This is a genomic window from Mycobacterium sp. (assembly GCF_044223235.1).
GTDB lineage: Bacteria > Actinomycetota > Actinomycetes > Mycobacteriales > Mycobacteriaceae > Mycobacterium.
Window position 1 is genome coordinate 1 of record NZ_JBGAME010000011.1, and the last position, 56,295, is coordinate 56,295.

Annotated in this window: 53 protein-coding genes, 1 tRNA gene and 5 pseudogenes (1 of these 59 only partly in view); 20 read left to right on the plus strand and 39 right to left on the minus strand. The window is 67.1% G+C overall.

Going from position 1 to position 56,295, the window contains the following annotated elements:
• Window positions 1–320 precede the first annotated feature (320 nt).
• The gene (gene murA, locus ADBZ6K_RS15035) at window positions 321–1,574 is read right to left on the minus strand and encodes a UDP-N-acetylglucosamine 1-carboxyvinyltransferase (protein WP_526348009.1); all 1,254 of its coding nucleotides are present in this window, start codon (window positions 1,572–1,574) and stop codon (window positions 321–323) included.
• 58 nt (window positions 1,575–1,632) lie between these two features.
• Between murA and ADBZ6K_RS15040 the strand changes: the two genes are divergently transcribed.
• Window positions 1,633–2,214 carry a cob(I)yrinic acid a,c-diamide adenosyltransferase gene (locus ADBZ6K_RS15040; protein WP_526348011.1) on the plus strand — a complete coding sequence of 194 codons (582 nt, stop codon included), beginning with the start codon at window positions 1,633–1,635 and terminating at the stop codon, window positions 2,212–2,214.
• 31 nt (window positions 2,215–2,245) lie between these two features.
• Here ADBZ6K_RS15040 and ADBZ6K_RS15045 read toward each other — a convergent pair whose 3' ends face one another.
• The 16 genes from ADBZ6K_RS15045 to ADBZ6K_RS15120 form a co-directional block, all read right to left on the minus strand.
• A complete protein-coding gene (locus ADBZ6K_RS15045; protein ID WP_526348013.1) occupies window positions 2,246–2,719 on the minus strand; it encodes a DUF2550 family protein in 474 nt (157 codons plus the stop codon).
• 12 nt (window positions 2,720–2,731) lie between these two features.
• Window positions 2,732–3,097: a F0F1 ATP synthase subunit epsilon gene (locus tag ADBZ6K_RS15050; protein ID WP_526348015.1), complete on the minus strand. Its 366-nt coding sequence runs from the start codon at window positions 3,095–3,097 to the stop codon at window positions 2,732–2,734.
• 96 nt (window positions 3,098–3,193) lie between these two features.
• A complete protein-coding gene (gene atpD, locus ADBZ6K_RS15055) occupies window positions 3,194–4,633 on the minus strand; it encodes a F0F1 ATP synthase subunit beta (RefSeq protein ID WP_526348017.1) in 1,440 nt (479 codons plus the stop codon).
• Between the two features lie 41 nt (window positions 4,634–4,674).
• Complete coding sequence (locus ADBZ6K_RS15060; protein ID WP_526348019.1) at window positions 4,675–5,598, minus strand: F0F1 ATP synthase subunit gamma; 924 nt, start codon at window positions 5,596–5,598, stop codon at window positions 4,675–4,677.
• Window positions 5,599–5,611: 13 nt separating this feature from the next.
• Window positions 5,612–7,261 carry a F0F1 ATP synthase subunit alpha gene (atpA, locus tag ADBZ6K_RS15065; RefSeq protein ID WP_526348021.1) on the minus strand — a complete coding sequence of 550 codons (1,650 nt, stop codon included), beginning with the start codon at window positions 7,259–7,261 and terminating at the stop codon, window positions 5,612–5,614.
• 41 nt (window positions 7,262–7,302) lie between these two features.
• Window positions 7,303–8,640: a F0F1 ATP synthase subunit B/delta gene (locus tag ADBZ6K_RS15070; protein WP_526348023.1), complete on the minus strand. Its 1,338-nt coding sequence runs from the start codon at window positions 8,638–8,640 to the stop codon at window positions 7,303–7,305.
• Window positions 8,640–9,152, minus strand: coding sequence for a F0F1 ATP synthase subunit B (locus ADBZ6K_RS15075; protein ID WP_526348025.1), 513 nt, complete (start codon window positions 9,150–9,152; stop codon window positions 8,640–8,642). The genes ADBZ6K_RS15070 and ADBZ6K_RS15075 overlap by 1 nt, the downstream gene beginning before the upstream one ends.
• Window positions 9,153–9,161: 9 nt before the next feature.
• Complete coding sequence (locus tag ADBZ6K_RS15080) at window positions 9,162–9,416, minus strand: F0F1 ATP synthase subunit C (protein ID WP_163924093.1); 255 nt, start codon at window positions 9,414–9,416, stop codon at window positions 9,162–9,164.
• A gap of 106 nt (window positions 9,417–9,522) precedes the next feature.
• Window positions 9,523–10,293 carry a F0F1 ATP synthase subunit A gene (gene atpB / locus ADBZ6K_RS15085; RefSeq protein WP_526348027.1) on the minus strand — a complete coding sequence of 257 codons (771 nt, stop codon included), beginning with the start codon at window positions 10,291–10,293 and terminating at the stop codon, window positions 9,523–9,525.
• 10 nt (window positions 10,294–10,303) lie between these two features.
• Window positions 10,304–10,750 (minus strand): ATP synthase subunit I, encoded by a 447-nt coding sequence (locus ADBZ6K_RS15090; protein ID WP_526348029.1) that lies wholly within the window; start codon window positions 10,748–10,750, stop codon window positions 10,304–10,306.
• A 242-nt stretch (window positions 10,751–10,992) separates the two neighbouring features.
• The gene (locus tag ADBZ6K_RS15095; RefSeq protein WP_526348031.1) at window positions 10,993–12,240 is read right to left on the minus strand and encodes a glycosyltransferase family 4 protein; all 1,248 of its coding nucleotides are present in this window, start codon (window positions 12,238–12,240) and stop codon (window positions 10,993–10,995) included.
• Window positions 12,241–12,250: 10 nt separating this feature from the next.
• Window positions 12,251–12,901 (minus strand): L-threonylcarbamoyladenylate synthase, encoded by a 651-nt coding sequence (locus ADBZ6K_RS15100; RefSeq protein ID WP_526348033.1) that lies wholly within the window; start codon window positions 12,899–12,901, stop codon window positions 12,251–12,253.
• A gap of 10 nt (window positions 12,902–12,911) precedes the next feature.
• On the minus strand, window positions 12,912–13,775 hold the full coding sequence (prmC, locus tag ADBZ6K_RS15105; protein ID WP_526348035.1) for a peptide chain release factor N(5)-glutamine methyltransferase: 864 nt from the start codon (window positions 13,773–13,775) through the stop codon (window positions 12,912–12,914).
• A complete protein-coding gene (gene prfA, locus ADBZ6K_RS15110) occupies window positions 13,772–14,845 on the minus strand; it encodes a peptide chain release factor 1 (RefSeq protein WP_526348037.1) in 1,074 nt (357 codons plus the stop codon). Before prfA ends, prmC begins: the two co-directional genes overlap by 4 nt.
• A 117-nt stretch (window positions 14,846–14,962) precedes the next feature.
• Window positions 14,963–15,214 carry a 50S ribosomal protein L31 gene (gene rpmE / locus ADBZ6K_RS15115; RefSeq protein WP_526348039.1) on the minus strand — a complete coding sequence of 84 codons (252 nt, stop codon included), beginning with the start codon at window positions 15,212–15,214 and terminating at the stop codon, window positions 14,963–14,965.
• 222 nt (window positions 15,215–15,436) lie between these two features.
• Complete coding sequence (locus tag ADBZ6K_RS15120) at window positions 15,437–16,033, minus strand: maleylpyruvate isomerase family mycothiol-dependent enzyme (RefSeq protein WP_526348041.1); 597 nt, start codon at window positions 16,031–16,033, stop codon at window positions 15,437–15,439.
• Between the two features lie 63 nt (window positions 16,034–16,096).
• Between ADBZ6K_RS15120 and ADBZ6K_RS15125 the strand changes: the two genes are divergently transcribed.
• Window positions 16,097–16,531, plus strand: a complete 435-nt coding sequence (locus tag ADBZ6K_RS15125) for a MarR family winged helix-turn-helix transcriptional regulator (protein ID WP_526348043.1) — start codon at window positions 16,097–16,099, stop codon at window positions 16,529–16,531.
• A gap of 83 nt (window positions 16,532–16,614) precedes the next feature.
• On the opposite strand, the gene rho is transcribed toward ADBZ6K_RS15125, so the two are convergent.
• The 6 genes from rho to argS all read right to left on the minus strand — a co-directional run bounded on the left by rho (window position 16,615) and on the right by argS (window position 25,293).
• Window positions 16,615–18,417, minus strand: a complete 1,803-nt coding sequence (gene rho / locus ADBZ6K_RS15130) for a transcription termination factor Rho (protein ID WP_526348240.1) — start codon at window positions 18,415–18,417, stop codon at window positions 16,615–16,617.
• A gap of 374 nt (window positions 18,418–18,791) precedes the next feature.
• Window positions 18,792–19,739, minus strand: coding sequence for a homoserine kinase (gene thrB / locus ADBZ6K_RS15135; RefSeq protein ID WP_526348045.1), 948 nt, complete (start codon window positions 19,737–19,739; stop codon window positions 18,792–18,794).
• Between the two features lie 52 nt (window positions 19,740–19,791).
• Complete coding sequence (gene thrC / locus ADBZ6K_RS15140; protein WP_526348047.1) at window positions 19,792–20,898, minus strand: threonine synthase; 1,107 nt, start codon at window positions 20,896–20,898, stop codon at window positions 19,792–19,794.
• Window positions 20,895–22,220: a homoserine dehydrogenase gene (locus tag ADBZ6K_RS15145; protein WP_526348049.1), complete on the minus strand. Its 1,326-nt coding sequence runs from the start codon at window positions 22,218–22,220 to the stop codon at window positions 20,895–20,897. Before ADBZ6K_RS15145 ends, thrC begins: the two co-directional genes overlap by 4 nt.
• 5 nt (window positions 22,221–22,225) lie before the next feature.
• Window positions 22,226–23,560 (minus strand): diaminopimelate decarboxylase, encoded by a 1,335-nt coding sequence (lysA, locus tag ADBZ6K_RS15150; RefSeq protein WP_526348242.1) that lies wholly within the window; start codon window positions 23,558–23,560, stop codon window positions 22,226–22,228.
• Between the two features lie 80 nt (window positions 23,561–23,640).
• Window positions 23,641–25,293: an arginine--tRNA ligase gene (argS, locus tag ADBZ6K_RS15155; RefSeq protein ID WP_526348051.1), complete on the minus strand. Its 1,653-nt coding sequence runs from the start codon at window positions 25,291–25,293 to the stop codon at window positions 23,641–23,643.
• Between the two features lie 100 nt (window positions 25,294–25,393).
• Between argS and ADBZ6K_RS15160 the strand changes: the two genes are divergently transcribed.
• Window positions 25,394–25,466, plus strand: a tRNA-Arg gene (locus ADBZ6K_RS15160).
• 114 nt (window positions 25,467–25,580) lie between these two features.
• Here ADBZ6K_RS15160 and ADBZ6K_RS15165 read toward each other — a convergent pair.
• From ADBZ6K_RS15165 to ADBZ6K_RS15175, 3 genes and pseudogenes are all read right to left on the minus strand, one after another.
• Window positions 25,581–26,905, minus strand: a pseudogene (locus tag ADBZ6K_RS15165) (IS256 family transposase).
• Between the two features lie 196 nt (window positions 26,906–27,101).
• Window positions 27,102–27,689 (minus strand): hypothetical protein, encoded by a 588-nt coding sequence (locus tag ADBZ6K_RS15170; RefSeq protein ID WP_526348053.1) that lies wholly within the window; start codon window positions 27,687–27,689, stop codon window positions 27,102–27,104.
• A 26-nt stretch (window positions 27,690–27,715) separates the two neighbouring features.
• Complete coding sequence (locus ADBZ6K_RS15175; RefSeq protein ID WP_526348055.1) at window positions 27,716–28,087, minus strand: hypothetical protein; 372 nt, start codon at window positions 28,085–28,087, stop codon at window positions 27,716–27,718.
• Window positions 28,088–28,425: 338 nt separating this feature from the next.
• Here ADBZ6K_RS15175 and ADBZ6K_RS15180 point away from each other — a divergent pair.
• Both ADBZ6K_RS15180 and ADBZ6K_RS15185 read left to right on the plus strand, forming a co-directional pair.
• Window positions 28,426–28,657: pseudogene (locus tag ADBZ6K_RS15180) on the plus strand (DUF433 domain-containing protein); the annotation flags it as partial.
• 61 nt (window positions 28,658–28,718) lie between these two features.
• Window positions 28,719–28,922, plus strand: a pseudogene (locus ADBZ6K_RS15185) (DUF433 domain-containing protein); the annotation flags it as partial.
• 150 nt (window positions 28,923–29,072) lie between these two features.
• On the opposite strand, the pseudogene ADBZ6K_RS15190 reads toward ADBZ6K_RS15185, so the two are convergent.
• From ADBZ6K_RS15190 to ADBZ6K_RS15200, 3 genes and pseudogenes are all read right to left on the minus strand, one after another.
• A pseudogene (locus ADBZ6K_RS15190) lies at window positions 29,073–29,216 on the minus strand (IS1380 family transposase); the annotation flags it as partial.
• A gap of 195 nt (window positions 29,217–29,411) precedes the next feature.
• Window positions 29,412–30,677 (minus strand): serine hydrolase domain-containing protein, encoded by a 1,266-nt coding sequence (locus ADBZ6K_RS15195; RefSeq protein WP_526348057.1) that lies wholly within the window; start codon window positions 30,675–30,677, stop codon window positions 29,412–29,414.
• Window positions 30,678–30,888: 211 nt separating this feature from the next.
• A complete protein-coding gene (locus tag ADBZ6K_RS15200) occupies window positions 30,889–31,224 on the minus strand; it encodes a hypothetical protein (RefSeq protein WP_526348059.1) in 336 nt (111 codons plus the stop codon).
• Between the two features lie 513 nt (window positions 31,225–31,737).
• Here ADBZ6K_RS15200 and ADBZ6K_RS15205 point away from each other — a divergent pair.
• Complete coding sequence (locus tag ADBZ6K_RS15205; protein WP_526348061.1) at window positions 31,738–33,171, plus strand: MFS transporter; 1,434 nt, start codon at window positions 31,738–31,740, stop codon at window positions 33,169–33,171.
• Window positions 33,172–33,216: 45 nt separating this feature from the next.
• Entirely contained in the window at window positions 33,217–33,801 is a 585-nt protein-coding gene (locus ADBZ6K_RS15210) for an RDD family protein (RefSeq protein ID WP_526348063.1), read from the plus strand.
• A gap of 16 nt (window positions 33,802–33,817) precedes the next feature.
• On the opposite strand, the gene ADBZ6K_RS15215 is transcribed toward ADBZ6K_RS15210, so the two are convergent.
• The 3 genes from ADBZ6K_RS15215 to ADBZ6K_RS15225 all read right to left on the minus strand — a co-directional run bounded on the left by ADBZ6K_RS15215 (window position 33,818) and on the right by ADBZ6K_RS15225 (window position 36,091).
• Window positions 33,818–34,507 (minus strand): DUF899 domain-containing protein, encoded by a 690-nt coding sequence (locus ADBZ6K_RS15215; RefSeq protein ID WP_526348065.1) that lies wholly within the window; start codon window positions 34,505–34,507, stop codon window positions 33,818–33,820.
• A gap of 87 nt (window positions 34,508–34,594) precedes the next feature.
• On the minus strand, window positions 34,595–35,260 hold the full coding sequence (locus ADBZ6K_RS15220; protein WP_526348067.1) for a pyridoxamine 5'-phosphate oxidase family protein: 666 nt from the start codon (window positions 35,258–35,260) through the stop codon (window positions 34,595–34,597).
• Window positions 35,261–35,308: 48 nt separating this feature from the next.
• Window positions 35,309–36,091 (minus strand): GntR family transcriptional regulator, encoded by a 783-nt coding sequence (locus ADBZ6K_RS15225; RefSeq protein ID WP_526348069.1) that lies wholly within the window; start codon window positions 36,089–36,091, stop codon window positions 35,309–35,311.
• A gap of 225 nt (window positions 36,092–36,316) precedes the next feature.
• Here ADBZ6K_RS15225 and ADBZ6K_RS15230 point away from each other — a divergent pair, with 225 nt between their 5' ends.
• Entirely contained in the window at window positions 36,317–37,750 is a 1,434-nt protein-coding gene (locus tag ADBZ6K_RS15230) for an MFS transporter (RefSeq protein ID WP_526348071.1), read from the plus strand.
• Window positions 37,750–38,718: a nucleoside hydrolase gene (locus ADBZ6K_RS15235; RefSeq protein ID WP_526348073.1), complete on the plus strand. Its 969-nt coding sequence runs from the start codon at window positions 37,750–37,752 to the stop codon at window positions 38,716–38,718. Before ADBZ6K_RS15230 ends, ADBZ6K_RS15235 begins: the two co-directional genes overlap by 1 nt.
• Window positions 38,719–38,722: 4 nt before the next feature.
• Here ADBZ6K_RS15235 and ADBZ6K_RS15240 read toward each other — a convergent pair whose 3' ends face one another.
• Window positions 38,723–40,393, minus strand: coding sequence for a glycoside hydrolase family 13 protein (locus ADBZ6K_RS15240; protein WP_526348075.1), 1,671 nt, complete (start codon window positions 40,391–40,393; stop codon window positions 38,723–38,725).
• Between the two features lie 138 nt (window positions 40,394–40,531).
• Between ADBZ6K_RS15240 and ADBZ6K_RS15245 the strand changes: the two genes are divergently transcribed.
• Window positions 40,532–41,575 carry a LacI family DNA-binding transcriptional regulator gene (locus tag ADBZ6K_RS15245; protein WP_526348077.1) on the plus strand — a complete coding sequence of 348 codons (1,044 nt, stop codon included), beginning with the start codon at window positions 40,532–40,534 and terminating at the stop codon, window positions 41,573–41,575.
• Window positions 41,576–41,587: 12 nt separating this feature from the next.
• Here ADBZ6K_RS15245 and ADBZ6K_RS15250 read toward each other — a convergent pair whose 3' ends face one another.
• Complete coding sequence (locus ADBZ6K_RS15250; RefSeq protein ID WP_526348079.1) at window positions 41,588–42,604, minus strand: LacI family DNA-binding transcriptional regulator; 1,017 nt, start codon at window positions 42,602–42,604, stop codon at window positions 41,588–41,590.
• Between the two features lie 175 nt (window positions 42,605–42,779).
• On the opposite strand from ADBZ6K_RS15250, the gene ADBZ6K_RS15255 reads away from it, so the two are divergent.
• The 9 genes from ADBZ6K_RS15255 (at window position 42,780) to ADBZ6K_RS15295 (ending at window position 52,407) form a co-directional block, all read left to right on the plus strand.
• Entirely contained in the window at window positions 42,780–44,105 is a 1,326-nt protein-coding gene (locus ADBZ6K_RS15255) for an extracellular solute-binding protein (RefSeq protein WP_526348081.1), read from the plus strand.
• Window positions 44,102–45,028, plus strand: coding sequence for a carbohydrate ABC transporter permease (locus ADBZ6K_RS15260; protein ID WP_526348083.1), 927 nt, complete (start codon window positions 44,102–44,104; stop codon window positions 45,026–45,028). The genes ADBZ6K_RS15255 and ADBZ6K_RS15260 overlap by 4 nt, the downstream gene beginning before the upstream one ends.
• Window positions 45,025–45,858, plus strand: a complete 834-nt coding sequence (locus ADBZ6K_RS15265) for a carbohydrate ABC transporter permease (RefSeq protein ID WP_526348085.1) — start codon at window positions 45,025–45,027, stop codon at window positions 45,856–45,858. Before ADBZ6K_RS15260 ends, ADBZ6K_RS15265 begins: the two co-directional genes overlap by 4 nt.
• Window positions 45,859–45,861: 3 nt before the next feature.
• Window positions 45,862–47,067 (plus strand): ABC transporter ATP-binding protein, encoded by a 1,206-nt coding sequence (locus ADBZ6K_RS15270; protein WP_526348087.1) that lies wholly within the window; start codon window positions 45,862–45,864, stop codon window positions 47,065–47,067.
• Between the two features lie 3 nt (window positions 47,068–47,070).
• Window positions 47,071–48,339 (plus strand): DUF4032 domain-containing protein, encoded by a 1,269-nt coding sequence (locus ADBZ6K_RS15275; RefSeq protein ID WP_526348089.1) that lies wholly within the window; start codon window positions 47,071–47,073, stop codon window positions 48,337–48,339.
• 584 nt (window positions 48,340–48,923) lie between these two features.
• Window positions 48,924–49,238 carry a hypothetical protein gene (locus tag ADBZ6K_RS15280; RefSeq protein WP_526348091.1) on the plus strand — a complete coding sequence of 105 codons (315 nt, stop codon included), beginning with the start codon at window positions 48,924–48,926 and terminating at the stop codon, window positions 49,236–49,238.
• A 171-nt stretch (window positions 49,239–49,409) separates the two neighbouring features.
• Window positions 49,410–50,852: a sensor histidine kinase gene (locus ADBZ6K_RS15285; RefSeq protein WP_526348093.1), complete on the plus strand. Its 1,443-nt coding sequence runs from the start codon at window positions 49,410–49,412 to the stop codon at window positions 50,850–50,852.
• A complete protein-coding gene (locus ADBZ6K_RS15290) occupies window positions 50,843–51,487 on the plus strand; it encodes a response regulator transcription factor (RefSeq protein ID WP_526348095.1) in 645 nt (214 codons plus the stop codon). Before ADBZ6K_RS15285 ends, ADBZ6K_RS15290 begins: the two co-directional genes overlap by 10 nt.
• A gap of 17 nt (window positions 51,488–51,504) precedes the next feature.
• Window positions 51,505–52,407 carry a DUF4097 family beta strand repeat-containing protein gene (locus ADBZ6K_RS15295; protein WP_526348097.1) on the plus strand — a complete coding sequence of 301 codons (903 nt, stop codon included), beginning with the start codon at window positions 51,505–51,507 and terminating at the stop codon, window positions 52,405–52,407.
• A 202-nt stretch (window positions 52,408–52,609) separates the two neighbouring features.
• Here the strand turns inward: ADBZ6K_RS15295 and ADBZ6K_RS15300 are convergent, their stop codons facing one another.
• A complete protein-coding gene (locus tag ADBZ6K_RS15300; protein WP_526348099.1) occupies window positions 52,610–53,206 on the minus strand; it encodes a cysteine hydrolase family protein in 597 nt (198 codons plus the stop codon).
• Window positions 53,207–53,281: 75 nt separating this feature from the next.
• Window positions 53,282–54,082 carry a methyltransferase domain-containing protein gene (locus ADBZ6K_RS15305; protein WP_526348101.1) on the minus strand — a complete coding sequence of 267 codons (801 nt, stop codon included), beginning with the start codon at window positions 54,080–54,082 and terminating at the stop codon, window positions 53,282–53,284.
• Window positions 54,083–54,166: 84 nt separating this feature from the next.
• Between ADBZ6K_RS15305 and ADBZ6K_RS15310 the strand changes: the two genes are divergently transcribed.
• Window positions 54,167–54,835 carry a winged helix-turn-helix transcriptional regulator gene (locus ADBZ6K_RS15310; protein ID WP_526348103.1) on the plus strand — a complete coding sequence of 223 codons (669 nt, stop codon included), beginning with the start codon at window positions 54,167–54,169 and terminating at the stop codon, window positions 54,833–54,835.
• Here the strand turns inward: ADBZ6K_RS15310 and ADBZ6K_RS15315 are convergent.
• The 3 genes and pseudogenes from ADBZ6K_RS15315 to ADBZ6K_RS15325 form a co-directional block, all read right to left on the minus strand.
• Window positions 54,825–55,556 (minus strand): 3'(2'),5'-bisphosphate nucleotidase CysQ, encoded by a 732-nt coding sequence (locus tag ADBZ6K_RS15315; protein ID WP_526348244.1) that lies wholly within the window; start codon window positions 55,554–55,556, stop codon window positions 54,825–54,827. The genes ADBZ6K_RS15310 and ADBZ6K_RS15315 overlap by 11 nt on opposite strands.
• Before the next feature lie 5 nt (window positions 55,557–55,561).
• Window positions 55,562–55,705: pseudogene (locus ADBZ6K_RS15320) on the minus strand (adenylyl-sulfate kinase); the annotation flags it as partial.
• Between the two features lie 34 nt (window positions 55,706–55,739).
• Window positions 55,740–56,295: the final stretch of a PE-PPE domain-containing protein gene (locus tag ADBZ6K_RS15325; RefSeq protein ID WP_526348105.1), read on the minus strand. 956 nt of this gene lie beyond the right edge of the window; 556 of the gene's 1,512 nt are visible here — the last part of the coding sequence; its start codon lies beyond the right edge, outside the window; it ends in the stop codon at window positions 55,740–55,742.

Consider the following 56,295-nt stretch of genomic DNA (forward strand, 5'->3'; position numbering starts at 1 on the left):
GAAAAATCCGATCACAAAACAAGACACCAAAAACTGGCATCAAAAAACAACCACACCCCAAACGGGAAAAGAGGCATGGCCAAAAACAACAAACAAAAACCACCAAACACACTATTGAGTTCTCAAACAACACACCCGTTAAACAGGCAACCCTGCCAGCCTACTTGATCTGAGCAGAGAGGTCAAGCCCCGTCCGCCGGTCCGAAGATCGGGGCCGCTGGGCTTCTTCGAATACCTTACTCCGAACCTCCGGAAAATCCCAAAACGCCTGCGCTGCCACGGTTTCTGGTCAGCCGGACGGTCTCCGGACACCTCCGGGATCAGACGACGCGCTCGATCTCCGCACCCAGACTGACAAGGTTCTCGACGAACAACGGATAGCCACGATCGATGTGGAAGACGTCGTGCACCTCTGTGTCGCCGTCGGCGACGAGGCCTGCCAGGACCAAACCCGCGCCGGCCCGAATGTCCGACGACCACACCGGGGCGCTCGACAGCTGCGGTATACCCCGCACCACTGCGTGGTGCCCATCGGTGCGCGCATCGGCGCCGAGACGGATCATCTCTTCGACGAACCGGAACCGCGCCTCGAATACGTTCTCGGTAATCATCGAGGTGCCGTCCGCTACCGCGGCCAATCCAATGGCCATCGGCTGCAGATCGGTCGGGAACCCGGGGAATGGCAGGGTCGCGACGTTGACGGCCTTTGGCCGCTCGTATTGGACGATGCGGAAGCCGTTGTCATTCTGAGTGACCGTGGCGCCCGCGTCATGCAGCTTGTGCAGGACCAGCTGAAGATGCTGCGGGTCCACACCCGTCACGGAGATGTCGCCGCGCGTCATCACCGCCGCTATCCCCCAGGTGGCCGCCACGATGCGGTCGCCGATCACCCGGTGTTCGGTCGGATACAGCCGATCAACCCCGGTGATGGTCAGCGTGGATGAACCGGCACCGGAGATCTGGGCGCCCATCTGATTCAGCATCGTGCAGAGATCGACCACGTCGGGCTCGCGTGCCGCGTTGTGGATCGTCGTCACCCCGTTCGCCAGCACGGCCGCCATCAGGATGTTCTCCGTGGCCCCCACCGACGGGAACTCGAGCACGATCTCCGCGCCGTGCAGGTGATCGGCCTCGGCGACGACGCATCCGTGTTCGATGTTGCAGATGGCGCCAAGCTGCCGTAGTCCTGCCTGATGCATGTCCAATGGTCGCGATCCAATGGCATCGCCACCGGGCAGGGCGACCTTGGCTCTTTTGCATCGGCCGACAAGCGGTCCGAGCACACACACCGAAGCACGGAACTGCCGAACCGCAGCGAAGTCGGCGTCGTACTTCAGCTCGTCCGGCGAGGTGACGCGCACCGTGCCCCCGTTGAGTTCGACCGTCGCACCCAGCCCTCGCAGGACCTCGGCCATCAACGGAACGTCGAGGATGTCGGGACAGTTCAGGATCGTGCTGGTGCCCTCGGCGAGGAGAGCCGCAGCCATCAGCTTCAGGACGCTGTTCTTGGCCCCCCCGACGGCAACTTCGCCAGATAACCGGTTGCCACCGGTCACCACGAATCGCTCGCTCACGCGGGCTAGTGTAAGCAGCGTCCTGAGCCAGTGTCAGTTAGCCAGGTACCGTTTCACCATGGCAGTCCATCTCACCCGTATCTATACGCGCACCGGCGACGACGGAACGACCGGGTTGAGCGACTTCAGCCGCGTTTCCAAGAACGACGTGCGTCTGGCGGCATACGCCGACTGTGATGAAGCCAACGCCGCGATCGGGGTCGCAGTCGCCCTGGGCAATCCAGGCGAGCAAATGCTCCCGGTGTTGCGACAGATTCAGAATGACCTGTTCGACGCCGGCGCGGATCTATCCACCCCCGTCGTCGAGAACCCCGAGTATCCGCCGCTGCGGATCACCCAGGCCTACATCGACCGGCTGGAGACGTGGTGCGATGAGTTCAACGAGCCCCTACAGGCGCTGAACTCGTTCATCCTGCCCGGCGGCACGCCGCTGTCTGCACTGCTCCACGTCGCCAGGACGGTCTCGCGCCGCGCCGAGCGGTCGGCCTGGGTGGCGGTCGACGCCCATCCCGAGACGGTCAGCGTGCTGCCCGCCAAGTACCTCAATCGGCTGTCGGATCTGCTGTTCATCCTGTCGCGGGCGGCGAACCCCGATGGGGACGTCCTCTGGCAGCCCGGCGGTGGCGGAGCCGCCAAATAGGCCGCGTGGCGGAGCCGCCAAATAGGCAGCGTCAGTAGCTACGCCGCCGCGCACGTGGCGACGGACGCGATTCGAGCCAGGACGTGAATGCGGTGAGCGCGCCGCGGTCGAGGGCCACCTCGTAGCCGCGCCGGATGCTCTTGCTCCTCGTGTCCGCGGGGCGTTCGGGACGGCTGTCGCGAAGTTCGAGCACGACGATCTCGTCGGTCATGATGTCGTACTCGTCGCCCCGCGGACCGCGCCGGGAAACGATCTCCAGCCCCCTGCGACTCAGTCTGCGATCCGGCCACCAGCGCAGGCTCGACAACCGGTAGAAGCCCGCCTCGCCACCGCGGTAGCGCATGACACCGTGGCGCCATCCGTGGCCACCGACCGCGGGCACGTCGCGCAGGATCGCGGCGGTGCCGCCCACCTGTCGCAGCTTCCACAGCCGGTAGCTCAATGCCGCTACGAACAGCACGAGCACGCCGATCAGCGCGACCATAACGATCATGGACGCGCTCACGGCCACGCCGCCCTAGTCGAGTTGCCCCAGGGCGCGCAAGCGCGCCCGACCTCTGGCCGCCGTCGCCTCATCGTCCGACCCCGCATCGGTTCGCGCCGAGTCGGCGTCGATCTCGGAATCGAACTCGGCCGACTCCGCGAGGATGATCACACCCTCCTCGGTCACCGACATGAAGCCGCCGTCGACCGCGATGCGCAGATCGTCCTCGCCCTCACGCTCGACCCGCACCATGGCGTCGTCGACGAGCTGTGCCACGAGCGGGATATGCCGCGGCAGGATGCCGATCTCGCCCGAAGTGGTGCGGGTGAAGACGAATGTGGCCTTTCCCGACCAGATCTTGCGCTCGACGGCGACGATGTCGACGTCCAGTTCAGCCACCACACACCACCTTCCGGCTGGATCCGCTCATCACGGCTTGTCGGTTCTTCGCGCAAGCGCTCATCACGGCTTGTCGGTTCTTCGCGCAAGCGCTCATCACAGCTTGGCGCCGAGGCTCTCGGCCTTCTTCGCCAGATCGTCCAATCCACCGATCAGGAAGAACGCCTGCTCTGGAATGTGGTCGAAGTCGCCCTTGGCCAGCTTGTCGAAGGCCTCGACGGTCTCCTTCAGCGGCACCGTCGAACCGGGCTGGCCGGTGAACTGCTCGGCGGCCATCATGTTCTGGCTCAGGAAACGCTCGATGCGGCGGGCCCGGTTGACCAGCTGCTTGTCCTCCTCGGAGAGCTCATCGATACCGAGGATGGCGATGATGTCCTGAAGGTCCTTGTAGCGCTGCAGGATCCGGATGACTTCCTGGGCGACGCGGTAGTGCTCGTCGCCGACCACGGCCGGGTCGAGAATCGTGGAGCTGGACGCCAGCGGGTCCACCGCCGGGAAGATGCCCTTGGAGAACACCGCGCGCGAAAGCTCGGTGGTGGCGTCCAGGTGCGCGAACGTCGTCGCCGGTGCCGGGTCGGTGTAGTCGTCGGCGGGCACGTATACGGCCTGCATCGAAGTGATGGATCGGCCGCGTGTCGAGGTGATGCGCTCCTGCAGCTCACCCATCTCGTCGGCCAGCGTCGGCTGGTAACCCACGGCCGAAGGCATACGACCGAGCAGGGTCGACACCTCCGAACCCGCCTGTGTGAACCGGAAGATGTTGTCGATGAACAGCAGCACGTCCTGGCCCTGCTCGTCGCGGAAGTACTCCGCCATGGTCAGTGCCGACAGGGCGACGCGCATACGGGTGCCCGGCGGCTCGTCCATCTGACCGAACACCAGCGCGGTGTCCTTGAGCACGTTGGCGTCGGCGAGCTCGACCCACAGGTCGTTTCCCTCACGGGTGCGCTCCCCCACGCCGGCGAACACCGAGGTGCCACCGAAGTTGCGGGCGATACGGTTGATCATCTCCTGGATGAGCACCGTCTTGCCCACGCCGGCGCCACCGAACAGGGCAATCTTGCCGCCGCGCACGTAGGGAGTGAGGAGGTCGACCACCTTGAGGCCGGTCTCCAACATCTCGGTGCGGGGCTCGAGGTCGGCGAAGGCCGGCGGCTTGCGGTGGATCGACCAGTGCTCGAAGTCCTTGCCGTAGCCAGGCTCGTCGAGGCAGTTGCCCAGAGCATTGAAGACATGGCCCTTCACGCCGTCGCCGACGGGCACCGAGATCGATGCTCCGGTGTCGGTGACGTCGACGCCACGAACCAGGCCGTCGGTGGGCTGCATGGAAATACAGCGCACCAGGCTGTCGCCCAGGTGCTGGGCCACCTCGAGCGTCAGCGTCTTGGACAGCTCGCCGTAGGTGATGTCGGCGTGCAGCGCGTTGAACAACTCGGGCACGGCTCCGCGCGGGAACTCGACATCGACGACGGGTCCGGTGATGCGCACCACGCGCCCGGTCGTGTCTTTCTTTGTATCTTCAGCGGTGGCAGTCATCTTCTTCTCTGCTTCCTGACGGGGCTCTAGGGGTTGAGTGGCTAGCGCGCGTCGGCCAGCGCGTTGGCGCCACCGACGATCTCGCTGATTTCCTGGGTGATCTGCGCCTGGCGCTCCCGGTTGGCGGCCAGGGTCAGGGCCTTGATCAAGTCGTCGGCGTTGTCGGTCGCCGACTTCATGGCGCGGCGCCGCGACGCCGACTCCGATGCCGCGGCTTCCAGCAGCGCCGCGTAGACGCGGGTGGCGACATAGCGCGGCAGCAGAGCCCCGAACAGCGTCTCGGGGTCGGGCTCGAAGGAGAACAGGGTGTGCGGGCCCGTATCCTCCTCGCCGACGTACTCGACCACCATCGGCGCGATGCGGCGGGCCTCAGCGGTCTGGGACAGCATCGACCGGAACTCGGTGAACACGATATGCAGCTCGTCCACACCGAGGATGCCGTCATCTCCCGGATTGTCACCGTCGTCATCGGCGCCCGACAGGAACGCCGTCACCAGCACGTCGGCGATCTCCTTGGCGTTGTCATAGGTGGGCCGCTCGGAAAACCCGGTCCATGACTCGACCACCGGGCGGTGACGGAAGCTGTAGTAGCCCAACGCCTTTCGGCCAACGGCGTAGACCACGGGGGTCTTGCCCTCTTCGCGCAACAGTGAGAACAGCTCCTCGGCGCGCCGGAGCACGTTGGCGTTGTAGCCGCCACACAGACCGCGGTCGGAGGACACCACCAAGACGCCGGCCCGTTTGGGGTTCTCCCGCTCCACGAGCAGTGGATGATCCAGCGCACTGGCACTCGCCAGGTTGGTCAGCATGTGCGTGATCTCGGTGGCGTAGGGCCGGGCCGCTTCGACCCGGGCCTGCGCCTTCGCGATCCGCGACGTGGCGATGAGCTCCTGGGCCTTGGTGATCTTCTTGATCGACCCGGCGGAACGGATACGCCCGCGTAGTTCGCGCAGTGTGGCTGCCATCGGTGTCTGCTACCTACTTCTTCTTCGGCGGAGCGGGCTTGCGGACCTTGACCGACTCCTTCTCGACGTCGCCTTCGGACATCGCGTCGACATGCTCGTCGGGGATGACCGAGCTGCCGTCAGTCGTCGCGAAGCCCTTCTTGAAGTCGTTGATCACCGCCGCGAGTTTGTCGGCGGTCTCCTCGGAGAGCTTCTTGGTATCCCGGATGTCGCTGAGAAGGCCGGCGTGCGAGGCCTTCACGTGCTCGAGCAGTTCCCGCTCGAAGCGCGCAACATCCTCCACAGGAACGGAGTCCAGGTGACCACCGGTGCCCAGGTAGATCGAGACCACCTGGTCCTCGACCGGGTATGGCGTGTACTGGGGCTGCTTGAGCAGTTCGACGAGGCGGGCACCGCGGTCCAGCTGGGCCTTGGACGCCGCGTCCAGGTCGGAGGCGAAGGCGGCGAAGGCCTCCAGCTCGCGGAACTGCGAGAGCTCCAGACGCAGTGAGCCGGCCACCTCTTTCATGGCCTTGATCTGCGCGGCGCCACCGACGCGGGACACCGACACACCGACGTTGATGGCCGGCCGCACGCCCTGGTTGAACAGGTCGGACTCCAGGAAGCACTGGCCGTCGGTGATCGAGATGACGTTGGTGGGGATGAACGCCGAGATGTCGTTGGCCTTGGTCTCGATGATCGGCAGACCCGTCAGCGAGCCACCGCCCAGTTCGTCGGACAGCTTCGCGCAGCGCTCCAGCAGGCGAGAGTGCAGGTAGAAGACGTCGCCGGGGAACGCCTCGCGACCGGGCGGGCGGCGCAGCAGCAGCGAGATCGCCCGGTAGGCGTCGGCCTGCTTGGACAGATCGTCGAACACGATCAGGACGTGCTTGCCGTCATACATCCAGTGCTGGGCGATGGCCGAACCGGTATACGGCGCAAGCCATTTGAAGCCGGCGGCGTCGGAGGCCGGGGCCGCGACGATGGTGGTGTATTCCATCGCGCCGCCCTCTTCGAGAGCCCGCTTGACCGACGCGATGGTGGTGCCCTTCTGGCCGATCGCGACATACACGCAGCGCACCTGCTGCTTGGGATCGCCCGTCGCCCAGGCCTCACGCTGGTTGAGGATGGTGTCGACGCAGACGGCGGTCTTGCCGGTCTTGCGGTCGCCGATGATCAGCTGGCGCTGGCCGCGACCGATCGGGGTCATGGCGTCGATCGCCTTGATGCCGGTCTGCAACGGCTCACTGACGCTCTGGCGCTGCACCACCGACGGGGCCTGCAGTTCCAGGGCCCGTCGGGCTTCGGTCGTGATGTCGCCCTGCGCGTCGATCGGCTGACCCAGCGGGTTGACGACGCGGCCGAGGAAGCCGTCACCCACCGGGACCGACAACACCTCGCCGGTGCGCTTGACCTGCTGGCCCTCTTCGATGTTCTCGAAGTTGCCGAGGATAACGGCACCGACGCTGTGCTCGTCGAGGTTGAGCGCGACGCCGAGCACGCCACCCTCGAATTCCAGGAGCTCCTGGGTCATGACCGAGGGCAGGCCCTCGACGTGGGCGATACCGTCGCCCGCGTCGATGACGGTACCGATCTCCTCGCGGTCCGAGGCGGCGCTGAAGGAGGATACGTAGTCCTCGATCGCTCCTTCGATATCAGAAGCCGAGATTGTCAACTCTGTCATGGCTTTTCGTCTTCCTGCCTTCGTGTTTCTGAGTACTTGGGTCAGTCCGGGAGCCCCGTGCGGGCCGCGGCCAACCGGGACGAGATGGACCCGTCGATGACTTCGTCGCCGACGGTGATCAACAGCCCGCCCAGGAGCGCCGGGTCAACGTTGAGCTGAACCGACACCGGGGTGCCGTAGATACGGGTGAGGACCGCGGCCAGGCGTTCGCGCTGTTGCGCGGTGAGCTCCGCGGCGGCGCTGACGTGCGCGACCACTTCACCTCCCCGTGCGACGGCGAGCTCGGCCAGATCGACGACGGCCTCGTCGGCGCGCTCGCCTCGGATCAGCGCGACCGTCTGCGCCAGCAGTGCCTCAGCGGTCTTGTTGGCCGTCCCGCCGCTGTCGAGGACGGTGCGTACCAGAGCGACCCGGCCGCCCGCTGGGGCGGTGTGATCGCTGAGCAGCGCGGTCAGTCTCGGCTCGGCGTCCAGGACGCGGCCGAACCGGAACAGCTGTTCCTCGACCTCCTCGGCCTCCCCGTTCCGATCGGCGCGAACAAGCAGCGCGAGCCGGGCGATGTGTTCGATTACGTCGACGAGATTCGATTGTTCGGACCACCGCAACGCGGCGGCCTTGGACAGCACCTCGAGGGTCGGATCACCGACCTTGCCGCCGAACAGACGCTGCACCAGCCGGTCTTTCGACGCCGTGTCATCGGTGGGCTCCGCGAGGTGCCTGGCCAGCGTGGGTTCGCGCAGCAGCAATGTGGCGACGGCCGTCAGCTCATCGGCCAGGCTGGTCAGCCCATCGCTGTCCAGACCGCCGGCGACCCGATCGAACGTCGAGACGATCTCGGCCAACGCATCCCGGCTGGCTGCTCGAAGGTTCAGAGGGGCACCCGCCTCGAAAACTGCCGGCGACGGGGACATGGCCTCGAGGTCGTCGAGGAATCGGTCGACCGTTGATGCCTGAGCGGCCGGATCGGCGACGTACTGTCGCACCAACTGCTCCGCACCCTGCAGCGCGTCGCTACCCAGCCCCTGGCGCAGTTCGCGGATCGTCTGCTGGCGCAGCATGTGCACCTGTTGGTCGCCCTGCGCCTTGATCCGCTCGGCTTCGGCGGCGGCTTGTTCGCGCAGCTGGTCGGAGATCCGCACGGAGTCGGTGCGGGCCTCTTCGGTGACCTTGGCCGCCTCGACCTTCGCCTCTTCGAGCGCCTTGGCGTGCATCACGTCGGCACTCGCGAGCTTCTGGGCTGCCGTCGCGCTCTCCTCGAGCGCAAAGCGGACCGCTTCCTGCTGCCTTCTCATGAGCTGCCGCACCGGTGGCACTACAAACTTGCCCAGCAGCCACACGATGACGACGAAGCCGATCAACTGTCCAATGAATGTCGACATCAACGACTCCCGCTCGCGGTGCCCGCTCCTGAAACATCAACGCCCAGAATCCGACTGGCCAGGGTGGCCGACAGCCCGTCCACCGAGGACTGCAGTTGGGTGGTGGCGGATTGCGCGTTCTGTGCGAGCTCGTCGCTTGCGCTGTTCACCTTCGCCGCCACCTCACCGGACGCCTCGGCCCGTGATGCGTCGACCACCTTGCGGCCCTCGGTGCGGGCATCGTCGCGGAGAGCGGATGCTTCACCGCGCGCACCCGCCATCGCGTCGTCGTAGTCGGCCCTGGCGGCTGCGACCTGCTCGGCCGCCTTGCGGTTGTCCGCTGAGGTCTTGGCCAGCATCGCCTCACGCTCGGCGAGCACCTTGCTGATCGGCGGCACGACCCACTTCGAGATCACACCGAGCACGATCAGGAAGATGAGCAGGATCGCGAAGAAGGTGCCGTTGGGGACCAGGAAGTTACTGGTACCTCCGCCCTCCTCGGCGGCCAGTATCGATGCGGTCAATTCACGCATGCCGATGGACTACTGCAGGCCCGGCGTGGCGAAGACGAACAGCGCCATGAAGGCCAGGTTGATGAAGTAGGCCGCCTCGACCAGACCAACCGTGATGAAGAACGGGGTGAAAAGCCGGCCCTGAGCCTCGGGCTGCCGGGCGATGCCGGAGATCAGAGCGTTACCGGCGATACCGTCGCCGATACCGGCACCGATCGCACCGCCGCCCATGATCAGGCCGCCGCCGATCAGCGCACCGGCCGTGATAATGGCGTTGGGGTCGATTTCCATTCCTTATCCTCCTTGATAACTGGCGGCCATGCCGCCAGAGGTCGTGCTGTTGCTGGTAGGGATGTGACGGTCGTTCGCTGCAGAGAATTCCGCAGTGGACTTAGTGCTCCTCGTGGTCCAACTCCATCGACTGGCTGAAGTACAGGATCGTCAGGAGCGAGAAGATGAATGCTTGGATCAGGCCCACGAACAGGTCGAAGGTCTTCCAGATCGCGTTCGGCAACCACTGGATGTACCACGGGAACATTGCGATGAGGGCGACCAGGATCCCGCCGGCGAAGATGTTGCCGAAAAGTCGGAGTGCCAGCGAGATCGGCTTCGCGAGCTCCTCAACGATGTTGATCGGCGCGAGGAACGCGACGTGACCCTTCACCACCTTGATCGGGTGGCCGATGGGGCCGCGGCGCCACACGCCTGCGGCGTGATAGCAGACGAACACGAACAGCGCGAGCGCCAGCACGAAGTTGATGTCGGAAGCGGGCGGCTTGTACAGCTCAGCCGCGGCGCCGTCGGCCCCGCCGTACTGCAGCGGCAGGACGGCCAGCCAGTTCGAGATCAGAATGAAGACGAAGATCGTAATGGCCAGCGGCAGCACGAACGGCGCGACCTTCATGCCGATCGCGCCCTCGATCTGCTGGCGCATCTGGATCGTCAGGGCCTCCCAGAACAGCTGCACGCCGCCCGGCACGCCCGTCGAGGTGACCTTGGACTTCAGATAGAACGCGAGGCCGATGACTATCACCGCGGTGATCGCGGTGGCGAGGATCGTGTCCCCGTTGAACGTCATACCGAACAGCTCGAACACCATCGTGTGGTGCCCGACGTGGATGGCGGCTCCACCTTCCTCAGCGGCGAGGACAGTCTCATTCATCGGGGTCTGCTCAATCCTTCGATTCCGTGTCGACCACATGGAGGCCTTCGCCGCGGATCTTCCTGAGCACCGGGATGCTGGTGCTCATCACCAGCAGTGCCTGGAAGATCGCGAGGCCGAAGAGTACGGCGATGCCACCGTTCGTCCGGAAGACGAACGCGGTGGTCAGCGCGATGGCGGTGATGACGAGCAAGCGAGTCGCCGAGTTGACCGCCATCTTCTTCTTCAGCGGGTGATCCTCGGCGGTGATGCTTTCGACCGCGCGACGGACCAGCAGCGCGTTGATCAGGCCGAGTCCGAGGCCGGCCCCGAAGAAGACGCCGAACAGGATGTTGCCGGTGAAACCGGACGCCAACAGGGCGACGGCGGTGAGGGCAACACAGACGACCAGCAGGCGCACTGGCCTGAATGCGACAGACGGGAACACCAGAGGCGCGTCCTGCGCTGGCGTCGTCACTGACTCACCCCACTCCCCGCACCCAAGAGCTTCCCTCGGCTGGAAATGATTCTGCGCGTAGCGTGCCGAGCGTATCGGACGGCGACGTGCTCGCTGGAATCACCCAAGGGGAGGCTCCCTTTGTCGGTCTAAATCGGCTCTGATCGGGTTCAACCGATGGCCGGTGGCCGGCAACCCGCGAGGTTTCTTTCGGGTTCTGCGCAGAACCGTACCACACAGAGAAAGGCCTGACAGGGGCCCTACTACTTTTCGTCGTACAAGGTGTCGTACCCCACATCGTCCCGCCTCAGAAGCGGGATCAGAGTGACCACAACGGCGACGAGAATCGCGGCGAGCATCACGGCCCCGGTGTATCGGGGATCGAAGAAAATCGTGCTTGCCGCTCCCAGCGCAACGATCCCCACCCACAGATAGATGAGCAGCACCACCCTGCGATGCGAATGGCCGATCTGCAGCAGACGGTGATGCAGATGCATCTTGTCCGGGCTGAACGGACTGCGTCCGGCACGGGTACGCCGCACGATCGCCAGCAGCATGTCCAGCGCGGGCACGAACAGCACTGCCACGACAAGCAGGAAGGGTGACATCAGCGCGAAGACGTCGCGGGCGCCGTAGGCGCTCTGTGAGATCGGACCAGCAGCGGTCGTGGACGCCGCCGCCAGCATCAGCCCGATCAGCATCGAACCGGAGTCGCCCATGAAGATCTTGGCGCGATGGAAATTGTGCGGCAGGAAGCCCAGACACGCGCCGGCGAGAACAACCGAGATCACCGCCGGCGGATAGAACAGCACGTCGCCGCCGTGGTCGCGCAGCAGCCCCATCGAGAACACACAGATCGCCAAGGCGGTGATCAGGCCCAGCCCCGCGGCGAGACCGTCGAGCCCGTCGACGAAGTTCATCGCGTTGACGATGGACACCGTCAAGGCGAGCGTCAGCAGGATCGACGACACCTGGTCGAGCACGATGGTTCCGACGCCGCCGAACGGGATGTACAGCACGCTCCACGCCACACCCATCGTGACCAGAACGCTGGCGGCGGTGATCTGGCCCGCGAACTTCGTCAGTGCGTCCAGTCCCCAGCGGTCGTCGATGAGGCCGATCACCATGATCAGGCCGCCCGCGACGACGACGGCGGGCAACCCGTTGGAGTACACGAAGCCGCGCGTGAGCGCGGGCAGCTGCGAGGCGAGCAGCACGGCGGCGACCACACCGGTGTACATGGCCAGCCCGCCCATCCGAGGGGTGGGCTGGACGTGCACATCCCGTTCGCGCGGGTAGGCGACCGCACCGAGGCGGGTGGCCAACACCCGCACCCAGCCGGTGGCGAAGTAGGTGATGATGGCCGCGGTCAAACCGACCAGCGCGAGTTCTCGCAGCGGCACCCCGGCACCGCGGTCCAGCGCGAGGATCGAGTCGGCCAGGAGCACCCGGGTCTCGCCGACGGACGAGGACGTCATGACAGCCGTCATTACCGGTGAACCGTACTGCACCAGGCTGTGCTCAGTCCGTGAGCGCAGCCGGTTCGACCCCGAGGACCTCGGCGACCGCACCTGCGCCCACCGGGCCGACCCGCAGGATCCGCGGATGCGCGCCGGTGAGGTCGACGATGGTCGATGCCGCCTGCTTGGCCGAGGGTCCGGCGTCGAGATATACCGAGACGCGTTCGCCGAGCTGAGCATGGGCCTCGCCGGCGGTGACTGCCGCGGGATTGCCCGAGATATTGGCACTGGACACCGCCATCGGCCCGATCGCGCGTAACAGCTCGATGGCCACGGGCTGCAATGGCATCCGCAGCATCACCGTGCCCTGCGCGTCGCCGAGATCCCATTGCAGCGACGGAGCCTGACGCACCACCAAGCTCAGCGCGCCGGGCCAGAACGCCCGGATGAGTTCACGGGCGGCGTTGGGAACCGAGTAGACCAAGCCCTCGATGGTGTGCCAGGAGCCCACCAGCACGGGGACTGGCATGTCACGGCCTCGGCCCTTCGCCGCCAGCAGGGCGGCGACGGCGGCGTTGTCGAACGCGTCGGCGCCGATGCCGTACACCGTGTCGGTGGGCAGCACCACGAGCTGGCCGTCTTTGAGGGCGGTGACCGCCGACGCGATGCCGGTGGCGCGCTGGTCGGGGTCGGCGCAGTCGAACACCGTCATGACGCCAGCATCACCCACGTCGCGTCGCGGTGACGAAGCGGGGCCGGCCGGCCAGATCCCGCCTGGCCGTCACGTCGCCGAAGCACCCCGTGCGGGCCAGCGCCTCGACCGTCGGCCCGGCGGTGGTGTCGTCGTGCTCGACCGCGAAGTGCCCACCCGGACGTAGCCAGCGCGCGGCAAGGTCGACGATCGCTTCGATGACGGTCATCCCGTCCGGACCTCCGAACAGGGCGTGCGGCGGATCGTGCTCGGCCACCTCGGGTTCCAGGACGGCACCATCGGGGATGTAGGGCGGATTGGCGACGACGAGGTCGACGCCGCCGTCGAGGTCGGGACGCAGCCCGGGCACGGTGACATCAGCACGAACGACCTCGACGGCATCGCCGACGTTGCGCCGCGCATAACTCAGGGCGGTGTCGGAATCGTCGACGGCGATCACCCGGGCGTCGTGCCTGACAGACGCGAGGGCGAGCGCCAGCGCGCCGGACCCCGTGCAGAGATCAACGATGACCGGCCCGTTCGGCAACGGCTGCGCGGCGGCCCATTCGAACATCGCCTCGGTCTCCGGGCGCGGGACGAAGACACCGGGGCCGACCCGAACGGTCACCGGGCCGAAGGCCGCGGTGCCGGTCAGGTGCTGCAGCGGGACCCGACGTGCGCGGGCGGCAATCAGGTCGTCGAAGCGATCGAAGAAGTCGTCGTCGGGTTCGTCGAACACCGAGAGGCGTCCGCGCTCGGCGCCCGCGGCGTGCGCGGCCAATTCCATTGCGTCGACGCGCGGAGAGTTGACACCCGCCTCATCCAGGGTCGAGGTCGCCGCGTCGATAACCTTGCGTAGCCGGGGTACGGTCGGCGTCCCGCCGAGCGGGCTCATATGTTCTGCAGCCGCGACTGTTTGTCTGCGGCGGCGAGCGCGCCGAGCAGCGAATCGAGATCGCCGTCGAGCACCTGGTCGAGGTTGTGGGCTTTGAAGCCGATCCGGTGGTCGGTGATGCGGTTCTCCGGGAAGTTGTAGGTGCGGATGCGTTCACTGCGGTCGACCGTGCGAATCTGGCTGGCACGGTCGGCCGACGCGTCGGCCTGGGCCTGTTCCTCCGCCAGCGCCTGCAGCCGGGCCGCCAGCACCTGCAGTGCACGGGCCTTGTTCTGCAGCTGGGAACGTTCGTTCTGACAGGTGACGACGATGCCGGTGGGCAGGTGGGTGATCCGGACCGCCGAGTCGGTGGTGTTGACGCCCTGGCCGCCCTTGCCCGAGGACCGGTACACGTCGATACGGAGATCAGATTCGTCGATCTGCACTTCCTCGACTTCCTCGGGCTCGGGGTAGACGAGAACGCCGGCCGCGGAGGTGTGCACGCGGCCCTGCGATTCGGTCACCGGCACGCGCTGCACCCGGTGTACACCGCCTTCGAACTTCAGCCGCGACCAGACGCCGTCGACCGAATCTCCCTTGCTCGCGATGGCCAACGTGGCGTCCTTGTAGCCGCCCAGGTCGGAGGTGGTCTCGTCGAGCACCGTCACGCTCCAGCCATGGCGCTCCGCGTAGCGGATGTACATGCGGGCCAGGTCGGCGGCGAAAAGTGCCGACTCCTCACCGCCTTCACCGGACTTCACCTCGAGCAGGATGTCGTCGGCGTCGTGGGGGTCGCGCGGCGCGAGCAGGTCGGTCAGCTGGGTGTCGAGTTCGTCGGCCTTGGCGGCGAGTTCGTCGACCTCGGAGGCGAAGGATTCGTCGTCGGCGGCGAGTTCCCTGGCCGCCTCCAGATCACCGCGGGTGGATTCGAGCTTGCGGTAGGTGGCGACGATCGGTGCCAGCTGGGCGAACCGCCGCCCGACCTTCCTGGCCCTGGCGGCGTCGGAGTGCAGCTGCGGATCGGCCAGTTGGCGTTCGAGGTCGCCATGTTCGGCGAGCAGTGCTTCTATCGCCGGTGCGCTCTGCGTCATGGTCGCCTCCTTCCCACCTGGCTTGCCACTGGGCACTGCCGGAAAGCCGGCGTGCGCCAGACACGAAGCGGCGCCCGGTCTGACACGAATGCGACAGATCGGGCGCCGATCGAACGGTTACTTGTCGGCAGCGGTCTTCTCGCCGGCCTTCGCCTGGCTGGCACCGCGCTTGCCGTAGCGCTTCTCGAAGCGCGCGACGCGGCCGCCGCTGTCCAGGATCTTCTGCTTACCCGTATAGAACGGATGGCACTGGGAGCAGACCTCGACGACGATCTGGCCGCTCTTCTTGGTGCTGCGGGTGGTGAAGGTGTTGCCGCAGCCGCAGTGCACTGTGGTCTCGACGTAATCGGGATGAATACCCGTCCTCATTGCTTGTCCTCTGTAGTCGTTGGCCGCCGGGTCGCCCACACCTGACCTGGAGGGAAGTGATGGACGTGAACCGGAACCGAGGGTCGACGGTCCATTATGCCAGGTCAACCGCCAGCAGCCTAAACGCCAGGGCAGCGGCGGCTATTCCTGGTTGTCCTCCCGTTCGCGTGTTCCTCCCGTTCGCGTGCCGAGGTCTGCGCCCGGGTCGTGAACCCGGCGTGATCACTGCCCGTACGCAGATCTCGGCGAGACCGGCCGGCCCGCCAGCACCAGCACGATGTCCTGGATGGGCTTGCGAACCGGTTCGCCCCGCCCTGCACTGAACTCCGCATCGGTCGCCGTGAACTCGATGCCGGCGAACTTCCGCCGCGGATTGAGGGGAAATGTCATGCCCCACAGCCGTTCGGCGGCGATCACGGCAGCGGGGATGGGCATCGTGCGCGTGATACCGAGCGGCACCGCAATGTCCTGACCGTGGACAAGGATGTCCATCAGCGGATCGGCGGCCACCGTGCCCGGGGGTCTGCGCCGTACGCCTACCGTGGCCCGCAACGCCGCGACCACATCCTCGGACGTTCGGCGATCGGATCTGGCCATCCGCGACATCATGGCGTCGAACCGCAGGCCGGAGCGCAGCGCCTCGACGCCGAACCGCGCCCAGCTCTCCGTGCACTGCACGAGGTGCACCGCGACGTCGCGCACCGTCCACTCGTCGCAGAGCGACTGGGTCTGCCATTGCTCGGGCGTCAGGGTCGCGAGCATGCCGGCGAGATCCTCGCGCTGTTCGTCGATCAGTCGGTCGATCTGTCCAGATGCCACATCCCCGCCTTTAGTCAGATTTCCTGACTAATATAGACAGGAATCCATACTAAGGTCAACGGGGTGACGGACACGCCCCACGCCGCGACGCTGATGTTCATCGCCCATCGGGCGGCCGAGACACGGGTGTACGAGGCGTTGCGCGCCACCGGATTCGGCGATCTGACGCTGGCCCAGGTTCGTATCAGTCAGCGGTTGAGCCACAACGGAATTCGCGTCACCGACCTCGCCCAGCAGGCGCGCGTGACCAAGCAGACCGCAGGCGCGCTGATCGACGAGCTCGAGCAGAACGGCTACGTCTCCCGTACGCCCGATCCCCGTGACGCGAGGGCCCGGTTGGTGGTGTTGACCGCCAAGGGCCGACGGCTGTGCGCCGCAGCGGCGGCCGAAGTGGCCGCGGTCGAGGCGGAGTGGCGCGCACATCTGGGGACCGAGACATACGCGGGTCTGGTCGCCGCGCTGGTGTCGCTGCGCGAAGTCACCGATCCGTTCCGCTGAGCGCGCGACGAGCCCACCGGGACGCCGCAGCAAGCGGCCCCCGAACGCGCGGGGCGTGCGGGGGCCGTCGGGTCGGATGCCGGTCAGTCGTTATCCGGTGCGCCCGGTGCGGTCTTGGAGACCTGCACCAGGAACTCGTAGTTGTTCTTGGTCTTGCGCAACTGGCTCATCAGCAGGTCGATAGCCTGATGCGGGTCCAGGCCGGACAGCACCCGGCGCAGCTTGTGCACGATGGCGAACTCATCCGGCGAGAGGAGCAACTCGTCCTTGCGGGTGCCGGACGGGTTGACGTCGACTGCCGGGAACACGCGGCGCTCGGAGATCTTGCGGTCGAGTTTGAGCTCGGCGTTGCCGGTGCCCTTGAACTCCTCGAAGATGACCGTGTCGCCGGTCGACCCGGTCTCGACCATGGCGGTCGCGATGATGGTCAGCGAGCCGCCATCCTCGATGTTGCGCGCAGCGCCAAGGAATCGCTTCGGCGGGTACAGCGCGGTGGAGTCCACACCGCCGGACAGGATGCGGCCCGATGCCGGCGACGCGTTGTTGTACGCGCGGCCGAGCCGGGTGATCGAGTCCAGCAGCACCACGACGTCCTTGCCCTGTTCGACCAGGCGCTTGGCGCGCTCGATCGCCAGCTCGGCGGCCTGGGTGTGGTCTGACGGCGGCCGGTCGAAGGTCGAGGCGATGACCTCACCCTTGACCGAGCGTTGCATATCGGTCACCTCTTCCGGTCGCTCGTCGACGAGCACCACCATCAGGTGGCATTCCGGATTGTTGCGGGTGATCGCGTTGGCGATGTCCTGAAGGATGGTGGTCTTACCCGCCTTGGGCGGCGACACGATCAGCGCGCGCTGGCCCTTGCCGATCGGCATGATCAGGTCGATCACGCGGGTGGTCAGCTTTTCGGTGCTGGTCTCCAACCGCAGCCGCTGGTTCGGGTAAAGCGGGGTGAGCTTGCCGAACTCAGGGCGTTTCCTGGCGTCCTCGACGGGTCCGCCGTTCACGCTGTCGAGCCGCACCAGCGGATTGAACTTCTGCCGGGGATTCTGGCCGCCGGACTCCCCTTCCCGGGGCACGCGGACGGCGCCGGTGATGGCGTCGCCGCGGCGCAAACCATTCTTGCGCACCATGTTCATCGACACGTAGACGTCGTTGGGGCCGGCCAGATAACCGGAGGTCCGCACGAAGGCGTAGTTGTCGAGCACATCGAGGATGCCTGCGACGGGCTGCACGACGTCGTCCTCGCGCAGTTCGGTGTCGCCACCGCCACCGCCGCTCGTTTCGCCGCCGCGTTCACCACGGCGCCTGCGGTCGCGGAACCGTCTGCCCCGCCTGCCCTGCCGGCCGTCACCGTCGTCGTCGACACGGGACTGCTGGTCACCCTGCTGCTGGTCACCGCCGGCTCGACGGTCCGATTTGGGTTCCTGCTCGCCGGTGGAGCCGCCCTTGGCCGGTTCTGCGACCGTCGTCCCGGCGGAGACGTTCTCCTGCTTGGCGTCTGGCCCGGATTCGATGTTGGTTGCGGGTTTGGCGTCGGTTGCGTCCGCGTCGATCGCCCTTGAGCCCTTATCCGAGCCCGTGTCATCGGGGGCTCCCGCGTTGCGGCTGGCGGTGCGGCGTTCGCGACGCGGCCGTTGGGCGGGAGCATCGGCTTTCGCCTCGCTCGTCGGTGCCGCGGCGTCATCGCGCCCGGCCCCGTTGGCCTGGCCGCGGCGCTCACGGATGGCGGCGATCAGTTCGCCCTTGCGCATCCCGGAGGCGCCTTCGACGCCGATCTGCCTGGCCAACGCGCGCAACTCAGGCAACACCAGACTCGTCAGCGACGGGGTCCGGCCACCGGAAGACCCATCGGCGCTCGGCGCGTCGGAAGACGCGGGCGACGCGATGTCTGTTGAAACGGAATCGGGCACTGCCGCACTCTCGGTGTTGCCCTCAGCCGTGAAGAGGTCCGTATCAGTCACGGATTTCCTTTCTGTCCCCCGCTGACTGGGTGTGCGGGGGTTTGGTTGCATTCAGCCGGAACACTGAATACGCGAATCGCACCGTCGCCTCTGCAACGGTGGTCGCCGGGTTTCACCGTCGTGCGGCGAACCGTCAATCCCCGAGTTGAACACGTAAAAGAAGAGTGGTCGTCCTACTGTCGGCGCAGGCAGAGACGCTGCAATTGCTGGACGACAGCGAGAATAACCCGCATCGATGCCGGAAGCAAGAAGCACATGGTTCTCATGTGACCGGTGTGACACTCGATCGGCGCTTCGCGTCAGCTCCTGACGGTCACCCCGGACGTCCATCGAACGCCCTGGCCAACCGCCATCTCGAGGATGGTGAACCCGTTGGCGGCGCCGAACTCCAAAGCCTCCGCGGGTAGCTCGGATTCCGGACTCATCGCCAGGACCGCGGGACCCGCCCCGGAGAGCACCGCCGCTACGCCATAACGCCGCAGCAGGTGAAGGTATTCCGCCGATGCCGGCATCGCCGGTCCGCGCTGCGGCTGATGCAGGACGTCCTGCGTGGCCTCCAGCAGCAGGTCCGGCCGGTCGGTGAGCGCCACCACAAGCAATGCGGCCCTGCTCACGTTGAACCGCGCATCGGTGTGGCTGACCTGCTCGGGAAGCAACACCCGGGTCTCGGCGGTGGATGAGCGCTGCTGCGGAATCGCCGCGAACAGCCGGATGTCGGGATGTAGTCGCAGGGTCGCCGCCGCATACCGCGGATGCCGCGTGCCCGCCGATTCGGTCCACGACACCACCGCCCCACCGAGCACCGCGGCCGACGCATTGTCCGGATGGCCCTCGAACTCCGAGGAGAGCTGAACGAGTTCACATTCGCTCAACGTCGTCGAACCCGCCTGTGCGAGAAGGCCATTGACCGCAGCCAGACCACCGACGACGGCGGCGGCAGACGAGCCGAGCCCGCGGGAATGCGGAATGTCATTACGGCAACGGACGATCATTCCCGCCGCCCGATGGCCCGCAGCGCGCAGACCTGCCTCGATCGCGCGCACCACGAGATGTGAACTGTCCAGCGGGACCTGACCGGCGCCCTCACCCTCGACTTCGACCGTCAGACCCGATTCGGCGGTCTCCACGACGACCTCGTCGTAAAGGCTCAGCGCCACGCCGAGGCTGTCGAACCCCGGGCCCAGATTGGCGCTGGATGCAGCGACGACGGCGGTGGCAGACAGGCCAGCCGGAAGGGTCTGGCTCACCGAGTGGGCTCCTGCTTCTGAGGTGCGCGCAACGTCTCTCCCGCTCCCGGCCCTAGACGAGCCCGAGCTTGGCGACGACCGCGACCGGATCCACCGGGACCGGGGTGACCGCGGGCATCCCCTTGAGCGCGGTGTCGGGATCCTTCAAGCCGTTGCCGGTCACAGTGCAGACGACCTTCGAACCGGGGGGCACCCAGCCGTCCTCCACCGACTTGAGCAGCCCGGCGATGCTGGCCGCCGATGCCGGTTCGACGAAGACCCCTTCGGTGCGCGCGACCAGGTGGTATGCGGCCAGGATCTCCTCGTCGGTTGCGGCGAGGAAGCGTCCCTTGGACTGCTGCTGGGCCTCCACCGCCGAGTGCCAGGACGCCGGCGAGCCGATGCGGATCGCGGTCGCGATGGTCTCCGGTTCGGTCACCGGCTCGCCAAGGACCAGCGGCGCGGCACCGGCGGCCTGAGTGCCCAGCATGCGCGGCAGCCGGTCCGAGAGTCCGTCGCGGTGGTACTCGGTATAACCCTTCCAGTACGCGGTGATGTTGCCCGCGTTGCCGACAGGAAGCGCATGCACGTCGGGCGCAGTGCCCAGCGCATCGACGATCTCGAACGCCGCGGTCTTCTGCCCTTCGATGCGTACCGGGTTCACCGAGTTGACCAGGGCGATCGTCGGGAAGTCGGCCGTCATCTTGCGCGCCAGTTCCAGGCAGTCGTCGAAGTTGCCGTCGATCTGGATGATCTTGGCGCCGTGCATGACAGCCTGCGCCAGCTTGCCCATCGCGATCTTGCCCTGCGGGACCAGCACCGCACAGGTGATACCCGCCCTGGCCGCGTACGCCGCAGCGGAGGCCGAGGTGTTACCCGTGGACGCGCACAACACCGCCTGCTGACCGCGCGCGAGCGCGTCGGTCACCGCCATGGTCATGCCGCGGTCCTTGAATGAACCCGTGGGGTTGAGCCCCTCGACCTTCAAATGCACTGTGCAGCCGGTGAATTCGGACAGTCGCTTGGCGTAGATCAGCGGCGTGCCGCCTTCGAGCAGGGTGATGGGTGTCCAGTCGTCCTCGACCGGCAAGCGATCGCGATACGCGGCGATCAGGCCGGGCCACGGGGTGTGCACGGCACCGGCCGGACGGGCGGAACTATCGGAGTGCGTGGTGGTCATTCGGCTGTTCCCTCCATGCGGAGCACGCTGTTGATGCTTTGCACCACGTCGAGATCGGCGAGCGCGGCGACGGTTTCGGACAGCGCGGCGTCGGTTGCCTGGTGAGTGACGACGACGATGCGGGCGCCGCAACGCTGCCCGTCTTCATCGACCATGCCCTCCTGCCGCACTTCGGCGATGCTGACCTCCCGCTTACCGAATTCGGCTGCCACCGAAGCCAGTACGCCGGGGCGATCGGCAACGTTCATGCTGACGTAGTAGCGGGTCGGGATGAACCCGATCGGCGAGATTGGGAGTTTCGCGTACTTGGATTCACGCGGGCCACGACCCCCCTGGACCCGGTTGCGTGCGGCCATCACCAGATCTCCCATCACCGCGGATGCGGTCGGCGCGCCACCGGCGCCCTGGCCGTAGAACATCAGCCTGCCCGCCGCCTCGGCCTCGACCACGACCGCGTTGAACGCACCGCTGACCGCCGCAAGCGGATGGTTCAGCGGCACAAGGGCCGGATAGACCCGGGCCGAAACCCGTTGCTGCCCCTCATCGTTGGTGAGACGTTCGCAGATCGCCAGCAGTTTGATGGTGCAGTCCAGCGCGCGGGCGGACGCGAAGTCCGCGGAGGTGACCTTGGTGATGCCCTCGCGGTAGACGTCGTCGGCGGTCACCCGGGTGTGAAAAGCGATGGACGCGAGGATCGCGGCCTTGGCCGCGGCGTCATAGCCCTCGACGTCGGCGGTGGGATCGGCCTCGGCATAGCCGAGCGCGCTGGCGTCGGCGAGCGCGTCCGCATAGTCGGCACCGGTGGAATCCATCGCCGAGAGGATGTAGTTGGTGGTGCCGTTGACGATCCCGGCCACCCGCACCACGGTGTCGCCGGCCAGTGACTGAGTGAGCGGGCGGATCACCGGAATGGCGCCGGCCACCGCGGCCTCGAAGTACAGGTCCACGTGAGCCGCCTCGGCGGCCTGGGCCAGCTCCCCGGTGGACTGGGCCATCAGCGCCTTGTTGGCAGTGACCACCGACTTACCCTGTTCCAGGGCGGTGAGAATGGCCTTCCGGGCCGGCTCGACCGGCCCCATCAGCTCCACGACGATGTCGACGTCGTCGCGGGATACCAACTCCTCGACGTTGTCGGTCAGCAATTCGACCGGAACACCACGGTCGGCGGTAACACGCCGGACCCCTACCCCGCGCAGCTGCAGCGGAGCGCCGATGCGAGCCGCCAGGTCGTCGGCGCTCCCCTCGATGATCCGGACGACTTCACTGCCGACGTTGCCCAGACCCAATACCGCCACACCGATAGGCTTATCCTGCGCGCTCATATCGCTTACCTCACTTCCAGACTCAGCAGATCGTCGACCGTCTCCCGGCGCAGGACGAGACGAACTCGCCCGTCGCGCACGGCCACCACCGCGGGACGGCCCAGCAGGTTGTAACGGCTCGACATGGAGTAGCAGTACGCGCCGGTCGCGGCGACCCCCAGCAGGTCCCCCGGCGCGACGTCGTCGGATACCCACGCATCGCGGACGACGATATCGCCGCTCTCACAGTGCTTTCCGACGATCCGCGCCAAAGTTGGGGGCGCGTCGGCGGCACGGGAGACCAGCCGCACGTCGTATTCGGCGCCGTAGAGCGAGGTCCGGATGTTGTCGCTCATCCCGCCGTCGACGCTGACGTAGCGCCGGTGGGCGGTCTGGCTGATCGCGACATCCTTGACGGTGCCCACGGAGTAGAGGGTGATGGTGCCCGGGCCTGCGATCGCGCGGCCCGGCTCGACGACGAGCCGGGGCGCGGGCAGACCGACCGCTGCGGACTCGTTGGCCACGATGGCGCCGAGCTTGGCCGCCAGATCCTCGACCGGCGGCGGATCGTCGTGCGGCAGATACGAAATCCCCAGGCCGCCGCCGAGATCGACAGTGGCGATCTGCGCGGTCTTGTCCACACCGAACTCGGCGACCACGTCGCGCAGCAGCCCGATCACGCGGTGGGCGGCCAGCTCGAATCCGGCGACGTCGAAGATTTGCGAGCCGATGTGGCTGTGCAGTCCGACCAGCCGCAGGTTGTCGGTCTCGAAAACCCTTCGCACGGCGGCCATCGCGGCACCACTGGCCAGTGAAAGCCCGAACTTCTGGTCTTCGTGGGCAGTGGAGATGAACTCGTGGGTGTGGGCCTCGACGCCGACGGTCACCCGGACCAGGACGTCCTGGACGACGCCCGCCGCCCCGGCGATCTCGTCGAGTCGTTCGATCTCGATCATCGAGTCGAGGACGACGTGGCCGACGCCCGCCTTGACGGCGGCGGTCAGCTCATCGACCGATTTGTTGTTGCCGTGCAACGCGATTCGTTCGGGTGGGAAGCCCGCGTGCAGTGCGACGGCCAGCTCGCCGCCGCTGCACACGTCGAGGGACAGGCCCTCCTCGTCGATCCAGCGCGCCACCTCGCTGCACAGGAAAGCCTTTGCGGCATAACGCACGTACTCACCGCCACCGAAGGCGGCCGCGATCTCCCGGCAGCGGGACCGGAAGTCGTCCTCGTCGATGACGAAGACCGGGGTGCCGTAGTCGGCGGCGATGTCGGTGAGCGGCACGCCGGTAATCGACACCACGCCGCCCTCGCCACGAACCGCGTTGCGCGGCCAGACATTCGGCGCAAGCGCGAGCATCTCCGCGGCGCTCTGCGGCCGGGGTGGCGCGCCGGCGTGGTGGATCTCCTCGGCGTGCCTGGGCCCGGCGGGATGGGCGTTCACATCCGCTCCGGCGCGGTGACCCCGAGGATGCCCAGCCCGTTGGCCACCACCTGGCGGGTGGCGTCACACAGCGCGAGTCGCGCGGCGTGCAATTCGTTCGGTTCCTCGTCGCCCTGCGGCAGCACCCGGCACGAGTCGTAGAACCGGTGGTAGTCGCCGGCGAGGTCCTCGAGGTAGCGGCACACCCGGTGTGGTTCGCGCAGCGCCGCAGCGGCTTTGAGCACCCGGGGGAACTCGCCGATGTTGCGGATCAGCGTGCCCTCCTTGTCGTGGGTGAGCAGGTCCAGCCGTGACGTGTCGGCGACGACACCCAGCTCGGCGGCGTTGCGGGCCAGCGCCGAGAGCCGGGCGTGTGCGTACTGCACGTAGTAGACCGGGTTCTCGTTGGACGCCGAGGACCACAGCGCCAGGTCGATGTCGATCGGGGTGTCCACCGACGATCGGGTCAGTGCGTAGCGGGCGGCGTCGACGCCGATGGCCTCCACCAGGTCGTCGAGGGTGATGACGGTGCCCGCACGCTTGCTCATCCGCACCGGCTGGCCGTCGCGGACCAGGTTGACCATCTGGCCGATGAGCACCTCGACGGTCTCGGGGTCGTCGCCGAGCGCCGCGGCGGCGGCCTTGAGCCGGGCGATGTAGCCGTGGTGATCGGCGCCGAGCATGTAGATGCACAGGTCGAATCCGCGCTGGCGCTTGTCGAGGAAGTAGGCGAGATCGCCGGCGATGTAGGCGGGCTGGCCGTCGCTCTTGATGACGACGCGGTCCTTGTCGTCACCGAACTCGGTGGTGCGCAGCCAGGTCGCGCCGTCCTTCTCGTAGATGTTGCCGGTCTCGCGCAGCCGGGCGATGGCCTGCTCGACGCGGCCGGACGTGTGCATCGAATCCTCGTGGGTGTACACGTCGAAGTCGGTGCCGAACTCGTGCAGGGACTGCTTGATGTGATCGAACATCAGGTCGACGCCGATCGCGCGGAAGGTCTCCTGCTGTTCGGCGGCGGGCAGGCTGAGCGCGTCGGGAGCTGTTTTGAGGATCTGGGCGGCGATATCGGCGATGTAGCTGCCCGCGTAGCCGTCCTCGGGTGCCGGCTCGCCCTTGGCGGCGGCCACCAGCGACCGGGCGAACCGGTCGATCTGGGCGCCGTGGTCGTTGAAGTAGTACTCGCGTACCACCTCGGCGCCCTGGGTGGACAGCAGCCGGCCCAGAGCGTCGCCGACCGCGGCCCACCGGGTGCCGCCGATATGAATGGGTCCGGTGGGGTTGGCAGACACGAACTCGAGGTTGATCTTCTTGCCCGCCAGGAGCTGCGAGCCGCCGTAACCGGCAGCGGCGACCAGGACGTTGTTGACGATGACGCCTTGCGCGGAGGCCTCGATACGCAGGTTCACGAATCCCGGCCCGGCGATCTCGGCGGAAGCGATGCCGTCGGCCTGCGCCAGCGCGGCGGCCAGCCAACCGGCCAGCTCGCGCGGGTTGGCCCCGACCTTCTTGCCCAGCTGCAGGGCGAGGTTGGTGGCGTAATCGCCGTGCTCGGGGCTGCGGGGACGCTCTACGGTGACGGTTGCCGGCAGGACGGAGGCGTCGATGCCGTGCTCGGTGAGCACCGCGGTGGCGGTGGCCTTGAGAAGCTCGGCGAGGTCGGCGGGGGTCACGAGGGTCCATCCTATGGTCTGGGGTGGTCAGGCCCCGAATCCATTCCCGCCGCCGTCATGCGCTAGGCTTACCACGCCCAATCGGCGCAGCGTTGTGCGCGCCCCCGTAGCTCAGGGGATAGAGCGTCTGCCTCCGGAGCAGAAGGTCGCAGGTTCGAATCCTGCCGGGGGCACCCCTCCTACCAGCACATATACTGATTCTCGCACCGCCTACCTATCCCCTACCCATTTGCCCTCCCCCTGGCGGGGCCGGAGAGCAATTGTCGAGACCTGTGGATCGGGGTGTTTCAGGCGACCTCCGTTGTGGTTGATTCGATGGGTTCGGTGGGCGTGATGTCGACGGGCCGTTCGAGCAGTTTGCCTTTGTGGAAGATGGCGCCGGCCCGGATGAGAGCGACAAGGTGCGGGGCATTGACGGCGCGCCAGCGGGCTTGGGCAGCGTCAATCAGCTTGTAGGCCATGGCAATACCAGCCGCACGCGAACAGGGCCCCGTTGTCACCTTCGTCCGCAAACGCGCTGTGGCAAAAGTTGATTCCTGCGGGTTCGTGGTGCGCAAATGCACCCAATGCTCGGCCGGGTACTTGTAGAACTCCAGCAGCACGTCAGCGTCGTCGACGATCTTGGCGACCGCCTTGGGATACTTGGCGCCGATGTCGACCTCGAACGCCTTGATCGCGACTTGGGCGTGGTCGATGTCCTCGGCCATGTAGATTTCCCGCATCGCCGCGATCGCCACCGGATGAGCCGACTCGGGCAGGGCGGCAAGGACATTGGCCTGCTTGGGAAACCCACACCGCTGCTCACGGGTGACCGGGAACACCTTGCGCACCGCTTTCCAGAACCCGAGGGCCCCATCGCCCACGGCCAGCACCGGCGCGGTCATCCCGCGACGTCGGCACGTGCGCAGCAGATGGGCCCACGACTCAGCCGACTCCCGGTACCCGTCGGCCAGTGCGACCAGTTCCTTGCGGCCATCGGCCCGCATACCGATCATCACCAGCAGGCACAGCTTCTCCTGCTCCAGCCGGACCTTGACGTGGATGCCGTCGACCCACAGGTAGAGGTAGTCGGTGCCCGATAGGTCCCGGGCTTCGAAGGCCTTGGCTTCGTCCTGCCACTGGCCGGTGAGCCGGGTGATCCTAGTGGCGGACAACCCGGCACCCGAACCCAGGAACTGCTCCAACGCCGGACCGAAGTCGCTGGTCGACAAGCCAGGCAGGTGCAGCAGCGGCAGCACCTCGGTCATCTGCGGCGATTTACGCTCCCAGGCGGGCAGGATCGCCGACGAGAATCGTCGCCGCTCACCGGTATAGCGTCGACGCGCTTGTCGTTAACCCGCGGCGCAGTCGCGCTTACCGCGCCCGCCGCGGTCAGTACCTGCCGCTCGTGGTGATAGCCGTTGCGCACCACCAGCCGGCGCCCGTTCTCGTCGACCTCACCGGCCTGGGCGTCGATGTAAGCGGCCACCTCGGCCTGCAGCGCGGCAGCCAGCATCTGGCGGGCACCGTCGTGGACAATCTCATCGAGCAACGACCGTGATGCACCGGCGTCCTCATTGGACGAATCGGCATCGTGAACTACCTTGAGCGTGGGAGTACCTTCCCGAACCAGCGCGCCAAGGCCGGCTCATGATCAGACCTACGTGAACTTTCAGATCATCCTCGGGAAGGTGCGCCCTTTCCTACGCCACCTCGCCCGAGGCTCATCCACAGGTTCTGATCATTGCTCGGGGCCGGATTCGTTAGCTGTCCGCACGTGGAAGCTTCGGTGGAGGTTGACGGGGTTTCGGTAGTACTGCGCTTGATTTTCAGCGGCGCCCCATCATGCCGCCCGGCCCCATCATGCCGCCGCCCATCATTCCCTGCATCATCGCTGGCATTCCGTCACGCACAAATCCGCTGACCTCCCGGGCATGCTCGCGGACATATAGAACGAGGTTCGGGTCGTCTGTGGTCTCCTCGGCGATCACCCCAGTGGGCGTGAAGGTGAGTTTCCGGCGGTAGCCGGCGGCATTCCGAAAAAGGGTGGGCAGGCTTTGGCTCATGCACATGACCTCGGATCCCTGCCCCAAGCGGTCGTACATGCTCGACACGTGGGCCTGTAATTGGGCCGCCAGGTCTGGTGAGTTTGATTCGGTCGTGGTGCGCACGCCGCCGGGGATTTCCTCGACGACGCGATTAATTTGGCTGCGCCGCATGAACATGTCCATATAAATGCGCATGTCTGCGGGGCCGACGCCCATCATTCCGCCATCGCCGGGGCCGTTCGCGAGCCGGACGCCTGGCGATGGCGAGTCGAGCATGCTGCGGATGGCATAGCCAACGCCTAGGACACTGCCCGCCGCCAACGCGCCGAGTGCAGCGAGCGCCGCACGGCGAGTAATCAACCGCGCCATCGTGACCTCACTTCGAGCGCCCTATCCTATGGCCGCGGTGTGGTCGGAACCGTTGTTGTCGGTGGCTGCTGACCCGGCCACGGGCCGTACGGTCCCATCATGCCGCCAGGTCCCATCATGCCCGGCCACATCTGGCCGTACGGTCCCGATTGACTCGGGCCCATCATCCCGGGCTGGTGATATCCACCACGGAAATTGCCGTATGAGGCTCTACCGATGAAAAAGCCAGAGAAGAAAATCACAGCAACGATGAATACGACACCGGCGACGATGCCCACCCACACCAGGATTGAGTTCGACCGGTTTCGCCTGTCATCGTATGGCGACGCCGACTCCAAGGCGCGGCGCTCCGTGGCCGCTGTGGTTTGTTCCTTTCCGGACTCACGAGGTTCCGTCATCCTCGAATCGTCCCCGGCTCTGGAACCGAATAGGTAGGGCACATGTGCCTCTCAGTCTGGGAAGGTTGTCACGTCCTTCCGATACGCCACGGCCACACGACTACGCGGTGGCTGACCACGCAACCACGCAGTGGGTGACAGGGAACCACCTTGCGATCACGGCCACAGGCAACCCCGTAGGTATTGTGGTATCGCAGGAATGCCGCGCATCGTGCAGGCGGATCCGTTCCAGTCGAGCCGTCAAGGCCCCCAGGGACCCCAGTGTTGTGGCTGGGGTGGGATGGGCGCGATACAACAAGTTGACCAGCTTTGACAGTGCCCGCTGGTAGCCCTGTGTCATGCTTGCGCGCATGTCGGTAACCTCGGTGCTTGATCGCGAGGTCTACCTATACGCGGAGGTGGACCGACTCGTCGGCATGACATCTGGCACCGCGCGCCGCTGGATCAACGGCTACCGCGGCGGGCGCACTTTGACTTTGTACCCGCCCATCTGCGAGTTGCACCGCGTGACACAGAGTGGCGACGTGGGGTGAGTTCGTTGAAGCTCGCATGCTGGCCGAATACCGCGACAAGATGATCCCGACGTCGCGACTCCGAGAAGATCGTGACGGAGATGCGCCCCAATCTGGTGTTCCCCGACATCGTCATCAGCCCTGACCGTTACAGCGGCGGACCCACGTACGTGGGTCGGCGGGTTTCGGTAGCAACGATCGCCGGAATGGCCAGTGCCGGTGAGCGCCACGAGGATCTGGCAGCCGACTATCAACTCAGCCTGGAACAGGTCCAAGCCGCCGTGGACTACGCCGCGAAGTACAGCGGAGCCGCCCAATCCTGATTCCACCGATCGGCCCTACGGTGGCGTGTTGAGTTGTTGATCTTGATTTGGGCTGGTGCTGGGCAAGGTGGGGCGGGCCGCTGGTCTGTCCAGCTTTTCCTGTTGGGGTCCTGGTTGTCGGGTCGGTGGTTGGTGGTTCAGGCGCTGGATCGAATATCCGATGGTGTTGTGCCACAGGGTGATCCATGCGGGTTGCCAGGGCCAGTGCCGGGGTAGGTGCAGGATCGGTCGGCGTTGGGGTCGGGCCAGCCGGGCCGGAACGTTGACCAGGTGACGACGCAGCGTGGCCCCGCGGGTCCATCGAAACATCCCCTTCCTCGGGCGGCGGGCTTGCCGCCCGCACCTTGTGCACGATCGCCGGCGCCGCTTTGTTCAAATTTTGTTGACATCGTCCCGCCGCTCGAAGGGCCCGAGTCTGCCGGTGACACGACGGGGCGCCGAGCCACCACGCGCGCAGCCCTGGAGGTTGCCCTCAATGCCGTCGGGTCGTTACCTCGTGGTCGTGGTGGCGGCCGCCGGTGCCGGCGCCAGCGACAAACCCGCGTAGACCTCATCGAGCACCGTCGGCAGTATGGCGTTCGCCGTGGTCTCCCCCTCGGGGGAGAGCGTCAGGTTCGTCCAGATCACAAGCGTCACATCGTTATCCGGGTCGTACCCCATGAAGGAGTTGAATCCGGGGAGTTCACCGCCGTGGTAATACATCGCCGCGTCCGGACCGAAACGCTGATGGGATATGCCGTAGCCGTACTCCTGCCCGCCGGGAGCGCCGGGATCCTCGATCTGCCGGCTGTCGAGCCACTGCTGGTGGTAGTCGCTGTTGAAGACCTTGCCGGAGACGAGTGCCTTCATCCAGGTGGCCAGATTGTCCGCGGTCGAAATGGCACCGCCCGCAGCGGTGGCATACGACGCATTCTGATTGGTGTAGTCCACCGGCTGCAGCGTCCCGTCCCGCGCCCCGGCGGTCATCTCGGCCGGGTACGGGTCGTCGACCAACGCATAGGCCGATCCGCCGTACATGTAACCGTGCGAGTACGGGGCAGGGATGGCGGTGTCGTCGATGGCGGGGAGCGACGTCTGGTCCAGGCCGATCGGGCCGAACAGCCTGTCCTGGAACTGCTCGGCCAACGGGCGCCCGCCGGCCTTCTCGGCCACCAGACCCAACAATGCGTAGTTGGTGTTGCTGTACTGGTAGGAAGCGTCCGGCGCGAACTCCGGCGGGCGCGAGTAGGCGATGTCCAGCACGTCCTGCGGCGTCCAGGCCCTGCGCGGGTCGGCGTCGAGAGCCGCCGCCAGCTCGGGCGCATTCGTGTACGGATACAGGCCGCTGCGCATCTTCAGCAGCTCGGCGATGGTGATGTTCTCACCGTCGGGTACACCGGGAACGTAGTCCGACACCGGATCGCTCAAGCGCAGCTTGCCATCCTGGGCCAGCAACACGATCAGCGCCGCGGTCATCGTCTTGGTGTTCGACGCGATCCGGAAATGGGTGTCCGCATCCGGCGGGGTCTGCGCGCCCAACTCGGTGGTGCCGACTCCGGCGGCAAAGCTGCCTTGCGGAGTGCGCAGCAGAACCATCGCCCCCGGCACCCCCAGCTTCTTCGCGGCGGCATCCACGGTGGCCCGAAACGCCTCCGGGTCAATGGGATTCAGAGCGGAGGATGCCGCGGGAACGGTCGCGGTGGTCGTGACGGCCGACGACCCGGCCGTCGACGCGGTCTCCGACGGAGGCGAGCAACCCGCGAGCAACACGGCCATGCACGCCAGAGGCGCGGCCACATGCGCGCGACCGCGACCACTCGTGCTCGGTCCGTATCTCACCCACGACATCGTCATCACGGACCCGATCGCCTCAGCCTGCAGCCACCGCCGACGGTGGATCTGCGGTGCCAGTGTTACACACGCCCAGACGCCGAAGGCCCTGTTCAGCGAGGTTCGACCGAGGTTCCCAAACGAGGTCCGAACGAGGTCAGGAAAGCCCCCACTTCTTGGCGACGTCATCGGGGAAGCTGGTCCATTTCGTGGCCACATCGCCGGGGAAGCTGGTCCATTTCTTGGCCACATCGCCGGGGAAGTTCGTCCATTTATCGGCGACGCTGCCAGGGAATGCGTTCCACGAATCGGCCACGCCTTGGGGGAAGCCCGTCCACGTCGTGATGACGCCTTCGGTGAACTCGGTCCACCGGTCGCAGGGCGAGCAGCTCACGGTGCTTGTCGGTTCGGCGGATGCGGGCGCGGCCAGCGCAATCCCGGTGCCGATGGCTCCCGCCGCGATGGTCGCGGCAATCAGTTTGGTCTTGATCACGATGTCGCCTCCGTTACGGGGTGTGTGCAAATGGTGCCGCCACTGTATACGCCCGACGTGATCTTTGCCATTGAGCGCTATAGGCTGTGGCGATTCCTCGCTGGTTGCCACACGCTGCCGCAGCAAAGCGGCGAAACACTGCTCCATCTTTGGAGATCCGATCCTGGGCCGAGGTTCTCCTTGTTTGCCGCATCTGCGTGAGCATGAGCTCATCTGATTGCTGCCGACGTGATCCGGCACCACGGTGGGGCATAGTGACACCTTCCGGAGGCAAACTCCGCGGCGCGAGCCATCAGTCGCTTTGGCTCACCGATCGCGACATCTCATCGAGAATCATGGTCGAAACATCACTCGCCTGCACGCTGAGCTCTGCGCGCGAGCGCGGCCGCTGCTAATGTGCCATTGCCCATTGGCATCGATATTGGCGTTGATATTGGCACCGATACTGGCATTGATCCACAGTTCCAATCCATCGTCGGTCACGGCCCCGTGGCGGCGGATAAGGCGGCCCAGATGAGTCTTCCGCCCGCGACGCCGACGGCCGACAGCACCGCCGCCGGGGCGGCGCTGTCCCGGCGGCAGCTCGTCTTCATGGTCGCCGCGCTGGTGGCGTCGGTGATCTCGTTCTCGCTCAACGCCACCATGGTGGCTCCGGCGTACCACGCGATCACCACCGAGCTGGGCCCGGACGCGTTCGTGACGATGTCGACGTACTTCTACCTCGCGGGCGCGGTCGCCAACGTCGTACTGGTCCGGTGGAGCGACTACATCGGCCGAAAGCGCGTCCTGCTGGGAATCCTGGTGGTGCTCTGCATCGGCACCGTGCTGTGCATCCTCGCCACCTCGCCGCCCCTGTTCGTGCTGGGCCGGTTCCTCCAGGGTGGCTCCAACATCACGTTCGGGCTGGCATTCCTCATCCTGCGTGAACACGTGAAGGGCCCGGCCTTCGGAGTCTGCTGCGGCGTGATCTCGTCGATCAACGGCGGCGTCGCCGGCGGCGATGCGCTGCTCGGCGGAATCATGGTGGACCGACTCGGATTCCGCTCCATCTTCGTGCTCATCCTCGTCGTGGGCGCTGCCGGCCTGTTGTTCGCTCTGAAGGCGGTGCCGGCCGACCAGCCCGGCCAGCGTTCCCAGGGGCGGATGGATTGGCTTGGCGCCGTGCTGATCGCGATGACGGTCGGCGGCATCACCCTGTTCTTCAGCGTCGGCGGCCGCAGCGGCTGGCTGTCCCCCACCGCGCTGGCCTGGATCACCGTCGCCGTCGTCGCCCTGGTGGCGCTCATCGTCGTCGACAGCCGCATCGCACACCCCCTGATCGCGTTGCAGCACATGCGATCCCGCGAAGCATGGCCGCTGATCGTGGTGACGATTCTGGTGATGGGATCGTTCATGGTCGTGCTCGGCTTCATCGTGCCCGCCCTCGCCGAGGATCCCGACTCCGGCTTCGGACACAACGCCACAATGACGGCGTTGTTGTTCATCACTCCCGCCGCACTCGTGCAGATCCTGGCCGCGCCGTTCATCGGCAGGCTGGCGACCCGGATCGGGTTCGTGACCGTGCTGCGCGCGGGCATCGCCGCGTCGGTGGCGGTCACCGCGCTCCTCGCGTTCGTCGCCGAGCAGGAACGGGCGTTCATCGCCGTGATGGTGCTGTTCGGACTGGCGTTCAACGCCACGCTGCTGACCGCGATGAGCACACTGGGCGTTCTGCAGGCCTCCGACGAGGAACCCGGCGCGCTGCCGGGTGTGGCCAACGCCAGCTACGGAATCGGGGCATCGCTCGGATTCGCTTGGGCGGGACCGATCGTGGGGTCGGGGACCGATTCGAGCTTCCAGCACGCGATCTGGATATGCGTGGGGATCGGGGCGCTGGCGCTGGCGTTCAGCCTGATCCTCAAACCCAAGGTTGGCACTGCGGCGCAGTCAGTCGTCTCACACAGGTAGTGCTCTACTCGTTGCCACGGGCACGATCAGTGCCATGGTTGCCTCATGAACTCCGGTGCGATGGACTGGGGGTCTGAGAGCGTCCGGCCGCCGGGCGCGCCGCCCGGATATGGGTACGCGGGCCCGGGCATTCGCCTGCTCGCCTTTCTCGTGGACGGCTTCGTCGTATTCGCCCTGTTCATGGCCGTGTTGATCGGCTTGAGCGCGTTCGCGATCGTCGCCTTCCCGTCGCAGGTCGACCCCGATTCCGATCTGTTGAACCTCGATCTGGATACCTGGCCCGCGGGCGCGGTGATCTACGCTGCGACGAGCGTGGTGTCGCTGGCCTGGTACGGCGGCTGGCAGGCCGGTCGCGGCGCCACCCCCGGCATGCTGCTGTTCAAGCTGCGGGTTCGCGGTCCGAGCGGGGGAACGAACCCGACCTTCGGCGCGGCGGTGACGCGCAATGGCCCGCAGGTGCTCCTGAACTTCGGCGCACTGTCGGGAATCGAAGCCGTCGACGCGCTGCTGGGCGTCGTGACCTTCGCGACCTACATCGCAATCGGCGTCTCGATCTCCAACAGCCAGACCCGCCAGGGCTTTCACGATCGGCTGGCCGGCGGAACCTACGTGCTGCGACGAGGCAGGTAATGCGGAACATCGACGCTCAGTACGAGTCGTGTAAGCGCATCCACTCGTACGGCGGCCGTTGTGGCCATCCCGGCGGTGAATCCTCCCAGGTCTCCTGGCGGCCGTACGGGGTCAGGTCGAGCAGGTCGAACACCACCATGAACGGTTCCTCACCGCGGTCGAACGTCTGCCAAGTGTGAAACACACAATCGGCATTCGGGCCGCGACCACGCAGGAACACGCTGACCGAATGTCGCTCCTCGCTGCCGACGGTCGCGCCGAAGTCCTCGTTGAACGTCGACCCCGCTGAGGAAACCCACGGCAAGGCCCAGCCCATCCGGTCCCGGAAGGCCACCAGTTTGGGCAGCGGGGCGCGCGAAATCAGCACGAACGACGTGTCTTTGGCGTGCAGGTGGGACAGCGGTCCGACGTGGTCGGCCATCATCGAGCAGCCGTCGCAACCCTGGTCCCAGTCCGGACCGAACATGAAGTGCTGCACGATGAGCTGGCTACGGCCATCGAACAGTTCGGGTAGAGATACCGGACCGACCTCGGAGTCGAACACGTACGGCTGGCCGACCTCCACCATCGGCAGCCGCCGCCGCGCAGCGCTGACCGAATCCTTCATCCGCGTCAATTCCTTTTCGCGAACCAACAATTCGGCCCGGGCGCGCTCCCACTCGGAGCGCGAGACGATCGGCGGCATCGATACGGGAGGGGTGACCATCTCCCCAGCCTGCCACGATGATAGGCGCTCGTCAGATCGATTGCCGGAGCGTGCTATTGGGCTTGCACCGAGGGAATCGATGCGTGTTCAACGCCGCCGCGCGTTGGACAGCGCGCCCGTCATCGCACGCACCGACGCGGGCATAGGGATCGCCGGATCACAGTCCGGCGCGATCGCGGGCTCACCGTAGACGGTGGTCAGCGGAACGACACCTGCCCACGCCCCGGAGGCGACGTCCTCGTCGGGATCCTCGGGCCACCCGGCACTGACCTTCAGCGACCAGTTGTCCGGGCCGATCCTCAGCCGCAGCACCATCGTGGCCGCCAGTTCCTTGCGTGAGCTGGCCCTCAGCTCGGCAACCCGCCCCGGGATGAACGAGTTGGTCAGGGCCTCGAGGTAGTCGACCTTGCGCTCCGGTTCGACCACCGTGAACGATCCGAACAGCGCCGCGCTGCGGTAGTGAAACGACGATTCGAAGCCACTGCGTGCGATCACCACCCCGTCCAGAGCGGTGATCGACACCGCGACCGATGTCCCGGCGGCGACGGCGCGTAACCACGGTGAGCCGGTCGACCCGTGGATGACGAGCTCCTCGCCGACCCGCGCGAATCCGGTCGGGAAGATCACCGGATGGCCATCACGCACCAGCGCGATGGTCGCCAGCGGCGTGGCGTCGAGCAACGCGTCGAGGTGTTCGCGCGACGTGGATTGCTTCTCGTCGAGCCTCGTCACCGTGGTCGAGGGCACTGTCATCAGTGAACTGTCGCATCCCGGGCCGGCCATCGCGACACGCAGGGCCCGCTATGTCGCCTGGAACACCGACACCTGCGCAGCGGACGCGATCATCACGTGCTTGGCGAGGTAGAGCGGTCGTCCGCCGAACGCGATGGACTGGGTGATCACCAGCGCCGGGTCGGTTTCCACCGCACCCAGAATCGCCGCCCGCGTCGCACCCAGATGCGACACCGATATCTGGCAGTCGCCCGGCCCGAGCGGTTTGGTCACCGTCGCCTCGATCAAACCCAGCAGGCTGCCCGCGCCCACCGTCATCGCGTCGACCGAGTCGGCCAGCCGCTCGTCGATTCTGGCCAGCGCGGACCCGGCCGCGACGTGTTCCTGGGTGATGCCCACCGGCAGGTCCCCGACGATGATCATGGCCTCCCACGTCCAGCAGTTGTCACCGTCGCGCAGGCCGAGACCTTCGGCGATCCACGTGGACGCCAGTTCGATCTCGATCTTCGAGCGCGCCAGCCGGGTCCCCGGGATCGCGCCGGACAGCAGCCGGTCGATGGGCTGAATCCGCTCCAGCCCGAGCCGGGGCAGCGAGCTGGTGACGAAGCGGCCGACTCCGCGGCGGGCGCGGACCAGGCCGTCCTCCTCCAAGAGCATCAGCGCCTCCCTGGCCACCGTGCGGCTCACTCCCAGCAGGGTTCCGAGTTCGGTCTCGCTGGGCAGCGCCGAACCCAGCTCCAGTCGGCCGCTGCGGATACCTTCTGCGATCCGGTTGTAAACGGCCACCCTCAGCGGCATGCCTGCGGAGACGGCGACGGGAGCGTCGAAGAACGTCGGCCCGCTGTCGGGCATGCGCACTCCTGGATCGCGGGGCCTTCTGGGCACAGTGTGGGCAGGGTAAGCGACACGTGCGTACGCGGCGCCACGCGGCCAAGCGTACGTCGCAACATCACCGTAATCATCTCGGCACCGTTGTATAACAAGCATCTCTTAACGTCGGACAACCAAGCGGGCAGTGTGCCCGCAGCCGCGCCACCGACGAGGTCGCGGCCGCATACGAACCAAGGAGTTGCCGTTGTGGCCAGTCAGATGGGAACAGGTGCCTTGAACTCGCCAGCCGGCGCGTTGTCCCGTGCCCGCGTTGTCTTCATGGTGGCCGCGCTGGTCGTCTCGGTGGTCTCATTCCAGCTCAACGCCAGCATGCTGGTGCCGGCGATCGGCGACCTGGAGAGATCGCTGGGGCCTGGCGCGTTCACGAATATGGCGAACTACTTCTTTCTCGCCGGGGCCATCGTCAGCGTCGCGTTCACCCGCTGGAGCGACTACGTCGGCCGTAAACGCGTCCTGCTGGGCGTGATGGCGGTAATGTGTGCGGGCACCGCGCTGTGTCTGGTGGCGACGTCGCAGCCGGTGATGGTGCTCGGCCGGATTCTGCAGGGCGGCTGCGTGATCTCGTTCGGGCTGTCATACCTGATCCTGCGGCGCCACCTCAGCGGACCGATGTTCGGGGCGTGCGTCGGCGTCATCTCCTCGATCAACGGCGGAGTGGCCGGGTTGGACGCCCTCTTGGGCGGGGTGATGGTCGACCACTTCGGGTTCCGGTCGATCTTCGCGCTGATCCTGGTGTTCGGTATCGCCGCGGTCGGCATCGCCTGGAAGGCCATCCCAGCCGACGATCCCGCGGCACGAGCCGAGGGACGGATGGACTGGTGGGGGGCGGCGCTGCTGGCACTTGCGGTCGCGGGCATCAACCTGTACCTCACCACCGGCGGAACCGCCGGGTGGCTGTCGCCGGTCGCCCTGGCGTGGATCGCCGCGGCGGTCGCCGCCCTGGTGGGGCTGGTGATCGTCGACGGCCATGTGGCCAGCCCATTGATCGCGGTGGAGCACCTGCGTTCTCGGCAGGTGTGGCCGGTGATCACCTCGATCACGTTGTCGCTGGCCGCGTTCTTCGTCGTGCTCAACTTCATCGTCCCCGCGATCGCCGAGGACGACACGGTGGGATTCGCCATGAGCGCGACCGCGATGGCCCTGGTGTTTCTGACCCCCGCTGCGCTGCTCGGCCTGGGCACCGCGCCATTGGCCGGTCGGCTGGCCGTGCGCACCAGCTTCGTCACCGTCTTGCGGCTGGGAATCGTCGCCACACTGATCGTCACGGCCATCACTGCCGCTTTCGCGATGGACAAGCCGATGCTCTTCGTGCTGATGCTCGTGTTCGGCGTGGTGTACAACGGCCTGCTGCTCACCTCAGCCAGCGGCATGGGGGTGGTCCAGGCCCCCGACGACGCCCCGGGGTCGTTACCGGGCATCAGTAACGCATGCTTCGGCATCGGCGCGTCGATCGGATTCGCTTGGGCCGGGCCGATTGTCGGTCAGGGCAGCGCGCGGGGTTACCAGACCGCGTTGTGGATCTGCGTGGCGATCGGAGTGGTGGCACTGCTGTCGAGCTTGATCCTGAAGGCCAAGCCGCTCACCGGGTCCGTCACCGCACCCACTGTCACCGCGCACTGATGGAATCCCCCGCCATATCGGCGACACCCCTCTATTACGACACCGATCTCGGCATCGACGACGCCTTGGCGCTGGCGTTCCTGCTCGCCTCCCCCGAGGCGTCGATCGTCGGAATCGGCACGGTCAGCGGCAACTGCGCCGCCGCCCAAGCCGCCCGTAACACCATCGACCTGCTGGCGCTCGCCGGGCGCAGCGACATCCCGGTGGCCAGCGGGTGCCATGACTGGCTGGCGGCGCCATTCGACGGCGGTTCACCGGAAGTCCACGGCAGCAACGGAATCGGCGACCTGTCGATTCCAGAGTCCGCGATCCCGACGGCAGGCGAATCCGCGGTCGACATGCTGATCAGCCTGTCACACACGTACGAGGGCACCCTGCGCGTCCTCGCAGTCGGACCGTTCACCAACCTCGCGGCTGCGCTGCAGCGCGATCCGGGCATCGCCCGGCGCGTGCACAGCGTCGTCGTGATGGGCGGAGCCGCCTTGGCCCCCGGCAACTGCAGTCCCGTCGCCGAGGCCAACGTGTTTCACGATCCCGAGGCCGCCCGAATCGTTTTCGCAGCACCATGGCCACTTGTGATGGTCGGGCTCGACGTCACGATGAACCACGTGTTCGAGGATTCCGACCGGCTGGCGCTGCTGGCCAGCGACCGGCCGGTGGCACGCGCACTCGGCCAGATGCTGGGCCATTACACCGAGTACTACCGGCAGGTCCTGGGTAGGCGGGCGACGGCGCTGCATGATCCGCTGGCGGCCGCGATCGCCTGCGGCGCGGTCATCCCGACGTTGGCACCGACCGTACATGTCGAAGTCGACGCCACCCACGGGCCCGGACGCGGCCAGACCATCTGCGACCTGCGTGGCAGGTTCCGCAACCATCCCCCGCAACCCGGGGCTCATTGCACAGTGGTGCTCGAGGTCGCCGGGGCGTTCGCGCCCGTCCTGCTGGAGCGGATCGTCAGCCTGTAAGCGATCAGTCGACCGGCACCAGCCAAACCGCCGCGTCGGGCGGCAGGTGACGGATGACACCCGGCACCGACGCCAGCGCCACCTCCAGGTCGGCGGGCAACTCGACGTCGGACTCACCGGTGTTGACCCAACATTGCGCTTCGTCGCGCGCGAACCCGAGCACCTCGGCGGGCAGGTCCAGCCACCGCACCTCACCGGAGTCCTTCCACAGCGCACGCCGGGCACCCAGCGCTGCCCGATAGAGATGCAGGAAGGAGTCCGGATCGCCCTCCTGGCGCTGCACGGAGTGTTCACCCCAGTGCGTCGGCTGCGGCAGCCATGTCGCCGACACCGATCCTTCCGGCGAGAAACCGTACGGCACAACGGTATCCGTCCAGGGCAGCGGTACCCGGCATCCATCGCGCCCGACGTCGGTGTACCCCGACTGCACCCAGGTCGGATCCTGGCGTGCGTCGGCCGGGATGTCCTCGACTTCTTCCAGGCCGAGTTCCTCACCCTGGTAGACGTAGGCGGTTCCGGGCAGGGCCAACTGCAGTAGCGCACCGGCCCTGGCCCGGCGGCGGCCACGGTCGTGGTCGGGGGCCTCGTTCGCCCACCTGGCGCGCTCCCAGTCGCTTTCCACCAGGTGCCCCGGCTGGGACCGCGAGTAACGCGTGACCGTGCGCGGCACGTCGTGGTTGGACAGCACCCAGGTGGGGGGTGCGCCCACCGACGCCGCGCTCGCCATGGCGTCGTCCACGACGGCGCGCAGGCTCTCCGCCCGCCACGGCGCACGCAGGAAGTCGAACTGGAAGGCGGTGTGCAGTTCGTCGGCCCGCAGGTAGCGCGCGAGCCGCTCATTGCTGGGCACCCACGCCTCGGCGATGAAAACCCGTTCGGGTTCAAATCGATTCGCCACCGCACGCCACCCGCGATAGATCTCGTGCACGCCGTCCTGATCCCACGCGGGATGGGCGGCGTTGTGCTGCACCCCCGCCGTCACCTCGCCCCGATCGGGCAGACCAGCGGCCTTGACCAGACCGTGCGCGACGTCGATGCGGAAGCCGTCCACACCCCTGGCGAACCAGAACGCCAGGATGTCCTCGAACTCCGCGCGCACCTCGGTGTTGTCCCAGTTCAGATCCGGCTGCCCGGGGGCGAACAGGTGCAGGTACCACGACCCGTCCGGTATCCGCGTCCACGCCCGGCCGCCGAACTGGCTCTGCCAATCGTTGGGCGGCAGTTCGCCGTTGGCGCCGCGACCGGCCCGGAAGACGTACCGGTCCCGTGCACCCGACTCGTCACGCAGCGCCTGCTGGAACCAGAGGTGCTGATCGGAGGTGTGGTTGGGCACGATGTCGAGGATCACCTTGATGCCCAGCGCATGGGCCTCCTCGATCATCGCCTGCGCCTCGGCGAGGGTGCCGTAGTCCGGCTCGATGTCGCGGTAGTCGGCGACGTCATAGCCCGCGTCGGCCATCGGGGACGGGTACCACGGGTTGATCCACACCGCATCCACACCGAGCGCCGCCAGGTACGGCAGCCGGAAGCGGATCCCCGCAACGTCGCCGATTCCGTCGCCGCTGCCGTCGGCGAAGCTACGGATGTAGAGCTGATAGACCACCGCAGTCTTCCACCACGGCGCATCGGTCACGGTATCCACCGCGCCGTCAGCACATACCGTCTCGCCGGTCATCGCACCCTCCACATGGCTAGAGAAAACGTTTGCGTGATTAGGGTCCGTCGACTTCTCGTTTATGTCAAGGGAAATTGGCGTTCTCACCTCTGATCTCAGCACTGGCGAAAGTACTTACTCTTTGCCTATTCTGGCGAGATGATCCCCAAGCAGCGGGTCAACATGGCCGACGTGGCGCAACGCAGTGGCGTCTCGATCGCCACGGTGTCGCGCGCGCTGCGCGGCGAATCCGGGGTGTCGGAAGCCACCCGTGACCGGATTCTGCGGATCGCGCAGGATCTTTCCTACGTGGTCTCCCCGGAGGCGTCGGCACTGTCGGGTGGCAGCACGGGTCGGGTCGGCGTCGTCGTGCCCAGGGTGGACGCGTGGTTCTACTCGGCGGTGCTGGCGGGGATCGCCGAGGGCTTCGCCACCGCGGCACTCGACCTCGTGCTGTGCCCGCTGCCCGATTCGGCGGCCCGGCACCGATTCTTCGAGACTCTGCCACTGCAGCGCAAAGTCGACGCGATCATCGTGGTGGCCGCCCCGCTCAGCGCCCGTGAGCGCACGCGGCTGAACCAGCTTGGCGTCCCCATGGTCCAGGCCGGTGGCGACGACGACGGCGCCTCGCCCTGGGTGGGGATCGACGACGAACTCGCGGCGCGGCAGGCCGTCGGATACCTGCTGCGCATCGGTCACCGCGACATCGCGATGATCCAGGCTCTCGACGCCGAAGGGGTCGCCTGGGCGGCCGATCGTGCGCGGGTGCACGGATTCCACAGCCGGCTGGCCGAGGACGGCATCACAGACCCGACGACCGTGAGCGTCGCGTGGGGTATCGACGGCGGCGCCCAGGGGATGGAGGAACTGCTCAGCGGCGCACGCGTGCCGACCGCGGTGTTCTGCCATTCCGACGAGATCGCCGTCGGAGCGCTGCGCACATTGCGCCGCGCGGGAATCGGCGTGCCCCGGGATATTTCCGTCATCGGTGTGGACGACCATCCCGTGGCCGAAGTGGCCGACCTGACGACGGTAGGACAGGAGACACGACGCCAGGGCGTGATCGCGGCCGAACTGCTCATCCGCATGCTCGACGGCGCCGCGTCCGTGCCGGGGCACCCACGCGTCACCGTCCTGCCGACCAGGTTGGTGATCCGCGGGTCCACCATGCCCCCGCCGCTGTGGGGCGATCAGCACCTCTGAGTATCGCCGCCATCACCGCTGAGCCGCGGCGGCGGGCCCGGTGCTGCCCCGCACCACCAGCCGAACCGGCAGCTCGACATCGATCACCTCGCGGATACCGCCGTCGATCATGGTCAGCATGTGCGCGGCGGCCCGCTCCGCCTGGGCGGTCACCGGCTGGTGGATGGTGGTCAGGTCGCTGCCCGCCGCCATCTCGTTGTCATCGAGTCCGATGATCGACATCGCGTCGGGCACAACGATTCCGGCACGCCGCAGGGTCCACAGCGCGCCCAGCGCCATCTCATCGCTCATCGCGACCAGACCGGTCGGCAGCGCGGGCAGGCTGAGCAGGTCGCCCGCGGCGAGCACACCGCCGTGGATAGTCGATTCGCGGGAGACCACCCACTGCGATCGCACCGGCACGCCCGCGCTGCGCATCGCCTCGTCGAACCCGCGCAACCGCGCCGACGTCGTGTCGTGCCCGACCACGTCGTCGGGGGCGAACGACACCACTCCGATGTCACGGTGCCCCAGCGCCAACAGATGTTGCGTGGCCGTCCGCGCCGCGCCTGCGTCGTCAATGCCCACCCTGGGCAGGCCCGGCACATATCCCCCCACGACCACCACCGGCACACCGAGCGCATCCAGCGACGCGCGTTCGGCGGGGTCGAACGAGGTGGCGACCACGATGACCCCGGCGATACCCGGATTCTCGATGAGGCGGTTGAACAGGTTGCGTCTGCCGTCGACGTCGCCCGCACCGAACAACAGCATGTCGTGGCCAGAACCGCGCAAGGCGCGCTCCACAGTGGCGATAGATTTGGCGAAGAACCATTGCGCGGGATACCGCGCCACGACTGCCACCGGCCGCCCCGCGGCGGCCCTGGGCAGCCGGTACCCGAGTTTGGTGGCCGCACGCTCGATGCGCTCGCGGGTGTCGGCGGCGACGTTGGACATCCCGCGCAGTGATCTGGAGACGGTGGTCGCCGAAACGCCCGCGGCGCGCGCAACGTCGCGGATCGTCGCGCCGGCGATCCGGTCACCCGTCATGCGAAAACCACCCCATCCGGCCTCCTCGGACGAACCAGAGCGCTTCACGAACGATCATGAAACGCGTTTCATTCAGTGTAGTTGCTTCCGCCGTGATATGAACTGTGCCACACTGGACGCGCATCAAGCCGCAGTTCACAACGATCCAAAGCCGGAATTTCGCGCTGGAGGGCGGATGAAACGATTTCATCGACGAACACATCAACGACGCAAGGCGATACGCAAGCCCCTTGCGCTCGCGAGCGCCACAGTCGTCGCGGCCGCCGTGCTGAGCGCATGCGCAAGCGCCGCCGGCGGCACCCCGGAACTCACCTGGTATGTCAATCCGGACAACGGCGGAGCCGCCGCCCGTGGTCAGGAGTGCTCCGAGGCGTCAGGCGGAGCGTACAAGGTGCGGATGGAGGTCCTGCCCAGTAACGCCACCCAACAGCGAGAGCAATTGGTGCGGCGGCTGGCCGCCGGCGACACCTCCATCGACATCGTCAGCCTCGACGTCGTCTACACGGCCGAATTCGCCAATGCGGGCTTCCTGCGCCCGTTCTCCGCCGCGGAGCAGTCCCGACTCACCGCCGGCATGCTGGCCGCACCCGTGGAAACCGGCATGTGGAAGGACACCCTTTACGGCGCACCGTTCAAGTCGAACACCCAGCTGCTCTGGTACCGCAAATCCCTGGCTGCCGCGGCGGGCGTGGACCCGGCCAGCGCTTCATTCACCTGGGACGAAATGATCAAAGCCGCGGTGGGACAAGGAAAAACGATAGGCGAACAGGGCGCCCGCTACGAGGGCTACATGGTGTGGGTGAATGCCCTGGTGCTCTCCGGGGGCGGGGAGATCCTGTCCAACGCCGAATCCGGCCGCAACGCCACACCGAGCATGGCAGGCGAGGCCGGCGACAAGGCCGCCGCGATCATCGGCAGCCTGGCCCGCTCGGCGGCCGCCCCGGCGGATTTGTCCACCGCGCAGGAGGAGCAGGCCCGCGCGACGTTCCAGGGCGAGCGGGGCATGTTCATGCTGAACTGGCCCTACGTGCTGGCCGCGGCCCGCAGCGCGGTCGAGGAGGGCACGCTGGACAAGGCCGTCGTCGACGACATCGGCTGGGCCCGCTATCCACGGGTCTTCCCCGACCGGCCCAGTGCGCCGCCGCTGGGCGGCACCAACCTCGCCATCGGCGCCTTCTCCAAGCACAGCGCGGAGGCGGTAGCCCTGGTGGAGTGTGTCAACGCGCTGCCGAAGGCCACCCAGTACATGCTCGACGAGGGCGAACCCTCGCCGTATGCGGCGTCCTACGACGACGCGGCGGTGCGCGACAAGTACCCCAATGCCGATCTCATCCGGGAGTCGATCGGTGAGGCCGGACCGCGGCCACTGACGCCGTTCTACGTCGACGTCGCCGGTTCGGTGATCCAGACTTGGCACCCGCCGACGGCGGTGAGCGCCGAAACCCCGAAGGAGACGGACACATTCATGGCCGACGTGCTCGGCGGGAGGCGGCTGCTGTGACGACCGTCGAGAAACCCCGCAAGGCCCCGCCCGCCACACCGGCCAGCGAGCGGGCGAAAGGTGAACGCCGGCTGGGCTTCTACCTGACCCTGCCGTCCTACATTGTGATGATCCTGGTCACCGCCTATCCGCTGGGTTATGCGCTGGTGTTGTCGTTGTACAACTACCGGCTGACCGATCCGGCCGGGCGCAGCTTTGTCGGGCTGGGCAATTACTGGGTGATCCTGACCGACCCGGTGTGGTGGAACGACTTCGTGACCACGTTGATGATCACCGTGGTCACGGTCGCGGTGGAGTTGGTGTTGGGGTTCATGTTCGCGTTCGTGATGCTGCGTATCGTGCGGGGTCGCGGGCCGTTGCGTACCGCGATCCTGATCCCGTACGGCATCGTCACGGTGGTGTCGGCGTTCATCTGGCGCTACGCGTTCGCCATCGACTCCGGCTTCGTCAACCAGTGGCTGATGCTGGGTGATTTCAACTGGTTCGGCGACCGCTGGTCGGCGATCTTCGTGATCTGCCTATCCGAGATCTGGAAGACCACGCCGTTCATCTCGCTGCTGCTGCTCGCGGGCCTGGTGCAGGTTCCCGAGGATATGCAGGAGGCCGCCAAGGTCGACGGCGCGACGGCATGGCAGCGGCTGTGGAAGATCACCCTGCCGAATATGAAGGCCGCCATCATGGTGGCGCTGCTGTTCCGCACCCTGGACGCCTGGCGGATCTTCGACAACCCGTTCGTGATGACCGGCGGCGCCAACAACACCGAGACGATCTCGTTTTTGGCCTATCGCCAGAACGTCACACTGGTCAATCTCGGTATGGGGTCTGCGGTGTCGGTGATGCTGTTCCTCACGGTGGTGGTCATCGCGTGGATCTTCGTCAAGGGCTTCAAAACCGATCTCTCCCAGGTCAGGGGTGACCAATGAACACCACAAAGACGGGACGCTGGTGGACCGTCGCCGGCATCGTCATCGTCATCTACAGCTTCTTCCCGCTGCTGTGGATGATCAGCCTGGCGTTCAAACCGCCTTCAGACATCGTGTCGGGCACACCCCAATTCCTGCCCACCACAGCGTCATTCGACAACTTCATCGAGGTGTTCAGCCAACCTCTGTTCACCAGGGCGCTGGTCAACTCGATCGGGATCGCGCTGATCGCCACACTGCTGTCGGTGGTCATCGCGATGTTCGCGGCCTATGCCATCGCGCGGCTGGAGTTCCGCGGCAAGAAGCTGCTGCTGTCCCTGGCGCTGGGGATCGCGATGTTCCCCCAAGCCGCCCTGGTCGGCCCGTTGTTCAACATGTGGCGCAGCCTGGGCATCTACGACACCTGGATCGGTCTGATCATCCCGTACATGACCTTCGCGCTGCCACTGTCGATCTGGACCATGTCGGCGTTCTTCCGCCAGATCCCCTGGGAGATGGAGCACGCCGCCCAGGTCGACGGCGCCACCCCCTGGCAGGCGTTCCGCAAGGTGATCGTCCCGCTGGCCGCGCCCGGGGTGTTCACCACCGCGATCCTGACGTTCTTCTTCTGCTGGAACGACTTCCTGTTCGCGATCTCACTCACATCCACCGACAACGCCCGCACGGTCCCGGCCGCGCTGGCGTTCTTCCAGGGCGCGTCGATGTTCCAGTCGGCGGTGCCCTATGTGATGGCGGCGTCCGTCGTCGTCACCATTCCCGTCGTCATACTGGTGCTCGTCTTCCAACGCCGGATCGTCGCGGGCCTGACCTCTGGAGCAGTGAAGGGATAATTCATGGCCGAAATCACGATGCGCAACATCATCAAGAAGTACGGTGACGGCTTCCCCGCCGTCAACGACGTCAGCCTCGACATCGCCGACGGCGAGTTCATGATCCTGGTCGGCCCATCCGGGTGCGGCAAATCCACCCTGCTGCGCATGATCGTGGGCCTGGAGGACATCTCCTCGGGCGACATGATCATCGGCGGCAAACGGGTCAACGACAAAGCACCCCGCGACCGCAACCTGGCCATGGTGTTCCAGAACTATGCGCTCTACCCGCACCTGACCGTGTTCGAGAACATCGCCTTCCCGCTGCGATTGGCCGGCAAGTACTCCGAGGACGAGATCCGCACGCTGGTGTCCGAGGCGGCCGACACCCTGGAGCTCAAGGAGCATCTGGACCGCAAACCCGCCAACCTCTCCGGCGGGCAGCGCCAGCGGGTCGCCATGGGGCGCGCCATCGTGCGGCACGCCGACGCGTTCCTGTTCGATGAACCGTTGTCCAACCTGGACGCCAAACTGCGCGGCCAGATGCGCACCGAAATCCTGCGCCTGCAACGCCGCCTGGGGGTGACCACCGTCTACGTCACCCACGACCAGACCGAGGCCATGACACTGGGCGACCGGGTCGCCGTGCTGAAAAAGGGCGTCCTGCAACAGGTCGCCAGCCCGCGCGAACTCTACGACCATCCGGTCAACCTGTTCGTCGCGGGCTTCATCGGCTCCCCGCCGATGAATTTCGTCCCGGCGGCCGTTCGCGGCGGCCAGCTCGAGCTGCCCTTCGCGTCGATCCCGCTGCGGCCGGAGTGGAAGGACATCGCGGAAGAGGGCCGGGTGTACATCGCCGGCATCCGGCCGGGAAGCTTTGAGGATGCCGACCTGGTCGATACCGACAAGGCCGCGCGCGGAGCGGTTTTCGACGTCACCGTCGACGTCACCGAATGGCTGGGCAACGAACAGTACGCGTTCGTGCCCTACCAGGCCCCCGCCGACATCACCGCCCAACTCGCCCAGCTCGAACGCGACCTGGACAGCGAACAAATGCGCACCCAGATCTGCGTCGAGCTCGACCCACTGAGCCGGGTGCGGCCCGGCGACAAAGCACGGGTCTGGCTCGACACCGCACGCATCCAGCTGTTCGACCCGACCTCCGGTGACAACCTCACCCGCACAACGGGTTCCCATCGGCACGAAGCCAGCGTCGGCGTCACCGGCTGACCGATGCCGCCCCCGGAGCTGCGGCTGCGGGCACCGACCCCGGGGCTACTGGCACTGCCCTGGGACCGGCCGCTGTCGCAATGGTTGGTTCCCGACGTGCCATTGCGCGACATCGCGGTCGGCCCCAGCCGGCACCTGGTGAAGTTCGTCGACTGCGACGGACGCCTCTGGGCGGTCAAGGATCTGCCGCCGCGGATCGCGGCAAGGGAGTACGACGTACTGCGCCGGCTCGAGGAGATGGCACTGCCCGCCGTGCGGCCCGCGGGTCTTGTGCTCCAGCCAGACTTAGACACCGCTCTGCTGGTCACCCGTTACCTCGAGGGATCCTGGCAGTACCGGCGGCTGTTCATGCGGCTGCCACCCGACCAACCCGCGCAGCGGGCGCGGCTGTTCGACGCGATGGCCTCCCTGCTGGTCGAACTGCACCGCCACGGCATCTTCTGGGGCGACTGCTCGCTGGCCAACACGCTGTTCTCCCGTGACGGCCAGGTATTGCAGGCCTGGCTGGTGGACGCCGAAACCAGCGAGGTGCACCCCCAGCTCAGCGCAGGCCAACGCGAACTCGACATCGACATCCTGGTGGAAAACGTCGCCGCCGGAATGATCGACCTCGCGGCGCGGCTGGACCGCCCACCCGAACTGCACGCCACGCTGATCGCCGAGGCACACGGCATCCGGCGCCGATACGACCGGCTCTGGGAAACTCTGCACAGCGAGCCGGTGTTCGGATTCGCCGACCGCTACCGCGTCGAGAGCACCATCCGCAAACTCAACGAACTCGGCTTCGCCGTCGACGAGGTGTCGCTGCAACCCGTCGCGGCCGAAGCCGACCAGCTGCGGCTGCGCGTCGCCGTCGGCGACCGCACCTACCACGCCCAGCACCTGCGGCAGCTCACCGGACTCGACACCGGTGAGGGGCAGGCCCGGATCCTGCTCGGCGACCTGCACGCGTTCCAGGTCCAGCTGTGCCGGGAAGCCGGCGAGGACGTCGACGAGAAGACCGCGGCCCGACTGTGGGTCATCGAGGTGGCAACCCCCACCATGTACCGCGCACATCAGGCGGTGGGCCGCACCGGCACCGCGATACAGGCGTACTGCGACCTACTGGAAGTCCGGTGGCTGCTCTCCGAACAAGCAAGTCGCGACGTCGGCAACGAGCACGCCCTCGTCGCCCTGAGCAAGCGCAGCGTGCCGTCGGACTCGGCGGCCAAGCTGGCGGTCGTCGAGACGCCGACCGAGCCATTCGCCGTCCTGCAGGACGATGATTCATGAGCGGGCGCGCCTCCCGCATTCGTGATTGATCGCTCGGAGTCCGCCTCAGCCGCTTCCGCCGCCGCCGCAGCCCGAGTTCCCGCCGCAGGCAAAATCGTTAGAGCCGGCCCCCAGACGCCGGAGCCAGCCGAGTCGGTTCTCTTGTGCATCCAAGCCCGGCTGCGTTCATAATCGCGCCGTTCCGCGCGCATCGGGCCGCGGCTGTTTCCTTGGGCCGAGGAAGCTTTGGCGTTCAGTCCTGCGGATGGCAACGGGTCTGATCGCTGGGGCTTTCCGATGCCCGCGCGGGCGAGGGGCAGGCACCGCGCCGCACGCACGGCGAACGGCGCGGCACGAGGCGCCGCGGCCGACTGGGCGAACGGGGCAGCGAAAGTGTTCGGACATGGGTGGCAGCGACGGGTGGCCCGTGAACTCGTTCTCCCGCACAGTCATCCACGCGAACCAGCCCCGCGGCGGATCGACACGAAATCGAAATCTGGCGAATGCCGCCAGTCACCGCTGAGAGTGGTTACGCTGGATCTCAGATACGGGCAACCTGGGCGGTGGATGTGCCTGATCGGATCAGCGGATTCTAGGGGGACGCGATGGCCGATGTGGGGTACTGGATGAAGCTGCAGCCCAAACTGCAGCCGACCGCCAACGACGACCTCGTGCGGACCCGCTACCTCCACCTCGCCGAGGGCGTTCTGGTCGGCCTTCGGCGCAGACCGCCCGAGGACACCTTGCGGGAACTGGTGGACGCAGCTCGTGGTTCCGGGGTCTCGCCGTATGCGGTCGCCCAGGCCCTCGTCGATCTCGCCGCCGGGCGCCGCAGCCTCACCGCGGACGACGCACCGCCGGCAGTGGCCGTGGTTCGACGCTGCTGGGGCGATCTGCTGGAGCAGCAGACGCTCACCTGACACATCGCCTGGCCCCGCTCGACAACCCTTTCCGGGCAATGGTTTTCGATTGACCGCCACGATCCCATGTCCGCACGCGTCTGCTCGACCGGCCTGAGTGGGGGTTTTCCCCCGGGAAGGTGGCGGGAAAACGCAGTGTCGCCGGCGCCCGCGGATCCATAGGTTGGAGGCATGTTAGCCAGCACCGCCGTCCCCACCGCCCACGCCACCGTCACCCCCGGCGAGGGGACCCGTGCCCCCATTCGCAATCTCGGAGTGGTGCCGACGGCGTCGATGATCGTCGGTGGCGTCCTCGCGCTGGTGTGGTTCTGGATTCCGCTGGCGATCATGGTCATCGGCATCTCCTCGATCCCTTCGGTCATCGGCTTCGCCCTCGCGGCAGTGGTCTTCATCTACCTCATGCGCTACGTCGAACGGGTGGAACGCCTGCGCAGCGAGTCGGTGTTCGGGCTGGGCATCGGCGTTCCGCCGCGCCGGATGTCGCAGTACACCGGTTTCCAGCGCTGGCTGCACCAACTATGGCTGGACGTCAGCAGCACCCGATTCTGGAAGGGCATCGCACAGCACTACCTGCGAATGGTCTACGACGTCTTGGCGACAGCCACCGCGTTCGCCCTGCTGGCCTTCGCCTTCCTCGGGCCCGCGGCGGCCATCGCGATCCGGCGCAGTGACGCCGAGGCCGGGCTGTCGTTCCTGTCACCGCCCTTGACCTTCGTACTCGCCCTGGTCGCCGTCGCCGCGGCGGTCGCCATCCTGGTCTTCGCCCCCGCCCTCGACGCCGCGATCGACCGGTGGCTGCTGTCCCCGTCGTCGACGGCGGCGCTGCAGTATCAGGTCAGCGCGCTCAGCGATGCCCGCCAGGGTGCGGTGTCGTCGGCGCAGACCGAACGCCACCGCATCGAACGCGACCTGCACGACAGTGTGCAGCCGCGTCTCGTATCGCTGGCGATGACGATCGGGCTGGCGCAGACCAAGCTGGACACCGACCTGCCCACGGCGAAACAGCTGATCGCCGAGGCGCACGGCGACGCCAAGAGTGCGCTGGTGGAACTGCGCAACGTGGTGCGGGGTATCGCACCGACGATCCTGTCCGACCGCGGGCTGGACGCCGCGCTGTCCTCGGTGGCACAGCGGGCCGAGACCTCGGGGGTGCCGACGACGCTCAACATCCACCTCCCGCGCCGGCTGCCCGACGAAGTGGAGTCGGTGGCCTACTTCGTGGTGGCCGAAGCGCTGACCAACGTCGCCAAACATGCGCAGGCCACCCAGGCCGTCGTCACGGTGCGCCTGGACGAAGCGGCCAACGTGCTCCATGTATCGGTTTTCGATGACGGGCGCGGTGGGGCGGCGATCGCTTACCGCGATGCGCCGTGGGATCGCGATGAGCGCTTGCGCGAAGAGCGGACAAGCACCGATGAGCGCTTGCGCGAAGAGCGGACAAGCACCGATGAGCGCTTGCGCGAAGAGCGGACAAGCACCGATGAGCGCTTGCGCGAAGACGCCACCGGATTGCGCGGGCTGGACGAGCGGGTGCGCGCGGCGGGCGGCTCGTTCGGAGTGTCCAGCCCGGCCACCGGACCGACGATCGTTTCGGCGGTGCTGCCGTGCGCATAATCATCGCCGAGGATTCCGCACTGTTGCGGGCCGGCATCGAACGCATCCTCGCCGACGCGGGCCATGAGGTGGTCGCCGGGGTGCCCGCCGCGACCGACCTGCTGCGGCTGGTCAACGAGAAGCGACCGGATCTGGCCATCGTCGACGTCCGGATGCCGCCGACGTTCACCGACGAGGGCATCCGGGCGGCGGCGCTGCTGCGCCGCCAGAATCCCGAGTCACCGGTACTTGTGCTCTCGCACTACGTCGAGGAGCGCTACGCGACCGACCTGATCGCCTCGGATACAAAGGGATTCGGCTATCTCCTCAAGGACAGGGTCGCCGATGTGCCCGCGTTCCTCGACGCCGTCGCGGCGGTCGGCGCGGGCGGCACGGCCCTGGACCCCGAGGTGGTCTCGCAGATTCTGGTGCGCTCGCGCAGGCGTTCGGCGCTAGATCTGCTCACCCCACGCGAACGCGAGGTGCTGCAGTTGATGGCCGAGGGCAAGACCAATTCGGCGATCGCCTCGGCACTGCACATGTCCGTCGGATCCGCGGAGAAGCACATCGCGTCCATCTTCACCAAGCTCGACCTGGCACAGGACGACAGCGAGAACCGCCGCGTGCTCGCCGTGCTGCGCTACCTCGAATCATGAACGTCGAAGGGATTTCCATGACCGCCCCAGTGACAACGCTCGCTCCGCCGCCGGAACCGGCGGGACCGCCGCCCGCTTTGTCGCCCGGCGGACGCACTGCCACGCGGGTGATCATCGTCGTCGCGGCTGTGGTCATCGTCGTCGGCGTCGTCGCCACCCTGGGCGTCGCGTCGTGGGGCCTGAGCACCTTCCGGGTCGCCGCCGACAACCAGACCCTGCCCGCCACGACGCGGTCGGTGGTCATCGACACCGCCGATGTGCCTGTCGCCGTGCGCATCATGACCGACCCTGCCGTCGACCAGCCCCGCGTGAGCCTGCGCCTGGTCAACTCGGCACGCTCCGGTGAGCACCGGCTGGTGATCAGCGACGGACCCGACGGCGCCCGGGTCACCCTCGAGGGGCAGACGTCGTCGCTGCTGGGTTGGGCGCGCGGCGGAGAGATCAGCCTGACACTCCCGCCCGATCAGGCCCGACGGATGACGGTGCGCACAGAGCAGGACACCGGCGTGGTGTTCGCCGACGCCGATCTCGACCGGCTGATCGCGCGGACCACGGACGGAGCGGTGTTGCTGCGAGGCGCGGCGCGCAGCGTCGAGGTGCACACCGTCCACGGGGACGTGTTGTCTCGTGACCCGCTGTCCGTCACGGAACGGTTCGTCGCCACCACCACGAACGGCGACATCTCCATCGACTTCCGCGACCCCGCGCCCCGCGTGATCGAGGCGACCAGCCGGGACGGCGACGTCACGATCGGGCTGCCGGGCCGCGGTCCCTACCTGGTGCGGGCCCAGTCGGGTGAATCCAGCAGGGTGCGGGTAGCGGAGACCACCAACCCCGCAAGCGCCGTCGCCGAGGTGACCGCGCGATCGGTCAGCGGCGACGTGGAGGTGTCAAGTGGTGAGCACCGCGGGTACCGGTGATCCCGCTACCCGGCGCCAGCGCAACCATGGCACGGACGGCGTACACCGCCTTCGCCGACATCCGCATGCGGCGAATTCTGTCATCGGTCGGGCGGCTGGCCGGGAATGCTCGGCGACGGCCCGCCGCCGAGAGTTACCTGACGGCGGGAAATCCGCGGATCTGTCGCCGTGAGGTAACTGTCGGCGCGCGCGGGTGCGGTATTCAGTCGGGGATGGCCGCGGTTGCGGGGACGACGACGGCGAACAGGTCGGCGATCGCGGCGAGGCTGGCGTTGTGGAGAGTCGCTGCGGATACATCGTGCCCGTCGACGCCCGGCAGCGCGCGGGTGGCCGTCGCGGAGGCGACCACCGTCGGCGCGTACCCGAGATTGAATGCGCCACGCGCGGTCGAGTTGACGCACATGTGCGTCATGAAGCCCGCCAGCACCAGATTCGACGCGCCCAGGGCCTTGAGCCGATCGTCGAGGTCGGTCTGCACGAACGAGTTCGGGTATTGCTTGACCACCACCGGTTCGCCTTCGCGCGGGGCGACCTGCGCGACGATGGCGCCGATCTCGTCGTCGATGTCGTAGGGCGTGCCCGCACCCCCCGAGTGCTGGATGTGGATGATCGGGATTCCCGCCGTGCGGGCGCGGTCGAGCAGCGCGGCGGCTTCATCCAGGGCGGCGCCCACCCCCTCGAGCTCCATGACGCCGCGGGTGTAGGTGTTCTGGCAGTCGATCAGGATGAGCGTCGATTCGGCCAGGCCGGCGGGCTGCTGCGGCAGCTCCGCCAGGGCGCGCAAAGTGGGGTTCGTCACCGAGCCGAGCCTACTGCGGGCACCGGTCCGGGTTTCGCCTAATCGCGATCGAGTCGGCGACGGCTCACCCAGGCTTCAGGCGGCCGTCGCTGTTGCGATCAGCGCGGGCGCCGCGAAGCCCACCGAACCATCGTCGACGACGAATTGGCCGAGTCTGGTCACGGCCGCGGCGCGGAGCCGCTGCAGCTGGCCCTCGTCGACGTCGTCGGCCAAGGTCCAGCCCCTGATCTCGGTGCTGACCCAATCGTCGAGCGAGGCGAACCGAGCCTGCCCCTCGTGGCGGCGCACCGCCACGTCCGGGAACCGGCGGGACAGCAACTGCGCGAGTTCGTCGGCGGAGCCGATACAGAAGGGTGCGCGCAACGCGTCGGCGGCCCACTCACCCAGCACATCGGCGAACAGGTCGACCATCGCCGCAAAGCCCGGCAGTTCCTCCACCGCTGCCCAGGTCGCCACCGCGAGCCGGCCGCCCGGCCGCAGAACACGCGCCATCTCATCGACAGCTCGGACCCTGTCGGCGACAAACATCATCACGAATTGACAGGTGAGGCAATCGATCTCACTATCGGCGAGCGGCAGCTGCTCGGCCGACCCACGGCGGATGTCCAGTCCGGGCGCAAGCTCGCTAGCCACCGCGAGCATCCCCTCATTGGGATCGACGGCGATCACGTGCCCCGTCGCGCCGACGCGACCGAGCGCTGCGCGGGCGAGCACACCCGTGCCGGTGCCGACGTCGAGCAGGCGATCCCCGACGCCGACGCGAACCGCCTCCAGCATCGGTTCGACCCACTGGTCGAACAATGCGGGCACCAACGAACATTCGTAAATCCGGGCGGCCGACGTCGACACCTGCCCGGCGGCGATACGTGAACTCATGGAGTGATCGTCCGACTGGCGGGCGGCCCCGTGAAGTTCGAATACAGAACCCCACGCGGCCGCCGCCGGTGGCATCATCACGGGATGGGCACGTACCACCAGTACTGTCCGGTCGCGCGGGCTTCGGAGATACTCGCGGAGCGGTGGACGCCCTTGATCGTGCGCAATCTGTTGTTCGGCGCCGTCACCTTCTCGGCGATCAGCCGCGGCCTGCCGACGATGTCACGTTCGGTATTGCTCAAGCGTCTTGGTGAACTCGAACGCGCCGGGGTCATCGCCGTCAGCCCGAAGCCGGGCGGCCGCGGCCACACCTACGCCCTCACCGAGGCCGGCGCCGATCTGGCGGCGGTCATCGAGACACTCGCCGCCTGGGGTGAACGCTGGCTCGAGGTGACCAGCGAGCATTCCGATCCCGGCTTCGCATTGTGGGCCTGGTGTCAGGTTCAGATGGACCGGACTGCCCTGCCCCCTGGCCGGGTGGTGGTCGCATTCACCTTCCCGGATGAGCGTCCCCAGAACCGTCGGTACTGGTTTCTCATCGAAGACGGCAACGCCGAGATGTGCTACTCCGATCCGGGTGGGGAGCCCGACCTGACCGTCGAGGGCGCGTCCCAGGCATTCGTCGACTGGCATCGCGGCGTGCGCAGCTGGCGCGACGTGCTGCGCACCGGCGAGGTGACAGTGACCGGGCCTGCCTGGCTGCGCCGGTCGTTCCCGGACTGGAACCGGCACACGCCCGCGCTCACGCGGTGACGGCGAGCACGGCCTCCGCAAGTTCCCTGCGGCACACCACCAGATCGGGTACCAGCGGATCAGGCCGGTTGTAGATCAGCGGCGAACCGTCGATGCGGGAGGTATGCAGCCCCGCCGCGGTGGCCACCGCCGCCGGAGCGGCAGAATCCCACTCGTACTGTCCCCCGGTGTGCACATAGACGTCGGTCGATCCCCGCACCACGGATGCAACTTTGGCTCCCGCCGAACCCATCTCGACCAGCACACCGCCCAGCGCGTCGCGGACCGCCTCGGCGATGGCCGGCGGCCTGCTGCGCGACACCACGATCCGCGGCCGGTCGGGCACCGGCCCCGCCGGACCCGCCACATCGGGTGTGGAAAGCACCGTGTTCAGCGCGGGCAACGCGACCGCCCCCGCGGCGAGCACGCCCTGCTGCCACAGCGCGACGTGCACCGCCCAGTCGTCGCGCCCCAGTTCCGCGAATTCGCGGGTGCCGTCGAGCGGGTCGACGATCCATACCCGCTCGGAGCGCAGCCGCACCGGGTCGTCGACCCCCTCTTCGGAGAACACCACGTCACCGGGCCGGTCGCGTGCCAACGCGTCCATCAGGAAGTCGTGAGCACGCTTATCGCCCGCGGCCTTCCGCTCGGCCACGGTGGCGTCGGCGAATTCGGCACGCACATCGAGCAGCAGATCACCCGCCATGGTGGCCAGCCGCGCGGCCACCTCGTGATCATTCAGTGAACTCACGCCGTCGAGCCTAAAAGGTCGACGACCAGATCGGCCTGCTCATCGGCGCTCCGGTCGGGGACGAGTCGCAGATCGAGGTTCTTCGGCCGCTGGTAGGGGCTGTCGATGCCGGTGAAGTGAGTGATCTTTGCTCGACGAGCACCGCGATTGGCCCCCGCCCGGCATACCAGTTGACTACTCGCCGGCAGCGCCGGGATCCGATGCTTCGGGAGCGTCCGACGGCGCCTGCTTGGGGCCGAACACCGATTTCACCAGCTGCGAGATCGGGCCGCCCCGGCCGGCCGCACCCTCCAAACCGCGCCCCGCCGCACCCGGCAACGCGCCTGGTTTCCTGGGGCTGAAATTCAGGCCGGGCCGCGACACTGGCGTGACGACAGACTTGGCATCAGACTTTTCGACGGGCTTGCCTGCCGGCTTGGTCACGGGCCGCGAGACCGACTCCGTGGCCGGGGCGAGCGCATCGGTGATGGCCGGCTCGGACCCCGGCGAAGTCGGCGGCTCAAGCGTGGACAGGGCCTTGACCGGCGCTGCTGCGCCGGTTCCGCAGGCGGGGACATCAGCGGCAAGAGTGTCTGCGGTGCTCTCGTCGCCGTCGCCGCTGACGTTCTCGATACCCTCGGCGATGGCGCCGGGCAGCTGCTTTGCCGCCCGGAGGATGACGTCGGGTGGGGTGATCAGCCGCATCGGGGTGTAGACCGACGGGTCACCGATCGGGTCGTTGTTTTGATAG

Excerpts from the sequence above, each read along its gene's own strand:
- ADBZ6K_RS15040 (WP_526348011.1), top strand. The coding sequence starts at position 1,633 with ATGGCAGTCCATCTCACCCGTATCTATACGCGCACCGGCGACGACGGA.
- atpD (WP_526348017.1), bottom strand. The coding sequence starts at position 4,633 with ATGACTGCCACCGCTGAAGATACAAAGAAAGACACGACCGGGCGCGTG.
- ADBZ6K_RS15060 (WP_526348019.1), bottom strand. The coding sequence starts at position 5,598 with ATGGCAGCCACACTGCGCGAACTACGCGGGCGTATCCGTTCCGCCGGG.
- atpA (WP_526348021.1), bottom strand. The coding sequence starts at position 7,261 with ATGACAGAGTTGACAATCTCGGCTTCTGATATCGAAGGAGCGATCGAG.
- ADBZ6K_RS15070 (WP_526348023.1), bottom strand. The coding sequence starts at position 8,640 with ATGTCGACATTCATTGGACAGTTGATCGGCTTCGTCGTCATCGTGTGG.
- ADBZ6K_RS15075 (WP_526348025.1), bottom strand. The coding sequence starts at position 9,152 with ATGCGTGAATTGACCGCATCGATACTGGCCGCCGAGGAGGGCGGAGGT.
- atpB (WP_526348027.1), bottom strand. The coding sequence starts at position 10,293 with ATGAATGAGACTGTCCTCGCCGCTGAGGAAGGTGGAGCCGCCATCCAC.
- ADBZ6K_RS15100 (WP_526348033.1), bottom strand. The coding sequence starts at position 12,901 with ATGACGGTGTTCGACTGCGCCGACCCCGACCAGCGCGCCACCGGCATC.
- prmC (WP_526348035.1), bottom strand. The coding sequence starts at position 13,775 with ATGAGCCCGCTCGGCGGGACGCCGACCGTACCCCGGCTACGCAAGGTT.
- prfA (WP_526348037.1), bottom strand. The coding sequence starts at position 14,845 with ATGACGCAGAGCGCACCGGCGATAGAAGCACTGCTCGCCGAACATGGC.
- rpmE (WP_526348039.1), bottom strand. The coding sequence starts at position 15,214 with ATGAGGACGGGTATTCATCCCGATTACGTCGAGACCACAGTGCACTGC.
- thrC (WP_526348047.1), bottom strand. The coding sequence starts at position 20,898 with ATGACCACCACGCACTCCGATAGTTCCGCCCGTCCGGCCGGTGCCGTG.
- ADBZ6K_RS15145 (WP_526348049.1), bottom strand. The coding sequence starts at position 22,220 with ATGAGCGCGCAGGATAAGCCTATCGGTGTGGCGGTATTGGGTCTGGGC.
- lysA (WP_526348242.1), bottom strand. The coding sequence starts at position 23,560 with ATGCTCGCGCTTGCGCCGAATGTCTGGCCGCGCAACGCGGTTCGTGGC.
- ADBZ6K_RS15170 (WP_526348053.1), bottom strand. The coding sequence starts at position 27,689 with ATGGCGCGGTTGATTACTCGCCGTGCGGCGCTCGCTGCACTCGGCGCG.
- ADBZ6K_RS15175 (WP_526348055.1), bottom strand. The coding sequence starts at position 28,087 with ATGACGGAACCTCGTGAGTCCGGAAAGGAACAAACCACAGCGGCCACG.
- ADBZ6K_RS15195 (WP_526348057.1), bottom strand. The coding sequence starts at position 30,677 with ATGGCCGTGTTGCTCGCGGGTTGCTCGCCTCCGTCGGAGACCGCGTCG.
- ADBZ6K_RS15205 (WP_526348061.1), top strand. The coding sequence starts at position 31,738 with ATGAGTCTTCCGCCCGCGACGCCGACGGCCGACAGCACCGCCGCCGGG.
- ADBZ6K_RS15210 (WP_526348063.1), top strand. The coding sequence starts at position 33,217 with ATGAACTCCGGTGCGATGGACTGGGGGTCTGAGAGCGTCCGGCCGCCG.
- ADBZ6K_RS15215 (WP_526348065.1), bottom strand. The coding sequence starts at position 34,507 with ATGGTCACCCCTCCCGTATCGATGCCGCCGATCGTCTCGCGCTCCGAG.
- ADBZ6K_RS15220 (WP_526348067.1), bottom strand. The coding sequence starts at position 35,260 with ATGACAGTGCCCTCGACCACGGTGACGAGGCTCGACGAGAAGCAATCC.
- ADBZ6K_RS15225 (WP_526348069.1), bottom strand. The coding sequence starts at position 36,091 with ATGCCCGACAGCGGGCCGACGTTCTTCGACGCTCCCGTCGCCGTCTCC.
- ADBZ6K_RS15235 (WP_526348073.1), top strand. The coding sequence starts at position 37,750 with ATGGAATCCCCCGCCATATCGGCGACACCCCTCTATTACGACACCGAT.
- ADBZ6K_RS15240 (WP_526348075.1), bottom strand. The coding sequence starts at position 40,393 with ATGACCGGCGAGACGGTATGTGCTGACGGCGCGGTGGATACCGTGACC.
- ADBZ6K_RS15245 (WP_526348077.1), top strand. The coding sequence starts at position 40,532 with ATGATCCCCAAGCAGCGGGTCAACATGGCCGACGTGGCGCAACGCAGT.
- ADBZ6K_RS15250 (WP_526348079.1), bottom strand. The coding sequence starts at position 42,604 with ATGACGGGTGACCGGATCGCCGGCGCGACGATCCGCGACGTTGCGCGC.
- ADBZ6K_RS15255 (WP_526348081.1), top strand. The coding sequence starts at position 42,780 with ATGAAACGATTTCATCGACGAACACATCAACGACGCAAGGCGATACGC.
- ADBZ6K_RS15265 (WP_526348085.1), top strand. The coding sequence starts at position 45,025 with ATGAACACCACAAAGACGGGACGCTGGTGGACCGTCGCCGGCATCGTC.
- ADBZ6K_RS15270 (WP_526348087.1), top strand. The coding sequence starts at position 45,862 with ATGGCCGAAATCACGATGCGCAACATCATCAAGAAGTACGGTGACGGC.
- ADBZ6K_RS15275 (WP_526348089.1), top strand. The coding sequence starts at position 47,071 with ATGCCGCCCCCGGAGCTGCGGCTGCGGGCACCGACCCCGGGGCTACTG.
- ADBZ6K_RS15280 (WP_526348091.1), top strand. The coding sequence starts at position 48,924 with ATGGCCGATGTGGGGTACTGGATGAAGCTGCAGCCCAAACTGCAGCCG.
- ADBZ6K_RS15285 (WP_526348093.1), top strand. The coding sequence starts at position 49,410 with ATGTTAGCCAGCACCGCCGTCCCCACCGCCCACGCCACCGTCACCCCC.
- ADBZ6K_RS15295 (WP_526348097.1), top strand. The coding sequence starts at position 51,505 with ATGACCGCCCCAGTGACAACGCTCGCTCCGCCGCCGGAACCGGCGGGA.
- ADBZ6K_RS15305 (WP_526348101.1), bottom strand. The coding sequence starts at position 54,082 with ATGAGTTCACGTATCGCCGCCGGGCAGGTGTCGACGTCGGCCGCCCGG.
- ADBZ6K_RS15310 (WP_526348103.1), top strand. The coding sequence starts at position 54,167 with ATGGGCACGTACCACCAGTACTGTCCGGTCGCGCGGGCTTCGGAGATA.